Consider the following 57,671-nt stretch of genomic DNA (forward strand, 5'->3'; position numbering starts at 1 on the left):
CAATATTTTGATAGGTTTTTTTCTCAAGACCACGAACAATTAGATAACTTAGAAATCGACTCAGACCAAGAGTAAGAGAACTATTCAGGACGTACAAAGCCTCATGCATTAAAGACCATTTGCTACAAAATTAAAAAGCCAGCTTTAATTGCTCCCAATAACGATTATAAAGCATCAATGTATCTTCCCCAACATCGCGCTGGAATTGACCTTTTTTCATGATTTCTTCCGGGGGATAAATCATGGGATTATTTCTAATAGATAAAGGCAATAAAACGCGACCTTTTGCATTAGTAATAGCATGCCCTTCTTTTAAGGCCATTTGTGCACTTGCTTCAGCTTTAAGCATAAAATTAATAAACTGCAGCGCCTCTTTGAGATGCGGGGGATTTTTAGGAATTGCGAAACAATCCACCCAAATCACAAAACCATCTTCAGGATAAATAAACTCAATCGCTTTGTTTTCAGCCTTAGCTTTAAACGCATCACCATTCCATGCAGATCCAATGAGAGCATCCTCATCAATAATAATTGCCTGAATGCTGTCACTTGCAAACAATTTAATATTAGGCACAAGTTGCAACAAATGCTCATAAGCTTTTTTAATATGCTCTGGATTATTATCATTTGGATCAAATCCCAAACTCATTAAGGCAATTGCAAATATCTCCCGCGAATCATCTAAGAGCATAAGCTGATTGCGCCATTTTTTATCCCACAATTCATTCCAAGCCCTCGGTGGACGATGTACAACATTGCTGTTATAAAAAATGCCCGTTGCCCCCCATATGATAGGCACACTATAATGATTATTCTTATCATAATCATTATTAACAAAACGTTTATCCAAGTTATCAAGATTTGGCAGTTGATGATAATCCAGAGGTTCCAGCATATCCTGTCTTTTCATCCGTTCTACGAAATAGGCAGAGGGAAGAATAACATCATAAATTGTTTGTTGGCTTGCTTTTAACTTAGCATACATTGTTTCATTACTGTCATACGTTGAAAAATTAACCTTGACTCCAAACTCTTGTTCAAATTGTTGAATTAAACTCTTAGGAATTTCCCCACCCCAAACATATACATTAACGACTGGATTGGAAAAAATTTTAGAAGTAAAAAAAAAGAACAATACGAGTAAAAGGTAATTCATATCAGTTTCCCTGATAATCGATGGGAAATAATGACTAAAATCATGGATAGAACAAAAATGATCGAACACAAAGCATTCAGCTCAGGGGTTATTCCCATACGTACTAATGAATAAATGGTTAAAGGCAAAATCGTAAAATCAGGGCCTGCCACGAAATAACTGATAATGACATCATCAAATGATAAAGTAAAACTTAAAAGAAATACACTTAAAATGGCAGGCCAAAGTAAAGGCAATAAAACTCTGGTAAGTGCAACATAACGGCTAGCACCTAAGTCTAAAGCACCAAAATAAATATTGGGATTTAACGTATGGATCCGAGCATTAATAGTTAATATTACAAAGGGGATGGAAAATGTAACATGAGCAATTAATAAACTTAAAAAACCTATAGGAACCTTAGTCAGATTAAAGAAAATTAATAAGGCAACACCAAGAACCAAATCAGGAATAATAATGAGTAACAATAATAAAGTATATAAAATTTGGCGACGTTTTGAACGAAATAAAAATAAATAGATGGATGCCAAAAGACCCATGGTGGTTGCGATTAATGCCGAGCTCAAACCAAGGATGGCTGAATTTAAAAAAGCCGACCATAAATCTCGATCATGAAATAATTCGTAATACCATCTTAAAGAAAAACCATGCCACTGTAACGAAAACTTAGCATCATTAATGGAATATAAAACTAATATTACAATTGGAATATAAAGTGACGCATACACAAAAAAAAGAAAAAAGCGCTGCATGAATGTTTTCATCGAATCACCTCATTTTTCTGGCGTCGGAAAAAAAACAGCAATACAAGCAATAAAAATGTCAATACCACACTAGTAGCAGAACCTTGAGGCCAATTACCTAAAACAAGAAACTGATTTTGAATTAAATTACCTAATAAAATAGATCGGGCACCTCCCAATACGTTAGGAATATAAAACAAAGTCATAGCAGGTAATAGAACGAATAAACACCCCGATAAAATCCCAGGTGCCGTATTAGGCAAAAATACTCGCGAAAAAATAAACCATTTGTTTGCTCCCAAATCTCGAGCCGCTTCAAATAATCTGAAATCAAAGCGTTCCATGTTGGTAAAAATAGGAAGCACCATAAAAGGAAACAAATTGTAGACCAAACCAATAATTACAGAAAAATTCGTATAGAGTAAGGACAAAGGTTCATGAATTAAATGTAATTTCAATAAGATCGCATTTAAAACACCTTTATATTTAAGGATAGCGATTAATGAATAGGTTCTGATTAAAGAGCTTGTCCAAAAAGGGATAAAAATTAACAATAGCAAAATGGATTGGTGTTTTGATTTAATCATTAAATAACTAAAAGGATAAGCAATGAGCAGGCATAATAAGGTGGTAATACAGGCAATAATCAAAGAACGAAAAAAAATTTTTGCAAAAATTGGGGTAAATAAATCCGTATAATGTTCCAATGTCAAAGGAAAAGCAACTAGATGGAGACTGTCCTTTGAGAGAAAGCTTGAAACAAGCATCATCAATAGCGGAATAACACCAAAAAGAATTAACCAAAAATACAAAATGTAAAGAGCAATCGATCTAGTCTTCATAAGGTAATAAAACCTCCCAGCCCGATAACCATTGCACCCAAACATTTTCATTGAGTGTGTATTCTAATTTATCATCATCCTCATCAAAAAATTCTGAAGCATAAATCATTTTTCCCGATGAAAGTATGACCTGCAAATCTACGGTTGAACCTTTATAAATAATATCTGCGATACGTCCGGGTAACATACCCTCTGTCTTATCGACTTCAGATAAACTCCAAACGCGGATGTCTTCTGGACGTACAATTAAATGAATTCGATCACCAATCTTATAATTCCCACTATTTTTACAAAGTAATGATACTTCTTCGACGAAGGTAATAAGATTCGAATTTTCTAGTGAATGAACTTGAACATCAAATATGTTCGCTTCACCAATAAATTTGGCTACATAGAGATTTGCAGGCGTTTCATAGACACATTTAGGGGTTCCTACTTGTTCTATATAACCATGATTAAAAACAACAATCCGATCCGACATGGATAAAGCTTCTTCTTGATCATGAGTCACAAAAATAAATGTCATATTCAACGTTTTCTGTAACTGCTTCAGTTCCGATTGCATCGCTTTTCTAAGTCTATAATCAAGAGAGCTTAATGGTTCATCTAATAAAAGTACTTGTGGTCTATTAATAATTGCTCGTGCAATAGCAACACGCTGCTGCTGACCGCCACTTAATTGTTTAATATTACGTTCTGAAAAATCCTGAAGCTGGACTAACCTTAAAGCATCAAAAACGCGTTCTTCAATTTCTTGATGAGGAACTTTCTTACATCGCAAAGCAAAAGCAACATTTTCAAAGACTGACAAGTGTGGAAACAGCGCGTAACTTTGAAAAACGGTATGTACATCTCGTTTTTGCGGAAGCAGTCGGTTAACACATTGGCCATTAATATAAATGTCGCCCTGGGTAGGACTTTCAAATCCAGAAATAAGACGTAGTAGAGTCGTTTTTCCACAACCTGAAGGACCAAGCAAAGTCAAAAACTCACCGTGATTCACACTTAAAGAAATATCATTCAAGATTGAAGTATTGCCATATGATTTACAAACATGTCGGATTTCAATGAGGGGTGTTGTCATGTGCTCGGTTAAATACAAAAAAACGCTAATTATCACTGCTGACTCATTTCTTGTCTAGTAAACCATCCTCTTAAAGTTCCCATTTTGCTTTACAAACATCACTAAACTCTCTACCATCTGTCCCCAATGGACAGTCCAACTTAGAAATAAAATGGAAATTTTTTGCTTTTTTATAGGCATACTTTATCGGTATACCTCACATATATTCTTACCTCTAATTATTTTCTTTATTTTTTTCATTATTCCAAAATATTCGAATATTCTGTTTTTTATTTTAGGCATCATTATCGCATCGCTGCATCAATTGCAAAACGTACCTAAAGGAATACCTGATGTGGATGTGATACCTCAAGTCAGTATACAAGGAACCATCGTATCAATACCTGATCAGAGTCCATTTAAAACACTTTTTTTATTTGCATTAGAACAATATGATCATCATCCAGCACAAGGAATGGTGCAATTAGCATGGTATAACAAAGCACCAAGAGTCCATGCAGGGCAAAGATGGAAATTTAATGTGAAATTAAAAAAACCTAGAAATTACCTTAATCCAGGAAGTATGGATTACGTGCGTTCCCTTACAACACGCCACATCATATGGACTGGTTATATTCATTCTAAAAACAATAAAATGCTCCCAAAATCATCTTCGTCTTTCAGTTGGCTGGAACTTAGGGAGCAATTAGGTAATCAACTTAGCCTGTTAGCACCTGATCAAAAAACAGCAGGGATTGTAGAGGCTTTAACGTTAAACCTAACTACCCATATCGACCAAGAAAGTTGGGATTTATTTAGGCGTACTGGTACAACTCATTTATTTGGCATTTCAGGGGAGCACATTGCCTTAATCTCAGGTATCGTTTATTGGCTACTCCGCCGGTTATGGACTCAAAGCTCTCGACTTTGTTTACACATTCCGGCTCCTTATATTGCCAGTATCGGTGGTCTTCTAGCTGCTTTATTATACGCTTTCCTAGCGGGCTTTGCGCCTCCTGTTCAAAGAGCACTTATTGGCTGTTTTTTTTATACGCTTTATAGTATGGGCCAACATCGTTTTACTGCTTGGCAAGTATGGCGATATGCTTTATTTGGTGTTTTATTGATTGAACCACATGCAGTCTTTATGCAAGGATTCTATTTTTCTTTTCTTGCGGTAGCATGCTTACTTTTAACGCAACAGCGTTGGCGATTAAAAGGATATAAAGGTTCTTTAGCATTACAATTAAGCTGTTTAATTGGGTTAATGCCCTTAACCTTATATTGGTATGCTTATGGTTCCATTAATGGATTTATTGCGAACTTATTCGCAATACCACTCGTTGGATTGCTCATCGTTCCTTTGGCGTTAATAACCATGACATTCAGTTCCTTAAGTATTGCAAAGATACTGATGAAGCCCCTTTCTTTACTCATTACCCTATTGTTTCAAGGATTGTCTTTGACAGAACGGTTGGCTGGTATGAATATCAATTGCTCTATTCACTCGATTGAACTTGCTTTTATCCTAATAGGCGCTTTATTGATGTGGGTTTTATTTCCCATGAAACATTTTCAATGGATAGCCATGCTTTGGTTATTGCTCCCTTTTTTTCCACCACGAACGATGATTCAATCAGGAGAGGCAAAAATTGATGTTTTAGATGTAGGACAAGGCTTGGCTGTTGCTATTCGAACACAACACCATGTTTTACTTTATGATACAGGGGATCGTTTCTTTCAAGGAAATGATTTAGGAAAAATGGTTATTTTACCTTATCTGAAAACATTGGGCATCAAAAAAATTGATATTATTGTTGTGAGTCATCCTGATAAAGATCATCTTGGAGGACTTAATTCCCTGGAGAAAGAAATAAAAGTAGAATATCTCTTAGTCAATTCGACTCGTTTTTATCATCGTGGTTTAAAATGTCATGATTATCCTCCATGGCAATGGGATGGTATCTCTTTCCGCTTCTTCCCAATTAAAATTCCTTTTAGAGGAAAGAACAACAGCTCTTGTATTCTACAAATAGATACACATGCAGGACGTATGCTATTAACTGGTGATATTGAAAAAATAGCTGAAGATTATCTAGTGCAAACTTATGGTGCGAAGCTAAAATCAGATGTTTTACTTGTGCCTCATCATGGCAGCAAAACATCATCATCCTATCGGTTCTTATTAGAGGTTGCCCCGATCTATGCCATAGCCTCTCTGGGGTTTGATAATCGCTTTCACTTCCCCCATGCTAAAACTTTAGCAAACATGAAAAAATTGAGTATTCCTTTTTACAGAACAGATACTTGTGGCATGGTACAAATTACTTTGCCTATTCAAGGAAAAATCAATAATCCTATTTGCTTTAGTGGGGAGAAGTTATAGCCCGTATAACTAAATCAAGATTCAACCCAATCTAAATTCAATGCCTAAATTTCGGTCGCACTTTTTTTAAAAAAAGCTATAGTAATTAATGTGAGTTCAAGAGATGCGAGTAAATGAGGATTTAGAGGCATTTACATCGTCTTCAAGCGCTGCCTTGAGATCCTGGATAGAGTTCTGTTTCCGACTCACATTGATTATTGAATGAATGAGTATTTTATGTTAACTGAAACAGTAAAAAATGAATATTACCAAGCATTACTTACTAAAGACTCCAGATACGAAGGTGTTTTTTATGTAGGAGTGAAGTCAACTGGAATATTTTGTCGGCCAACCTGTCCTGCAAAAAAACCAAAGCTTCAAAATTGCGAATTCTTTCAAACTGCCCAGGAAGCGCTCTTAGCATCCTATAGACCTTGTTTGCGCTGTCAACCATTATCGCATCCCAATCAAGTTTCTCATTTGATTCAAACTTTGGTTGCTGCTGTAGAAGAAAATCCTGAAAAAAGATGGAAAAATAGTGATTTCGCAGCTTTAGGAGTGGATTCATCAACTGCACGCAGACAATTCAAAAAACGATTTGGAATGACCTTTGTTGCCTATGCACGAGCACGCAGAATGGGTATTGCTATGAAACAAATTCGGGAGGGTAAAATAGTGATTGAGACACAACTTAATGTCGGATACGAATCAAGCAGTGGTTTTCGTGATGCTTTTTCTAAAATTATGGGAGCAGCCCCCTCTCACTTAGCAAAGCATCCTGTTGTGTTGAAAGCCTCTTGGTTTGATTCTCCATTAGGCCCCATTCTTGCGGTCGCTAATGAAGAAGCTTTGTATCTTTTAGAGTTTGTAGATAGGCGTGGGTTAGAACGTGAAATTGAGCGGTTGAGACACAAAATGAACGCCGCAATTATCCCCGGTAACACGCCCCCTATAAACTCCATTGAAAAGGAACTTCAAGAGTATTTTTCAGGGCATTTGAAAAAATTTAATACACCAATCAATATGATAGGAAGTCCTTTTCAAAAAATGGCCTGGTATGCTTTAACATTGATTCCTTATGGAGAAACAAGAAGTTATGCAGAACAAGCTCAGGTCATAGAGAAACCCACTGCATACAGAGCTGTTGCCAATGCAAATGGGGCAAACCAGCTTGCGATTATAGTTCCTTGTCATCGAATTATTAACTCTAGTGGCAATTTGGGGGGATATGGGGGAGGTATTGCGCGTAAACAATGGTTACTTGAACATGAGAAGAAATATAAATAAACATGCGTAGCGAATGGTGGGATATAAATTGATAGATACGTAGCCTAAATGTAACGAAGAAAAAACAGAATTTAAATTATCGCAAAATCCTGTACTTTACTTCGCAGCATCTATGCTACGAACTAACAATCGCGAGCGCCCTCTCCCCCAAAAAAATTTTTATGGTGTCTATAATCTAGAAAATAAGTTTCTTCACAAAAAGTATTTAGCCAACTCAAATGCTTTTGTCTTTCATATTCTTAGCACCAGCTGTTCTAAAACAAACTTACTATTCGATTAATTTCCAAACATGTTGTACATAATAACAAGATAAAAGCTGGCTTAAGATGCAAGTTGTTATTATTTACATTTTTTTAACTATTTAGTTCAAGCCATTAGTGACAAGCTCAGAAAACAACTAAGTACGAACGCTACTCCTTCTGATTTCAAAAATCCGATATAAATTTAATGGTAATAAAAATGAATGTAGAATAAAAATCGGATAAAGTGTGCTTCCAATCGCATACAGAATAAACGCTACATTGGAACAGATTGCTATTAAACGTAATGTCAAAATTCTTTTGACATAAAAAGTTGCAAAAACCAAACAACAAGCCAAATAACCAATAACTTCGATCGTTGCTTCCATTTCAACTCCTACTTCCAATCCCTTCATTATTCAACATACACCTAGTATGCTTAAGCCGCAAGTGGCTTTACTTTTTTGTTATCTTTATGAAGTAAAGCAGAAAAGAAATATATTTGCATAAGATTTTCCTAAAAAATTTATTAATAGAGTCCTCTCAAAAAAACCGCAAGTTGTCTTCTTTATCATCCCTACTTTTATTATTGAAAAAATTAAACCACTGTGTAAAATTTTAAGTTTTGAGGATTCCTAATGGCTTGTGAAAAATATATAAAAGAACATCAGACCAATTTTGATTTAATGGTAGAGGCAGCTGAATCAATGGCTCAAGATTGGATTGCCCAAGACTTTGATCCTTGGCGTACTAGCTCGCTATATGATGTCCGAATGGCGAAGGAATGGGATTCCTTTCTGAATTCTAAATTTTACGACTTGTACAACAAAATAATTCTTCCAATTAAAATTTCATCGCTTAAAGAGCCTGGTAGAGCATTTAAACTATTTACTGCAGCAATTGAAGATGACTTAAAAACTGATGTGATATCCTTTAACCGTGATTTGTTTATTTTATTTTTTAATGACCATTTAAAAAGAACCAGCGTTATTAAAGAGCTGGCCTTTGAATACAAGCCAACGCGCATACACAGCGAAAGTGCCAGTGTTAGCAACAATCAGCCTAAACTGAATCAAGAGTCCAAACTTTATAAAGCACTTGTGGCCCCCTTCACTTTTTGGAGTCGATGGGGTTTTAACAATGCCAAATCACTTCTGGCAGTTGAAGAGCAGGAACCTTCAAATACTAACTCAAAGTTATCAAACTAATTAATCATATTATTTTTGTAACAATTCTCTAAGCCAGTGCCATTGGGCTAAGACCCAATGACACTAAGAATAATTTTCCTACTGATAAGCAAATACAACTACAAAGATAATGGAGTTACAGAAGAGGACAGCGGAGAAATAAAGCCTCGTTCGGGAATAAACGTAATTGCCTCCTGTTCAAATGTAGTTTTAATGGCTGTAAGGACTTCGTCTCTTACTGTTGCTAAATCAACATTTGACCAGTATAACACTTTAAGCTCGATCCCTCCCCTATCGATCATTTGCGAGAATAAAATTTTAGGGCTTGGCATTGGTAAAATATGGCTGCATTCGTCACAAATTTTTTGGAGTAAGAATTTAATATTAGAGACATCATGCACGGCATCGATTTTTAGTACTATTTCATCACGTTTTTGCGGATAAGTGCTTAAATTAGTAATTTCTGACTTGATTAAACCCTCATTAGGTATGCGAATCAAACGATTATCATTTGTTTTAATTTTTGTAGATAACCAGTCAATAGTCTCTACAGTTCCTTTAATATCTTTAATTGAAATAACATCCCCTACTTTAAAAGGTCGTTCAAAAAGCAAAAATACGCCGCTAATCAAATTGGATGCTGCCGTTTGCGAAGCAAAACTTAGTGCTACGGTAAACAAACCTGCGGTCCCTAACAATATAGTTAATTTGAAACCCATTTCATGTAATGCTGAAACTAAAAATAACAGAAATAAGCCATAAAAAACCACTCGACTTGATAACATGGCCTGATGCTTTGAAAATCGATGCTCAATGAATTTTTCAACCCAATGACTGATTTTATTGGCAATAAAATAGCCGAAAAAGAGCAACAACACGGCAAATACAATACGCTCCCAGTCAACATGCTTCAAATATTCTAATGTGCTGTCCATATAAGACCATTTAATGAAAAACAAACAAAATTGTATCAATTTTCACCAAAAGATACCATAAGCTTTTCACTCAAGTGGCTTACTTGGGGAGAGATTGACTTACAACACCTAAACTATTATTTAGTTATATTGTATTGTTTAAAAACAACAACCCACAATAAGCTCTTGTAGGTTGTTAAGACAACTGTATTATTGATTAATAACAGGAATCTTGGTACCAACAGTGTCCATAAGCATTGCAGACGCGGATAGTTTGGCAAGCAGGGGGAGCATAATAATAACCGGGAACCCCAACGACTACACCTGTACCACCCCAGCCCCAGCCACCACCATGATAGTAACCACCATGCCAACCATTATAATAACCGCCATGATAATAACCACCATGCCAGCCACCACCATGATAATAGCCGCCATGATAGCCGCCACCATACCAAGCAAGACATGTGCCAGCAGAAAATAAACCGAGAGCAAAAACTGCAGCACACACGCTCCTTTTCACAATATTTCTGCTCATAATTATATTCCTTTCTAAATATCGATACACAAATTATAGCTTAAACGAGCCTTAAAAATAGATTGTATGTCAATTTTTTATTACTTATTGTTCCTATTCAGAAATAACTAAAAAATGGACATAATGTTGCATGTTTCTGGTTTTTATAGAAATTTAAACCTTAAAACTTGCATAACTTATAAAAAACTCCCTATATTTTAAATTACATTACCTACGGAGCAATGTTTTATGCACGCAATCAAAATGAAACGAGTCTATGAAAAACCTGAGCCTTCGGATGGATACAGAATTTTAGTTGATAGGTTATGGCCGCGAGGTATGAAAAAGGAAAACGCCTCTATTGATTTATGGTTAAAAGAAATTGCTCCAAGTGACTCATTACGTAAATGGTTTCATCATGATTTAGAAAAATGGCAAGAATTTGAGGAGCGTTATACTCAAGAATTAGCTCATGAAAAAGAACTGATCACCACAATTACTGAGAAAGCAAAACATCACACAGTCACTTTACTTTATGCTGCTAAAGACGAAACACATAACAATGCAGCAGTCTTACTCAATATTATCAAAACATCAGAAAAATAGAGTACATTTTAAAGTTGTATTTGAAATGAAACTTAAGTATCATCTACTGATTTATTTACGTCAGTAACCCATTATGACTGAGCTAAATAAAACACACATCGAAAACTTAGTGACTCATTTTTACCAAAAAGTGCGCAAAGATGAAGTCCTTGGACCTATTTTCGATAAAGCTCAAGTCGACTGGAATGAGCATATTCCCCTGTTTTGCCAGTTCTGGAATAGTGTGATGTTGAAAACCAATGAATATCATGGTAATGCTTATCAAAAACATCTCTTACTCAAACAATTTACCCCCATTACAGAACAACACTTTATACGTTGGCTTAGTTTATTTCGAGACGAAGCCTTATATCATTTACCTACTGAAGCTGCTCAAAAAATTATACACCGAGCCTCATTAATTGCCGAATCATTAAAATTGGGGATACTGAGTCAAAAAAAAGGGGTAGAAACATGCTAAAACCACTGGCTCGTGATATTATAGTTACCTTAGTTATTAAACTTATCTTATTGATTTCCCTATGGATCATATGCTTCAAGAATGTGGAAAAATCACATTTAAGCAATGAACAATGGTTGCTGGGAGTAGCGCAAGAAAAAGAATATCTTCATTCTAATAAAAAGTGAATTAGGGAAGTCCATCCTCTAAATAGGGGATTATAGTAAGGACTTTATCAACAAAGTACATGACATACGAGGTGCTCAATGATTCCTGGTAGTGAACTAGTCGATCTTTCGCGTTTACAATTTGCCCTTACAGCGCTTTATCATTTTCTTTTTGTCCCACTCACTTTAGGTCTATCGTTGCTTTTAGCAATTATGGAAACCATTTATGTCATGACTGGCCGCGATATCTGGCGACAGATGGTCAAATACTGGGGGATTCTTTTTGGCATTAATTTTGTTTTAGGTGTCGCAACCGGCCTGACCATGGAGTTTCAATTTGGTACCAACTGGGCTTATTACTCACATTACGTAGGTGATGTATTTGGAGCGCCCCTAGCTATTGAAGGGCTTATGGCCTTTTTTTTAGAAGCTACTTTTGTTGGTCTTTTTTTCTTCGGCTGGGATAAATTAAGTCGCTTGAAACATATGTTTTGTACGTGGCTCTTGGCTTTAGGTACTAATCTTTCAGCATTATGGATTTTAATTGCCAATGGATGGATGCAAAATCCTGTTGGTGCTGAGTTTAATTTCCACACCATGCGTATGGAGGTAACTGATTTTGTGGCCGTTATGTTTAATCCAGTAGCCCAAGCAAAATTTGTCCATACCATTAGCGCAGGCTATGTTACCGGATCTATTTTTGTCTTATCTGTAAGTGCATATTTTTTATTACGTGGCAGAAACATTAATTTTGCGAAACGATCAATGACTGTAGCTGTAAGCTTCGGACTCGCTTCTGCTTTGGCTGTAGTAGTTCTTGGCGATGAAAGTGGTCACCTCGATAATGAAAACCAAAAAATGAAATTCGCGGCTATAGAAGCGATGTGGCATACGGAAAAAGCTCCTGCAGGACTTACTGTTTTTGGTATCCCCAATGAAAAAACAATGCAAACTGATTATGCCATTGAAATCCCTTATGTATTAGGCTTAATTGCAACACGCACATTCACCCAACCGCTACAAGGTATTTCAGAATTAATTGAGCAAGGAAAAGAACGAATCAAAGAGGGAATGCAGGCCTATGAAGCATTAACAAGATTACAAAAAAATCCAAACGATGAACAAGCAAAAGCCGATTTTACGGCACATAATAAATATTTAGGCTATGGTTTGTTATTAAAGAAATACACAGAAAAAGTAGTTGATGCAACTGAAGAACAAATCAATCAAGCGGCACATGATTTAAAACCGCGTATTACTCCTTTATTTTTCTCATTCCGTATTATGGTCGCCTGTGGGTTTTTCTTCATTTTATTATTTGCAACTGGCTTTTACTTATCAATGAAACGCAAACTACATACCTCTCGTTGGTATTTGCGTGCTGCATTCTTCGCATTACCCCTACCTTGGGTAGCAGCAGAGCTCGGTTGGGTCGTTGCAGAATATGGACGCCAACCTTGGGTAGTACAAGATATTTTACCCACTGCAATGGGTACTTCTAGTCTAAGCTCTGCGCAAGTACTCACTTCAATCACTGGATTTATCCTCTTTTATACAATACTTGCCATAGTTGAAATTTACTTAATGGTTAAGTACATCCGTCTTGGCCCTGATAATATGGCTCACTAGGAGAACTCATGATGCCTTTGGATTATGAAACATTACGAATTATATGGTGGGTATTACTTGGTGTATTATTGATTGGTTTTGCAATAATGGATGGTTTCGATCTAGGTGTAGCCATGTGGCTGCCTTGGCTTGCAAAAACTGACATGGAAAGACGAGTATTGATTAATAGTATTGCACCCACCTGGGAAGGAAACCAAGTTTGGTTTATTCTGGGCGGAGGAGCAATTTTTGCGGCATGGCCAGCTTTATACGCATTATCCTTCTCAGGCTTTTATTTCGCTATGCTTCTTGTGTTACTTGCCTTAATCTTGCGTCCAGTTGGATTTAAATACCGTTCAAAATTAACCAATCCCCAATGGCGTTTGTTCTGGGATTATTCATTGTTTGTTGGAGGAATTGTACCTGCTCTTATCTTTGGTGTGGCAATAGGAAATGTCCTACAAGGTGTCCCATTTTATTTTGATGAGTATTTACGACCATTTTATACGGGTAGTTTTTTGAGTTTGCTTAACCCTTTTGCCTTATTATGCGGCCTATTGTCTGTGACGATGTTAGCCATGCACGGTGCTTTTTTTCTAAATTTAAAAACAGAAGGACACTTACAACAACGCGCCATTAATGCAGGAAAAATAAGTGCTTTATTTACTTTTTTGCTCTTTATTGGTGGTGGCTTTTGGCTTCACTATGGCATTGACGGCTATAGCTTAAGTGGCGTATTAGCTCATGACGGCCCCTCAAATCCCCATTATAAAGCAGTAATTCAACAAGCAGATGCTTGGTTTTCTAACTACCGTACTTTTCCTATTACTTTATTGGCTCCTGGGATAGGAATTATTGCAACATTGTTAGCGCTCATTACGTCACCATATACTAAAACGGCTTTTCTTTGCAGCAGCCTTTCTGTAGCTAGCATCATTACTACTGTAGGCATAAGTATGTTTCCTTTCATACTTCCTTCTTCGACCCACCCAGAACAAAGTTTGCTGGTATGGGATAGCTCATCAAGCCAATTAACCTTATTTATTATGTTAGTTGCTACTGTTATTTTCTTACCTGTGATATTGCTTTATACCGCATGGGTTTATCGAGTATTACGTGGAAAAATAACAGAAAAAACCATTATTAAAAACAAGGATACTGCTTATTAGGAGGCTTATTATGTGGTATTTTTCCTGGATTTTAGGCACAGGCTTAGCATGCTGCTTCGCCATCTTGAATGCAATGTGGCTTGAATTAGAAGACTCTCATAACGAATCTTCTAATAAGGAATCAATGTAGAATGAATTAAAGTCTAAGACATGCTCTATTTTCGGATACACGCACAATATAGTTTTAATGCGTCTTTTCGATCCAGACTTGTTAGACTGGTCTCTTCTTTAAAATCTTAATGAAAAATTGGATCCTGAGTCCAAGCCAGGGTAGGCATGTTGCTTCATCAGTTGTGTTAATGATGGATGTTGTTTATCCATGTATCGTTGCACTATCTGCATCGCAGAATCAAGCGCTCGAAGAAACGACGATTCTCCTGATCGATATCTTTTCTGCAAATCATTTCTTTCTTCCCCTGCCTGCTGATACAAATAATCTTTTAACTGCTGTAAACTCAATGAAGTATCAGTATTAAGCATGGGATGGAACAAGTTTTTTCTAATCTCGTTTAAACGTTCCATTTTTTTTGCATAGGGAGATTGATCACTAAAATAAGAGAGCGGTGAAGGTCTTTCAAGCTCATAAAAATTTGCCTGCAACTCTTCCAGTAGTTTTTTTTCAGGTGTTAATTGAGCAAGGACCGTAAATCTAATCCATTTAGATAAGGTTACTGAATTATCTACAAAAGTTTGCTTTTCAAAAAAATCAATAACCTCTTCTTTAGACAAAGTTTGATCTTTAAGCCATGTTTCAATTTGGGATAAGATTGGTTTAATATTAACTTTAGAAATAGAAGGCAAAAAACGAACATTATTACCAAAAAGTCCCAAAGGGGGTAATCCTCTAACCTCCATACTTCTTTCTTCTCGCTCCCTATGCCACTGGTAGAGCTCCATACGCCAATCCCGAAGAAGCATATGAAGAGAGGGAACGTCAGTTGTTAATTGTTTAATAATCAGATCTACATCATCCGGAAACTTCTGCCTTATTAGCTGTAAATAAGTCGTTAATACTTCTGGACAGCTTTTCAGGATAGAATAATAAGTTGGGATATCAGTACTCAGTAACGTTCTCGCCGCTGCGTCCTTTGTAACTGTCAGTATATATTGTTCTCGAGCTGGAGATTTAAAGCTTTCATTGATTTTTTTTAACTTCGGCGAATTTTCATGAGCAACACTCAGCCAATAGTCAGGCATCAGCTCAATCAATACCATTTGATTTTCCGGCGATAATTGTGCAATGACTTTTTCTACTGTTTGATATTTGATTACCGTCAATTTGGGAGCCAGTGCATATAATACTTTTTTTACCAGCTCTTCATAATCTATAATCTGGGGTAATTTTTGCTGTTTTTTGTCATTGACACTTAACAAAAAATGCCAGAGATCATTTTCGTTGTTTATTAATTGACTGATAAAGTGAATTCGCTCTGCAAATGATAATTCTTCCGTATCCAGTATAAAACGAAAAAAATCGGAAGAAGTAGGTGTAGTAGTTGCGAGCTGCCCCCGGTAATTTAATGCCTCTAATGCTTTTACTTTCAGCTCAGATAATTCTTGATAATTAGAAATACGATTAGGATCAATAACATTACTAGAAATTCTATATAATTGAGGATAACGACGTAAAAACTCATTGAGTGCATTGGATAATTGATAAGCACAAGGAAATATTGAGATATCGGTGAATCGTTGACGCTCCTCATCACTTAATAAATCTGCATCAAGGTAGCGAACAAAAAGGGCCAACAAGTAATCGTTTAGGGTTACATTTTTTCGCCCCCATTCCGGAATAGTGAATTGATAGATTTCTTCATTACTCGGTAATCGCCGCCAAAACTCATAAAATACCTGCACTGCTTTTGCAATATCCTCGTGAGCATCCTCTTCTGTTCCCTTTGCTTCAACAGAGGCATCATATAAAGCATCAGCCAGAATTTGTAAGTGATGTCCCAGATTGTTTTGCTGACGTAATACGTGTTCTTCATGCAACGCAAGCAAATAATCATGACTCATTTCACCTGCAATTAATTTCAAGTTTTTTCGATCATGATCATTCAAATGATAGGAAAAGGAATCATCGAACAAATAAGAAGGATTGAGCAGAGCTTGCTCATAAATTTCAGCAACAGGGATGAGATTTTTATCTCTCACAAGATAATGTTCGGGATAAAATAAACCATTATCTTCTTCGGTTTCTGCTTTGAGTGAATAGCTTTCACGACAAAGCGATTCTATGTAGGGCATCAATACGGTACAAACAGCCTCTTCAGGTTTAGCAAGTGCTTGAGCAATCTGAAGATAGAGACGATTAACTGGATGATGAGGATGATGGGTATAATCGTTGCTGTGCATTTGAAGAATTAAAGCCCGTTGTCGTAATAAAGTACGCAATCGTAATTCAGAGATTTCTTTTTCGGGTGTTTTCAGATCTTGAGCAACAATATTTTTTAAACACGTCAAAAAAATATCGGATTCAATTTGCAAAATTGTCTTTTGCTCCTTTGAAAGTGCCTGAGAATAAACAATGGGTTGTTTTTCACAAATATCGAGCCATTCATTAAACTGGGAAACCGTAAGCATCATTTCCTTAGATTAAAAAAAGTCGATATTATCAGGTTACTTTATAAACACAATTTATTTTTTATTGTCATATAAATTTAATAGCGTGTTTGCCTGAAAAGTAAAAAAATCGTAGAGTGGAACCTAAGGAACCAACCTACGATCCTATCTTTAGCTGCACTACGTCCTCGCAAAAAATAGCGTAGAGCTATAAACCCACCCAGCGGATAAACTCATTACTTGCATTTAAACTAACAGCAGGTTTTCCTTCAAAATAAACGGTATAACTAGTAGCAGGAGCATTTTCGCGAGCAGAATCACCATTGACTTTAACTTCTTTTATTTTACCTAAATTGACAATTTGCATTTGCGTTTCGTAATATCCGCCACGAACCACTTTAAGAACAGGGATAACAAAATAAATATGACTGAGTTCATTATCTTGTCCTGGAACTTGCACACTGTTTTTCGCTAAATAACTTAGCTCGTCCGTACTCAATGCAATGTATTCCTGATGATCGATTTGACGACGTAACATTCGTGTTAGCGGTGCTGTTATATGAAATATTTGTGCATAATCATCCGCTGAAATAACCGCCACTGGCTTGCTTTCCGCATGCTTGCTTCCTTTATAACCGCTACCTACAAATAAAATAGCACCTCGATGATCATCAGGAGCAACAGTTGGTATCTGCACCGTTTGATTATTTGCATATTGAGGTATAGAGGCTTTATCACAATTTAAAAACTTTGATTGGGCAAACCATCTATCACTAGGATAATAAATAACCAATAAAGACTTATCTTTTATAGTATTGATAATTGCTTGGGAATTTTCCAAAGGAAGTGCTGGGCACCCCCAACTACGCCCAGGTCTTCCATATTTTTTAATAAAGCTTTCCTCAACATACCATCCGGAATGCATCACTACAGCACGATTAGAGGCATTATCATTAAAGCTCCTATCCAAACCATCTAAGCGTAAGGAAAGCCCATCTCGGCCATAATAAGCCTGCTGTGTTTGATAAACGCCTATACTACTTGCTTTACTATTATATTTATTGGAAAAATAATTGGTCATTAAAGCACCAGACTTAATACCATGGGATACATAAGTATAAAACAGCAATCTTTTTGCTTTTAAATCAAACACCCATAAACGTTTTTCATTTGAAGGAAGGGAATAATCAATAATCGTTAAAATATTATTATGATCTACATTATATTGATCCACGCACCTTAAAGTTGTAAGCACTTTATTAATCACTAAAGGATTTAAATTAGGCGCTTCATGATTCAACATGAGCTTGATCTCATTTAAGGACTGTTCATTGATTTGTATTGGACCAGGAAAAGGAGTTGACTCATTAATAAATAGATCATCGATAATCGACTGTGTTTGAGAAAGCCTCAAAGGCAGCTGCGGCAAATAATTTGTTGTTACTGCTAAAACGAATAGCAGAATAGAGCCCATGATTTGTCCTTCTTATAGTTATTCAAATCCCATACGTTTAATATAGCTCAAAAATATAATTACGACTGATTGATGAATACCTTAAAATACTGAAAAGAATAATTGATCCAAGTTTAATATCCATTCGGCTAAGCGAGAGCACTTTGCGCTTCATCAGGCCGAACGATCCGAGTGTAGAATAGATCAAGGGGGTAGCTCAGTTCGAGACGGGACATTTTGCCCCTCCTCAGACCGAGCGGGAACAGGGAAACACCCTTATATTCCATTTTTTACATAGAAGGAGCTTGAGTTGTATTTTCGTGCTTAACCATATTGTCAGTTCTATAACAAACACTGGTTACAGCATTGGTTACATGTAAAAGCGTCTCTCCCGCATTAACCATCACTGACCGTGAAGAGCTACCCGAAGCAACCCATCCATAAATTGCACCTAGACTTGAAAAATTAAGTGCTGCATTTCCAATACTTGTCAAAGCATTATCATTACCTTGAAACGTAATGACATTCAATGCAAGCATTGCTATTTCAAAACCATTTTCCCAGATTGTTTCTGGATTGTTAATCATCTCATAAGCGGCTAGTGCAAGAGCAAAACCATTAACAACTTGCATCGTGGCGCGCCATCTATTCTCTTGATTAAAAAAACCTAACATTTAAATCCTCCTTAATGACGTTAAGTTGATCGAACTTTAAACATATCGATCATAAAAATCAAGTGATTTTATATTTAAAGAGAATTACTTTTTTTATTCAGGAGATTGGCTTTTTTTCTCAGCTCAAATAAAAAGAACCGTATTAATTTTCTGGGTTAAAAAGAGTATATACTCAACATCCCATCCCAAAACAAAAATATAAGATGAGCAATTGGTCTGAATACAGCGATATCAACACATTCTTGATGATAAGATGCATGCATTGCCATAAAACGTCAAAAACAAGAAGCTATGACTGGTTGTGGTGATCAAAATGCCTCTTTAGAGGTACCTGCAAGCTATAGAGCTTCCTAAATTTTCATAAACTCCATAGTATAAACTTGGAAACAATGTCCTAAATATTATTACTACGGGAGTATCTACTACCAATATATGCGACAGCAGCTATCGTCGCTCCTAAAGTTAATGCCGCAGCTCCCGTTTTCAACATAGGCCACCATGAACTGTTATTAGCTGGCCTCGCAGGAGGATCTTGTCTGGGCTCTGGTTCCGGAGCCACTACTCGCAATGGTTCCAGAGCCGATAATTGCTCTGGTTGCGAAACAGCTACTTGCTCGGGTTGCGGAACAACTACTTGCTCGGGTTGCGAAACAGCTACTTGCTCGGATTGCGAAACAGCTACTTGCTCGGGTTGCGAAACAGCTACTTGCTCGGGTTGCGAAATAGCTACTTGCTCGGGTTGCGAAATAGCTACTTGCTCGGGTTGCGAAATAGCTACTTGCTCGGGTTTCGGGACAGCTACTTGCTCGGCTTCAGATTCAGGAATAACAATATTAAAATCGGTGATAGGTATAGTTTCAGATTGATTGGTTGATGTTTTATACAGTGTCAACTCTTCACTATAAGTGTGACTCAGTCTTTCAAGATTATTTTTAATTTTGGTTATCATTTGTTCAGCATCAGCATCCGCCAATAATGTTATGATATTTCCACGCACATCCTTCTGTGAATTAAAAGCCCCTTCTCTTTTCACTATGAATTCAATTAAAGTATCCAAATTGTCACAATTAATAAATTTATATAAGGTACCAATAAAACTATTTTTTTGGCTTTCTGTTAAATGATCGAAATGGATATAGAACGGTTGATTACCACCTATCTGAATATTTTTCGATTCGGAACCTTGGCGAATAGGAAAGTCTGGAAGTCCCATTCCTGCATCAACAATTACCGCTTTTGCTCTTGCATGGCCATCTTGTTCAGTTTTAATGATAAATCCTGTATTTCCCCCCGAACCACCCAACCAATCCGGATCCCCCAATATTTTTGCTATAGCAGCAATTTCCATAAGTCCATCCAGAGGATATTCCTTTCCATCTTTGATAACAAACTCTCGGGGTCTATGATGTGTTTCAATATAGTTGACAAAATCTGAACCCAAATCGGAATAATTGCTCAGCATTTTACTCATAAAGGTAATATGATATTGATCATCCTCGAAAGTTCCATACTTTGGCAATGCTTGAGAGTACATTTCCATTATGTCAAGAACGTTATTCTCATCATTCCCTGCATGAGTAAAATGCATTTTAATAAGATTGTTGCAATGATCTTCTTTTTGTAAAGCAATTCTGCTCGGTGGAGTAGGAGTCAGTGTTGAATAAAAATCCAGTAGAATCTTTTCCTTCACAGCTTCTCCTGGCGACGACTCGATTTTTTCGATAAAAGACATTCTTTCATCTCTTAACCGTCTTTCCTCCCTAGTACGATGCACTTCACTCCTGAATTTTGGGACAGTTCCCCCGCTTTGGCCATAAAAATTTGTTTGCTGATATGCGCCATGCTTACCATGAAAAACCTTTGCTTTATTCGTCATTTTTATAGAGAAACATAAATCACCATATGTACTATATAGTAAAAAAAAAGCACTTGTTCAAATTTAGTACATATTATTTTGCTTGTACTTACTTAGTACTATCCAGTCTTTTTTATTGTCGTATAGCCTGGTCAGATAACAGGGTTTATTAGGCCTCAATTTAATGCTTAAGCTCATTAGCTTTTCTTGCACCTTAACAGCAACAAACTCTCAGCCGTGATCTGTTTGAATACGTTGAATGGCAAAAGAAAATTGTTCTAAACTAAATCAAGAAACGCAAGGTATTAGCAGCGGTACGCCTTTTGTAAATCTCTAATACATACCAGCGTGAGCAATCATCAATCGCCGTATATTGATAGATACCATGAGCAAACAAGTATCCATTTGGATGCGGTCACCAGAAATAGGCCTCTATAGTACTTAAATTTCTTCTTTTTTTTAACTTTTAACTTTTAACTTTTAACTTTTAACTTTTAAGGAGTTTAGCGTGATGGATTATAAGAATTTTATGAATCGTGGCTAAAGAAAAAACATCGCGCAACCTCATCAACTCAGTTTGAATACTTCTGGCACCCATATTACGCTGAATATGCAGATCCATTACCAATTAATATGTTTTGATTTGGAGAGCTTAAAGGTCGTTTGCTTTTATCATTTAACCCTTTTTCACCTTCCTCTAAATACCTGAGATACCACTTTCTAAGCGTTGGCCGAGATATGCCCCATCTACGGCAAACATAGCCTGCATCTTGAGTTTCAATGTATAAATTAACCCATTCTCTTTCTTGAATAACTTGTTTATTCATAGAACATGAGATTATGCTTTAATTGAAACGATGTCTATGAATCAAACATGCCATGCTATGAGATGATTAAAATGAATCTTTAGAGATACCTGCAAGCTATAGAGCTTCCTAAATTTTGAATAAACTCTAGTATAAGCTTGGAAACAAAGCCCTAAATATTATTACTACGGGAGTATCTACTACCAATATATGCGACAGCAGCTATCGTTGCTCCTAAAGTTAATGCCGCAGCTCCCGTTTTCAACATAGGCCACCATGAGCTGTTATTAGCCGGTCTAGCAGGGGGATTTTGTCTGGGCTCTGGTTCCGGAGCCGCTACTCGCAATGGTTCCAGGGCAGCTACTTGCTCGGGTTTCGGAACGGCTACTTGCTCTGGTTTCGAAACGGCTACTTGCTCTGGTTTCGAAACGGCTACTTGCTCTGGTTTCGAAACGGCTACTTGCTCTGGTTTCGAAACGGCTACTTGCTCAGCTTCTGATTCAGGAATAACAATATTAAAATCGGTGATAAGTATAGTTTCAGATTGATTAGTTGATGCTTTATAAAGTGCCAACTCTTCACTATAAGTCTGACTCAGTCTTTCAAGGTTATTTTTAATTTTGGTTATCATTTGTTCAGCATCAGCATCCGCCAATAATGTTATGATATTTCCACGCACATCCTTCTGTGAATTAAAAGCCTCTTCTCTTTTCACTATGAATTCAATTAAAGTATCCAAATTGTCACAATTAATAAATTTATATAAGGTACCAATAAAACTGTTTTTTTGGCTTCCTGTTAAATGATCGAAATGGATGTCGAACTGTGCTGGGGCTGCATTACCTATCTGAATATTTTTCGATTCGGGACCTTGACGAATAGGATGGTCTGGAAGCCCCATTCCTGCATCAACAATTACCGCTTTTGCTCTTGCATGGCCATCTTGTTCAGTTTTAATGACAAATCCTGTATTTCCCCCCGAACCACCCAACCAATCAGGATCCCCCAATATTTTTGCTATGGCAGCAATTTCCATAAGCCCATCGAGAGGATATTCCTTTCCATCTTTGATAACAAACTCTCGGGGTCTATGATGTGTTTCAATATAGTTGACAAAATCTGAACCCAAATCGGAATAATTGTTCAGCATTTTACTCATAAAGGTAATATGATATTTATCATCATCGAAAGTTCCATACTTTGGCAATGCTTGAGAGTAAACATCCGTTAGTTCAACAACGACATTCTCGTCATTCCCTGCATGAGTAAAATGCATTTTAATAAGATTGTTGCAATGATCTTCTTTTTGTAAAGCAATTCTGCTCGGTGGAGTATTAGCCAGTGTTGAATAAAAATCCAGTAGAATCTTTTCCTTCACAGCTTCTCCTGTCCACGTCTCGATCTTTTCGATAAAAGACATTTTTTCATCTCTTAACCGTCTTTCTTCCCTAGTACGATGCACTTCACTCCTGAATTTTGGGACAGACCCCCCACTTTGGCCATAAAAATTTGTTTGCTGATATACCCCATGCTTACCATGAAAAACCTTTGCTTTATTCGTCATTTTTATAGAGAAAATAAATCATCCTATATAGGATATAGTAAAAAAAAACAATTTGGTCAAATTTATTGCTATGCATTTTATTTGAGCTTACTTTATTGGCATAATAAAGGATACTCTTTAAAGAATCACTTGATTTGGCCCCATTAACTTAATGAGTCAGGATGACAAAAGCCGCTATGGTCGATAATAATCTAACTCCATACTTTCAATAGGCTATGTTATTTAGATACGTCGAATATCTTTGCCTTTCTAGATTTAACATTGTCTTAATTTTAATCAGATACAATGCCATTATTTGAAAATTGAGTGCATTATATGACTAAAGAAAAGAGTAGTATGATTAATTTGGGGCTTCCAGAAAATATGGCTATCCAATTAGAAAACTTAAATTCTGACTTTTTAAACCACCATTTCAAAGCAAAATCAGGACTTGAATCAGTCGATTGGGTGATTATTTTTAAAGAAGGTATTCTTTCTTTACATAAAGCAGATAGCAGTCATACAGAATATACAAAAGTAGCAGAAGAACTAGTCGAGTCACGCTTTAGTGCTTATAATCAAATAAAACAAATTAGTCATATCCCACTTCTGCTCTTAGAATTACTGCATGATAACTCTCAGATAGCAGAACAAAAATTTGAAAAATTGACCTTCATTCACGACAAATTAATAGAAATCCATCATCAATTCCCTGCCCATGATAAAACAAGCAATCATCAACTTTCAATTCTGAAACAATCTATTGATTTTATTTCACAGATCATGAGCAAAAAACCGCAATGGAATATCGAAGGGATTATACAGTTATATTCTAGTTATTTAAGCAACATAAGCAACTCACTAGAGTACAACAAAGAGTTCGTTACAAAAATTCAATTGTCTCGATTCAATGATATTACGCAAGAATGGATAGATGAACAAGGATTAGACTTGCACGCCACCCGGGCTATCCTTGTTGCAGCTCATGGACCGCGCCCTGGTCTTATTGAATTTCAATATTATATAGATCTTTTCGCTAAAATTGGAATCGTGGATGCAGAAAATGAGAGGGTTTATAATTTAGAGCAATTGCCTCAACATTTTTCCTTGCTCACGGATAAGGATTTAATTCAAGATTTTTTAGCTGTTTCTGAAAAAAATAAAGTAATAGGCACTGTTTTTGCTGATGATCCTAAGATGATGTTTTCTGATGTTTTAGCGCAAAAAGCACCTGGGGTATTGCATGCTTTACCAAAGCCAGAAACCAATCCTCTCAGTTTATTAGGACATTCCAAATCAGAAAAAGGTATTTGTCCCATGAGAACTCAAAACTCAGAAATGAACCGATTTTTCTCACACCCTTCATCCACGGTTCTGTCGAAAATAGAAAACCAGGATTGTTCAAGTCCAGTGAACACTTTCACAAGTTATTTTTGAGAGCAGCTATCGATACATTTTTTCCATGCTGGTTATATACAACAAATAGCAAATACAAGAGCTGGCAACGGCTCTCGCACAATAGCTACCCACCGATTCTGCAATAGAAACGTATCGGGCTTGCATCCGCCCATAATTTTTACACCTTACAATGCAACCTAATGAATCATAGAAAACCGAAATTATCAGCTTAGAGCGTTTTTGAAATAGAATTTAAAAATTCAGACAAATCATCACGAATAGCACAGGATAATTGTTTTTGAGAATAATGAGGCCCTGAGGCATGGCATTTATTAAAAAATGAAGATTTTTCTTTAGGTCTGTTTTTATCTTTCAAAACATTTTCCAATACAGTTGGCAAAGATTTAAAAGAACATTCGCATTGAGCACTTTCCTGAAAAGCTTGAAGAATGGGATCTAATTCTTCTCGTAAAGTAAACACTAAATTTTTTGGGAAAAAAATATGGCTGCTAATCAACTTGTCCAAAATTTCAATTAAATAATCAATTTTAGCATTCAAATCTTCGATACTATCAAATTTATTTTTATAAAGTTCTTTTTTATTGGTTAAAACCATATAATCGTATTGGCCAGTTAATTCTCTATCGGGAGCAGAATAGGAAAAAGAAGATGTAATTGAGGGCGAGTTATCTTCGTTTAAATAGATTGATACACTATCTTTTATCCTACCCTGTAATCCTAGATCATAAAGCTTATTTTTTGAGTTCAAGGACACAATATGAGCACCTCCTCCTATAAAGATAGGCAGAGTATCTTTACTGCAAAAACTATTGATTAGTTTAGAAAACTCACTGTTAGTAACAATAATACGTTCGGGGCTTTTTTGATACGCCTCCATTTTTCGTATAATTTTTTGCGTTATCTCTTTGCTTTTATAAGAACTAAAAGGGTTTGATTTTTTATTTTCTGCACCTAATACGGTTACTCCCACAGAGAAAGAAGCATAAATCAACTCATAGGTATCTATTGACTTTTCCTTTAAAAAGGATGCTTTTTTCAGTGGATTAACATTCCCTTTAATCGCACTTTTTAATGCGCTTTTTAAGGCAGCATTTTCTGCTTGATTTAAACTCTCACTAATGATTATGATACGGCGTGGTGAGTTAGCGAGAAGATCCAAATTGGATAAAATAGCGTCCACAGTAGGACTAATATTATGAGTTTCCCCAATTAAAATACTTGACACCGAGTCATCATTTATCAACGAACTTAATAACGCCCGAAATGATGAATTGGTATCTTTTATATGAGCCCTAGCGTCTGAAGAGGATAACATTTTGTGTTAAAAATTTATTCATAATACTTAAATATACATCATTCACTCTTCCAGGTCGAATAATTTTTGCACATATTTGTTGAAAAGTCTTATAGGATGCAGGCTTAGATCTTCGGCCTGCCTCTTAGTCACAAGTTAGAAATTCATGAGAAAAAGTCAGATTTGGATAGGGAATACTTTGGCCTCTTAAAATACCAAAACCACATCTTTTGTGTTTTGCGCTTCTTCTAAATGCTCCTTAACAGGATAGGTTTTTTTAGCAAATAAATCTGACAAACTATCCATCAGCAAACGCACATTTTGTTTATCAGGCACAATACAATTTTTCTTTTCCAGGTTCATGTCTCGATCTTCAGCTTTAATACGTCTCCTTATATGATTTTTAATCTTTTCATCAAAAAAAGGATTTTGCTCCATTTGGAATATTTCCTGATCGATTGAGTTTTGATACTCCGCCGCAAGTTTATTGACTTGCTTTTTCAAAGTAGATGCCTCATCAATCATTTTTACCTTTTCTGTTTTAAAAAAAGAAAAAAATTGCGATAGAAAATTATAAATTTTGACCAAAATAGTATCATGTAAATGAATAAACTCCTTTAATGTCTCTCTCTTGCTCTTAAGATCACTAAGAAAATGTAAATTCTCTTTTATATGAACCACTAATTTACTACTTGCCTGTACAGCTTCTTTTAGCGCGTCATTTGCTTTTTGTAAAACAACGAGTTGTTCCGAACTTTCATGAGTAAGGAGCTGCTTAATCTTTTCATCTTGATTAAAAAACCGATTATTTATCGCAATAATTTGATTTTCTTTTTTCTCTAATTGCTTTTGCAAATCAGACATACACATTTGTGCCAGTTCTTTTAATTTGGTTTTACAATCGCTATCTAAAGTAGCGGGTAACGTAGATGAAAATACATCTTGAATCATTTGCGGTGTAGCTGTTCGATAAGCAATAGTAAGCGGCGAAACTACCCAAGAAAGCCCATTAACGACTCCAGAAGACAAATCAGGGGACGCAATCGCTATCTCTAATTGCTCTTTCTTTTCAAGTAATTGTAATTTTGCGACTCCTTCAGTATTCTCTAAAAGAGTTTCATATAATTGCGGATAACTCGATATAAAATCGAGAAAATATTTTCTTCCAGTAATTTTTCGATCATTATCTTGTGCTGCTGAAATTAACTTGTTGATATTTTCTATCTTTGCTTCAATTTCAGCCTTTTTATTTCTCAGTTCAATTAAATTTTCAATACCTGAAGAAACCCTATCTATATCCTCTTCAAATGCAACAAGACTTGTCAAAATATCCTTTTTTTTCGGCTTTGTTTCTATGGGATAAAGAATAGCTGATTGTGGACGTTCACGAAGTAAAGGCGTTTGGCTCAATACTTTAAAATAACGCTTATTTAAAAGTAATTTAATCGATTTTAATGGATCATCTTCAGCTTTATCTGATCCTATTTCTATTTGCTCTATTTGTTTTAATTGATGCTCCTTTTCTTCGACTTTTTCTAAAAAATAGGCAATCTTGAGCTTCATTTGTTCAATGTTAATAATAAGAGACGCCACCATTTGCATCGACCAATCAAGTTCATTCAGTGACAGTCTTATAATATGAAACAACATATAAGAAGAAAAAATAAAAGCCTTATACTGTTTTTTATCCGTAAAAGGTACGTTTTCTATGGTGATTAATTTTTCAATTGTTTCAATTAATATGGTAATATTTTGCGCAGTATCTTTTTTCCAATTATCATACAATTGAGTCAATGTAGTACTTAAGCGAATAAGTAATTCTTTTTCTTGAGCAGCGGTCTCTGGTAATTGTGCGATTGCTTCATCTATAAATAATTTGGTAAAGACCGCCGTGGCCCAAGAACGAGAATTATCCTGATCAAAATCTTTAAATTTAGATTCAGCTTCAGTTTTGATTACTTCTAGCTTATCTACAGAATTCACATACTCACTGATAAGTAGCGCTATCTCCAGAATCTGGAGCTCATCATCCGATTTAATACCGCGCCATTGCTGAAAACGTTCCCTTTTACTTAGCATATTAACTCAACTCAGTTGATTGGATATATCCCTTACAGAGAAAAATTATGTCATTAAGATGAATTTTATACAATATCAATGAATCAATTATCAATATCACTTGCTTTACGGTTCACACTTTCAACGCGAGTATTTTCTTCAATAAGTTGATTTATTAATACATTTCCATATCCTATCCAGGAATTTTTTTTGATGGTTGTTCCAGGTCCAACGACAGTAGACACACCAATAAAAGCATTATCCTCAATGACTACAGGAGATAAAAGAAGTAAACCACCAATATCAGAATGACAACTGATTGACACCTGACTTGCCAAAGTGACATTTTTCCCAATACTAATCAATGGACAATCGACAAAATCGATATCAAACGAATTCATAATTTGAAAAGAAACTTTTGCCCCCAGGGCTCGCCAATAAAAAAACTTAATGCAATGAAATGACTGGAATAAAGGATTGAGACCCCAAATTTTAGCAGAGCGAGACAGGGCAAAATGGCAAAACCAGGCAAGCATCATTTTACTAAGCTCACGCTTATATCGTCCTGGTTTTAGAGTAGGTAAACATAACCTAATCGCTGTGATAATAATAATAAATGAAGCAAAAAAAACAAATGGCGCGAAAGGTAATACCAACCATGTATGTGCGTAACCGTGATAAATAAATAACCCAGTTAAACTAAATGCAGCAACACCAGGCATCAAACTCAATAAAATAGAGATTACATCGCTCACTATTAAAAGAGATAGCGTTAATTCTGTTTTGCGAGGAGCTTTTTTAGTTTTTTTCTCAACCATAAATATCTACCTTTAAATAGGATTGGTGAAACTTCTTTTTATCTCATATTAAATCGATTACTTCTCAAATCATACCTCTCGGATAACTTGTTGCGAAATTAATCTAGGTTTTGTTTGTGCATGGTTATCTGCTAATAATTGCTTGAGTGGCAACTTCAACCAAACCATAGGAACAACTTCTTTTACAACAACACTATGTGCATAAGGCTCATTAACCTGCATTAGTCCTTCATGCAATTTAATTAATAGGGAATCGGGTATTTCAACCGTATCATCAGTTACTAAAACGATCCTATTTCCTAAAAGATTACGCGCAAAATACCAATGAGGAGCCATTTCAAAAGAGACATCGTCGAGTACTTTCAGTAATTCCTGTCCTGTAATGGAACAACTTTCCAATTTAAGCATCTGCGTTTTATAGCAAAATTCAAGTCTAGGCGCTCTATTTAAGAAACCTGTGCATTTCAATACATCCTTTAATTGATAACGAACAAATCCCATCGCCGTGGTTAAAAAAACCTCGTAACTCTTTCCTTGTTCTAACTCCCAAGATTGCAAGAGATTGTTCTGATTTATCTCTTTACCTTCCTCAATGAACTCAGCAATATGTGCACCAGGATGTAAGATTCCGCCAAGTTGATTATCTATAGGAACAGTAAGCCATCCTTCAGTAGCTGAAAAAGTTCCATCAACCAAGCAGACCCCAGCTCCTAAGCGTTGTTGTAATTGCTGTGCAGGATACTCACAAAGTCCAGAAGCCCAACATCCCGCAAAATTCATTGCAGGCCAAAATTCTTTAAAAGTACTTGGAGAACCTTGTGCGAGCTGACGCAAATACTGCCTTCGCTTATTATTAATACGAATAGGTGACAAAAAATCAGGAACTGCTTTTTCACCCAATAAATAAGGTAAAAATTGCTGAAAATTATTAACACAACGCTCAAAAAGAGCATCGATCACCATAGGTGTAACCGCAAAAAATGCACTAAGATCATAGGCTAATGCATACAGCGCCGACCATTGCTCATAAACCCCAGCATTATCAAATACTTCATCAGGCATTGCATAAAAACGTTTAATAAAGGAAGGTAAATGGCGATAATTAAAATTACTAATCCAACCTGAAGGAATACCCGCTGCAGAGTTCTTATGAGCATCTACAGCAACAAGATAGAGAATTTTTTCTTTAAAAAAACCAGGAAATCGTTGCGTTAATGAATAAATATAAGGGGCCATTGTGCGCTGAAATTGTTTCTGAAAAGAAGCCGTGATTGGAAAAAACTTTCTTACTCCAGAAGTACCTGAAGTTTCTGACCAAAATATTAATCTTTCCCCATTAAAAGGCTGAATAAGGCTTTGTTGTGCTGCTAACAGCTCTTTTTGATAATCTTCATAAACCGTAATCGGAAAATCATCTAAATGAACATTCTGCTTGTGATGTAATAAAGGTTGCCAATAGGCTGATTGTTGCAATAAAGGCACCGTTTCTTGAGTCCATAATCGTTTCCGAGCATGTTCAGGCTGCATGGTATCCTCAATAAAAGCTTGATACTTTTTTTGGGTCATTGCCGCAATTAACATTCTTTTCCAGTTCATACTCAAGACTCCACCAATTTATCTATTTAATCGGGTATTTGTGCAGGAAGCACTGAGAATAATTTATTCTGTTGATAAAAAACACATAATTTTTTTGCCATAGATTCTTGCAATCTCGGGTCTATTTTTGAATTTGCATGGAGTTTATTAAGAATTAACTGAATAGCCAATTGAATCCAATCAAAATCGAGGGATTCTTTACAAAGTAATTCCTGATTAAAATACCAAAAGTGCAAACAACAGCTGGCAGCAAAAACCCAACAATATTGTTCTGCCAAACGAAAAGCAGTCAAACTACGTGGCTCTAATTCTTTTTGTTCTTGCAAATGCATTATCTGTTGATCAAGTCTATCAATTTCATGACGAATAGCAATGATAAGCGGGGTAAGTTGTTCTGATTTCAAGATACTTAACCCAGCAAAAATATTATCTTCCTCATGCATAAAAAGACCCAAATCAATGATGTTAAATGCAGGACATCCTTTTTTAAGATCAAAAATTTGCTCCAGTAGCATGAGTTGATTTTCTAGACAATTTCCTCTCATTCGTGCCTGGGGTAATAAACTGGATGCAATTAAAGATAAATTAACTTGACTACTCCCATCAAATAATCCAACTACTTTAATATCACGCCTTATTTTCTGAAACATAGCCCATTCAGTGGTGCGTAAATAGGCACGAGCACCCAAAACTAATCCACATTCTTCAACAATGTCTTCGGTCATTTTAGGAATGAGGAACTTTATAATTGCAGACCAGAAAGATAATTTTTGAGGCGCTACTGAGCCTGCGCGTGCAATGACTAGCCCCATACAATCAGCAATAAGTAATTGAGTAAATTGCTCCCCTAATCGTTGTTTCACTACAGGAATTTCATAAGCAATTTTACTGTATAAAGATCTTTGCAAACTAAAAGAAAGAGCGAGGCGTAACGCTGTGTCTGCAGTCCCCACAGAAAAAGAAGCACATAATGCCCTTGAAACTTGTAATATTTTATAGGCGATTTCTAAACCCTGTTTTTCTTTGCCTACCAGCGCATCTTGGGGTAAAAACACTTTATCCAAAGAAAAACCACTAATGTCTAACCCTCTGACTCCCAAAGTAGTTAACTTGGGTGTGGGAGTAAATCCAGACCCCACAACAGATTTATCTAAAAGAAATACTGAAAAACCTAATGGGCCACCTTTATCATGAGTACGGCAAAGAATACTGACAGCATGGCCTAATGTGGCAAAATTAACACACCATTTTTTTCCAGATAATTGCCAACCATCATGAGAAGCTTTAGCCGCTACCTCATTAGCCATAACATCTGAACCATGCTCCTCCTCAGTCAAAGCAAAGGCCACAATGTCACCACGTCGAAAAAGCGCAACTATTTTTTGCTGTTGTTTTATAGTTCCAGCCAACCAAAGAGGCAAAGCGCCTAAAAAAGGCAAACCTACTGCAATTGCGGTAGTTAAATCCCGCCTACTAATTGACTTAATCAAAACATAAATAGAATCAAGCGAATCCAGCTTTCCTCCCAGTTCAGCAGGAATTAAATACTCCATAAAATTCCATTGCTGAATGAATCTGATTTGCGGCCAAGCAAGTAGCTCTTGCTCATCATAAGCTAAGCTTTGTTTAAAATTAACGGGGGTATTTTGAGTTTCAGGATCACCTAAATAAGCTTCAAAAGAGTGAATTAATTGCATCAGCTTAGTATATGAAGGCATTATACTCCTTAAATAACAAGGTAAGTCGACAAATTGTCAGCACAAGAGTGTTCCAAACAACGCCCTAAACTACACAATAGAATGTCTTGCGTCGTTCAAATTATCCATCTTAAGGTATAAGTATTCTAAATGTTGTGCCAAACGTCCACGCACTTGATTGGGAGTAATAATTTCATCGATTAAACCGGAAGCAAAAGCATCTATTAAGGAGGGATTAAGAGCTAAAGTTTCTGACGTGTGCTCCTCAGTCGCTACTTGACCATCTACATGCTGAACTTTTTTAGTCGTTTCTTTACCCATAACTCCCAAGTTTGCAGTTTCCAGAGCTAAAACTAAATCTCCATTTTGGGAAACGGTTTGCATCATTAAAAATGCGGCGGCTCCATAACACTTACGCACAACAACACTCATCCTTGGTACTCGAGTTTGCATTGCAGTACATAAGCGAGCCCCATGCTGCAGTAACCCTTTTTGTTCCTCACGTTTTCCAGGCATAAATCCTGGAACATCAATTAACGTGAGAATCGGTATACGATAAGCATCACAGATACGAATGAATTTAGAGGCTTTTTGTGCCGCCTCAGAATCAATTGCACCACTAAAACGAATACTTTGATTCGCAACAATACCCACTGCATATCCGTGAATATGGACAAAAGCACAAATCATTGCTTGACCATAGGCACTTTTATATTGCCAAACATCAGAGTTATCGACAATGGCTTGGATTAATTCAAGCATATTAAAGGGAACTCTAGGATCGGCAGGAATAGTAGGCATCGAATGCAATGGTTCAAGAACAGCATGTATGGGTGGATGCATACAATTATGTGAAGGAAAAAAATGAAGCATCGTTTTCACATGATTTATTTGTGCTACTAAGCTGTCATCCACAAAATCAGCCAAACCAGTTGTACTCGCATGCATGGCCGTACCACCTAGATCACCCATACTTACTTTTTCCCCAATTGCTTGCTGTACGACCATAGGGCTAGTTACCATTAAATAACTGCGATGTTTGTTAAAAAAAAGCAAATCCATTAATACTGCAGAATAAGCAGGTGCACCAAGTGTTGGCGCAACAAGAATAGCAAATTGCGGAATAAGTCCTGATAAATTGATATTACGTGCAATAACTTGGGTATAACCATCACCACTTAATAAATTTTCTTCTAAAGAAATACCTGGAGAAGCAAGAAATGCAATAATAGGGATACGTAAATCTTTAGCTCTATCCATTAATCGGATAATTTTTCGAGCACCTTGACTGGTAATATAACCGCGATTCACTGAATTATTATGAGCGTATACGGCGACAGGCCTTTGATTTACTTTAGCTAAACCTGTAATTACTTCAGCACCATATCGTACATGAAATTGATTATCGGGCGCATATTCCGCAATCAATGGAATAAAACTATGCTCGTCAATTAGACTTTCTATCCATTTCATCGCAGTTCTATCTGCGGACAATGAAGACATATTTATTCATTTTCAAATAAAATTATATAAAATATACACCTCGTAATTATCTAGGTCAATTTTAAAAAAAAAGGCTATAATGGAACACACATGAGTCAGTCGTTTTAAAAAAGATATAATAAGGGTAAATTATGGTTATTTTGCGACCAAATATTCGTTTTGATGTTAGCGCCACATCTCGAGTTCTACCTAATTCTCCACCGATTTCTAATCTAGAAATTTTACAAAACTTTCCAAGAACATCAGATAAGTCTTTATCTTTTTTAGAAAAGTTTGCCGAAAAAATTGGCGAGGAATTCGGTTTTTATTCTCGCTATTGGTGCCATAAACCATGGGAAGCTATGGATAAGTCAAGGGAGTTAACTGCTGAGTCCCTAGCCACTTCAGCCGTACAAAAGCTAATTACAGATAATAATACTTCTAAAATTCATGCTTTTTTATTGGGCTCTACAACAAATAAACGTTTCACAGGCTCACAAGCGGCTGCGGTTTTGGGACATCTAGGAATTGATGCTCCAGCTTACGATTTAAAAACGGGATGCTCCACTTCATTATCTACTTTGCATCTTGCTTATGCTTTAATGACTCTTGGCTATGAAAATGTGCTGGTTAGCTGTGCTGAAACACTATCCAAAGTTATCGACCCTGAAAATGAAAAAACATGGATTGGATTGGCTGATGGTGCTGCAGCTCTACTTCTGGAAAAAAGTGAAATGGGTGCATTTTCCGTTGAAAAAACCTTTTTTTCTACTGATGGAAAATATGTTGAAGCGTTTACGACCCAAGGTGTTTTTCCACCCACAACAGAACAGTTAGATACGATAGGTTACCATCTAGTCGGTGATGAAACACTCATGAAAGAACTCGCCTATAGTAAATACAAGCAAATGTTAGCTCATTTATTGCCCACAGAGGAAGATAGAAAATCCATCACCTGGATTATTCCTCATCAAGTAAATCGCAAATTAATTACTCAAGTTCTTCAAGAACACCATATGATGAACAAAACAATTATATGGGACGCAGACTCCATTGGTAATATCGGTGGCGCATCTATTCTCTATTCTTTAGCAAGAGCAGTAGAAGAAAAAATTTTTGACAGACCTGGAAAGATACTCCTGATGAGTGTGGGTGGAGGACTCTCTTATGCGGGACAAGTTTTGCAATATCATACGAATTAAGGATAGAGATGAATAAAGAAATAATCCACTGTCCATCTCTAGTCGATGTTGTCCGACTTAGAGCTCAAAATACTCCAAACCAAGTAAGTTGTACTTTTATTAATAAAGATTTAGAAGAGAAAATGACTTATTCTGATTTGGATCAGCAGGCTCGAGCGATTGCTGCTGTATTACAAACTCGCGGTGCTCAACCTGGAGATAGAATTTTATTGTTATTTTCTCCTGGACTTCCATTCATTCAGGCTTTTTTTGGTTGTCTTTACGCAGGATGCATTGCTGTCCCCATTCATCCCCCTGCTCAAAAAAAACTACTTGAAAAAGCACACCGAATTATTAGTAATGCAAAACCAACATTTGCAATTATGACCTCAGATCATGTGAATAAATTTAGTGATTCAGGCCCAGAAGAAGTACCTCATATTGATAACATACCATGCATCACCATCGATGAAATAAAATTAACACAAAGTACTGAGTGGCGCCCCCCTAAGATTAACAAAGATACCATCGCCTTCTTGCAATATACTTCAGGCTCTACCATGCATCCAAAAGGAGTGATAGTAAGCCATAATAATTTACTCGATAATTCACATAAGATATACCGCGCTTATGCTATGAGTGATGAAACAATATTTTTTAGTTGGCTTCCTCCTCATCATGATATGGGATTAATTGGCTGTATTCTGACGCCTATTTATGGAGGATTTCCTGTTTTTATGATGTCTCCATTCTCTTTTTTACAAAATCCTCTGTCATGGTTGCAAAATATCAGCAAATACAAGGCAACAATTAGTGGTAGTCCTAATTTTGCTTATGATTATTGTGTCAAACGGATTAAAGAAGAAAAAAAACAAGGATTAGACCTAAGCTCATGGGGGATTGCATTTAACGGCGCAGAACCCATTCGCAAAGAAACTCTGGAACATTTTTACCACGCATTTAAAGATTATGGATTTAATAAAAATGCTTTTTATCCCTGCTACGGTCTAGCAGAAGCCACTTTATTTGTAACGGGTCACTCTCCTTTTACTCCTTACAACACGCTAAATTTAGCCAAAGAGCACTATCAAGATCATCGCGTACATTTTGCTGAAGAAGGAAGTCCTCAGAGCCATAGCTTAGTCGGTTGTGGGAAGTTGATTCAAACAGTAAAAATTGTTGATCCTGACACCTTGACTCTTTGCACTCATGATCAAGTAGGTGAAATTTGGGTACAAAGTGTTAGTGTAGCGCATGGTTACTGGGAGCAAGAACAAGAAACAAAGCATGCGTTTCATGGAAAAATCAAAAATGATGCGACACATCAAGAATACTTAAGGACAGGCGATCTAGGCTTCATTCATGCAGAGGAACTCTATGTCACGGGTCGTATTAAAGATTTAATTATTCTCTATGGCAAAAACCATTATCCGCAAGATATTGAATACTCTATTTTGCATCATCCGGTACATAAACTTCTTGGTAAGTGTGCTGCTTTTGTAACACAAACCGAGCATGAATATGAACTTACTGTGATGTGTGAAGTAAAAAATCGTTTTATGGAACCTAACGAACAGGAAGGGTTATTCAATACTGTTTTTGAGCTTGTTTATCAAACACATCAACTTGAAATTCATCACATAGTTCTGATTCCACTCAAATCCATGCCTCATACAACAAGTGGTAAAATTCGACGTAATTTTTGCCGTCAACACTTATTGGATAATACACTTCCTGTCGTAGCTACTTGGAAATTAAATAAGGCTGAGGAATAAAGCATGCAATTTCTGGCTCAAGGCTCCCCCCATAAAATAGCATTAGTCTGTGAAAATCTAAATTTAAATTTTGGTGAATTAGCCGCAGAAATACAAAAAATGTCTTTGCAATTGAAAAAACTTCCTCCAGGAATGCTGGTTTTGCAAGCAAAAACTCATCCTCTATTTGTCATTCAATTATTAGCTGCTTTAAATATTGGCAAACCCGTCGCGCTCATTTCTCATCAAGAATACGATCAGCAAAAAAGGACTATTTTAAGCACCAACATGACCATTAATGATGATGGTGGGCTTCTAGATTTGCAAGAAAATAGTCATAATCAGCACCATCCAGAATTAGCTCTGGTGCTCTTTACTTCAGGTAGTACTGGACAAATGAAAGCAGTTCAACTTTCTTTAAGCAATATTGTTGCTAATTGTCATGCAGTGATCAAAGCATTAGAGTTTGACAGGATAAACAATCAACTATTGTTTTTACCTTTATCATACTCCTTTGGCTTACTTGGTCAACTACTCCCTGGATTAATCGCTGGAATAAAAACACAATTAATAACCCAATTTACGGACATTAAAAGCCTTCTAGAAACTGGGGTAGTTCCTCAAATGTGGAGTGGCGTACCCTCTCATTGGGTCGCTATGACTAAAATGGCAGCCCTCTATCCCGACAGTGCAGCAAAAATAAAGGCTATAGTTTCTGCCGGAGCTCCTTTGACCATACATTTACGTGAACATCTTATCCGAACATTTCCTAATGCTCTAATTTATAATAATTACGGTTTAACCGAAGCATCTCCACGCGTTTTAACTTATTCCAGTAACGACCCGTTATTTCTCAAAAATTACGCAGGATATCCAGTAGGTGATTGGCGAGTACGCTTATCAGAAGAACAGGAATTGCTCATTCAAGGAAGCCAGCTTATGCTCGGTTATCTTGGGGAAGAAAAGACACCAAAAATCAAAAATGGTTGGTTTTACACAGGAGATTTAGCAGAGATACTTCCTTCAGGCTTGGTAAACATTAAAGGTCGTCTGGATTATATAGTCAATATAGGTGGCGAAAAAGTAAATTTAATTGATATAGAGCACAAAATTTGTCAATTTGAAGAAATTAAAGAAACCATTGTACTCCCCATAGCTGATGAACTTTATGGTATTCGTTTACTTATCTACTTGGAACGAGGGACGTTCAGCACAAATAAGACCGAGCATATGCTTACTGAACAATTAAGACAACATTTTTTACCCCAAAAACTTCCTATTAGTGTGCAATTATTAGAAAAGCTACCCCGTAATCAACATGGAAAGCTTGATAGAAAAGCACTACTCTTAAGCACTCACAAGGAATAAATACATGCATACTCAACGAATTCGCAACGCATTAGAACGAATTGGTTTAACCAATCTTCCAGAAGACACACACGCTAAATTAGAACATGGCCGGCTCGATAGTTTGATGTTAGCCTTATTAATTATTGAGTTGGAGCGTGAATTCAAGATTAAAATTCCGGTAATGCCTTTAGTTAAAGAACATTACGAATCCATAGATAGCATTGCCAAACATTTAATCGATTTGGGGGCCCAATGAATATTTTAATCACGGGAGGATCTTCAGATATCGCCCAAGCTATCACCAAACGACGTCTACAATTTGGGGATAAAATCATTATAACCAGCTCTAATCAAGAAAGCTTAAATAAAACATTGGCCCACTATACGCAACAAGGTATGGATATCCAGGGTTTTGTGTATCATTTTTCCAACCCAGAAGCCAGTCAAGAAGCGCTGCAAAATCTACTCCAGGAACCATTAGATGGCATCATCTTCAATGCGTTTACGCGTGTAAGTCAACTGCGCAAATTACACGCTTTATCTTATCCTTCATTGCGTACCTATATTGATGACAATTTGCACGGAAATATTTGGTTGATTCATCAGTTATTACCTTCTTTATTAGCGAATAAATTTGGTAGGCTCATTTTGATTTCCAGTCTTTCTGCCGTCACAGGAACTAGCCGTTATGGTGCATACTGCACAGTTAAAGCTGCTTTAGAAGGCTTATTTTTAAATTTAGCAGTAGACTATAGCGCACAAAATATTTTATCCAATATCGTGCGTGTTGGATTGATTAAAACATCAAGAACAGAACAATTCTGGAAAAGAGAAGCTTACCAAGAAAAAATGGCGCAAATTATTCCTCAAGGCAGGATGGGAGAAACAGATCAAGTCGCAGAAGCCCTGGATCCTTTATTGTCCAAAACTTCATTTATGACAGGCTCAGTGCTCACCGTAAGTGGTGGTTTACCACTCATGCGCTCAGAAGGAATATTATCATCATGAATTTGTTATGTGCAGAAAAAAACATTTATCTTAAAGGCCCATTTACTGCATTGCCAGAAAAGATAATGAGTAACCAAGATGTACTTAATTGGATGAATAGCACTCAAAGTCCCACTCTGATCAGTTTCTCAACCGGAATTAGAAATAGACGCTGGGTCAATGAGGATCAAGCATGTAGTGATTTGGCCGTACTTGCAGCAGAAAAACTTTTTGCGACAAAACCTTCCGAAAAAAACAAAGTCAACCAACTGATACTGGCTACAATTTCAGGAGATTACCTTGCTCCCCCCACTAGCCCTCTAGTGCAGCATCGCCTTGGACTACAAAATATTGGCGCTTTTGATATAGGGGCTGCTTGCGCAGGTTTTGTCGTGGGTTTACATACAGCTGTGGCTATTACTCAGGCAAGCCTGGGAAGTGTTTTATTAATCGCTAGTGAAATTCGCTCCAAATTTTTAAATAAAAATAATTTTGCGACCAGTGTTCTTTTTGGTGATGGGGCCGCTGCTTGCATTATTTCTACCGATAAGGAAAATGCAGATTTTCGTTTTATTGCCTCTTCTTTATTTGCTGATGGGGAAGTCGGAGATACGGTATCTACTCCAGCAGGAGGATCACGGTTGCCTGCAGCAAATTGCACCAATTCAGAGCAGTTTTACATAACCATCAAGGAAAATACGGCCTTATTTGTTAAAGCAGTGCATGGTATGGTAGATGGAGCTCAAGAATTTCTCAAGGCATTAAATCTTTCAACTACAGACATTCAATGGTTGGTACCTCATCAAGGAAATAAGAACTTAGTTTTGTCTGTAGCCAAACAATTAGGTTTTCCTGAAGAGCGTATTATCAAAACGGTTGAAGAAACGGGTAATACATCAGGTTCCAGCGTAGGCATTGCTCTTGACTATTTACGTGAGCACGCAGATATTAAGAAAAAAGATAAAGTGCTCTTGGTTGCCGCAGGTGGGGGTGGAATTGCTGCCAGCGCTCTTTTAGAGGTCATTTAAAGAGTTCAATTAAACCAGAATTGAGCTAAGGGCGTTCCTTTGTAATGCCCTAAATGAACATTAAAATACTCCTTAGCCGCTTTTTTCTGATTTGTTTGCAATAAACAAAGCAAATAAATTTGCGCTAAAATTTCAGATTGCGCGTCACTGCCTCCAATTTCTGTACGCCTCGAAATACAAGGTGCCATAAAATCACGAGCAGTTTGAAAATCATTAGTAACAAAAGCATATATCCCTTTACTTAAAGGTAAAATTACCTCTTGCCAAAGTGTTCGACTATATCCTTTGGTCAGCGTTCTAACGTATTTTTCAACAGATAGAATAGCTTTTTGCACCTCATCTTCGCACCCTAAACGTGCAAGACAATATACATAATGAACTGTATTAAAACCCGTATAATGAGTATAAGGATTCTCACCCAGATAACCGGCAATAAGTTTAAGCTGATTTAATTGAGGAAATCCAGCCATGTCCAATCGCCATAATAACGATAGAGCATCTATTTGCTCAGTAATCACCTCTGGAGAACAACCAAAAATAGTAGGATATAAGGCCATTACCTTTTCTTCTTGCCGTAATGCAAGATAAAACAAAGCTAAATGCCAACTATTATGACCTCGTAAAAGTGGCGAAATTTCCTCCCAACTTACTCGAAACGTCTCTAAAACAACAATTCCTTTTGCCAAATTATTGGTATTAAGATAAATGTGAGCTAGGGTATGATGCGCCCATGGCGTGAGTGTTTCGAGTAAAAGAGCTTTTTCAGCCAAACATTGTGCTTCTGATAAATGCCCCGATAACTCAGCTGCAAAAGAATGCATTGCTATAAAATGAGATTCATCTTGATTATAAGGAGCAATACGCTCACAAAGTGCTAAATAATGATGACTATTGTATGCTTGCCCAGTACAGTAATATAACCATTCAGCAAATTTTGCGGCTAAAGTATCGCGTGGATAAATCGTAGTGAGACCCGATAATAAAGTTAAAGCACTTTCATAATCCAAATTCATCCAGGCTTTAGCTACTTGATAAATTAATTTTTCTCTTAAATTTGCTGAATACAACAATTTTTCAGCGTGAAATAAATGTTCCTTTGCCATTTCTGTAGTAGGATTAGTTTGACCATAAAGATAAAATGTCGCGGCATACACTTGAAGAAGCAAATTATCAGGATATTTTTTAACTGCCTCTAAAATTAAATGAGGTTCTTTGCCTGCGCCTAAGATTTGGTGATGGAAATGATTAATGCTCTCTATGACTTGGAATAACTGTGTACTTACCAATAACCCGCGCTCGGTTTCCATATTGTTTCCTAACAAAAAACTCTCCTCCCTTATTTAGTATATAAGCCTTTTGCGATAAATGGAGAATTATAAATAAATATAGAAAAATAAGATTAAAGAAACTGATTTAATTGCATCAATTAAAGTCATAAGATAATCTACTTGCTCAAAATAAGAAGGGAAACACTATGAAAAATAAAATAGAATTATTCGAGTTTTTAGGTCAATTAATTGATATTCAAATTAAAAAGTATGTTGCATTAACTACTGAAAAAGTGATTCACGATGCGCGCTATAATGCAAAACTCGTCTTCGCTGAAATCAATGAATTATTTGGATTTGCAGAACAACTGGTTGCTGATATGGAAAATCCTGCAGCAAGTAAATTAAATAACCCCAAACATTTTGATGCTCTTTTTAACCAAGTAAAATTTTACTTAGAGCAAGAGCATACAAGGATTTATGCCGGATGGATACTTGATGAAAAAAATTCAACAACAGAAGTTGAAAAACAATTAGCTCAACTCCAAAAAATAGGAGAATCTGCTGGAATTGATTGTTCATCTGCCTCTATAGCAGTGACTCAAACACAAAAATTATGCGAATATGATAGTGCTCAGATTGCTTTTCAAGTTTTTGATCTTGTTAAAAGAATTAAAGAAAATCCAGAGATGGATCTAGATAGTACAATACCAAGACAAGCACAAATACGATTAAGACATAATGCCAAAACACGTTATAGTGAAAAAGAGTTTGCAGAGTCTATTAATGGGATACATACAAGATACCTAGAGTTTTTTGAACAGTCCGATCTCGAAAACAATCACAGTACCTTATCTAAAGAAGAAACTGGGATTTATGAAGAAAAACATAGGAATCGATGGGGAAGGTTACTAGAACGTTATCAAACTATTATCCACTCCGCAACCCTTGATGAATCAGATAAACTTTCTCCGGAAGCTCCATCTCAAATCAGTACTAATGAAGAGCATCAAATCACTATTCCTCCTACAGAGAAAAAAGCAATAATCCCTGACTCTTCAAATGGAAAAAAACCTGAGTCGAATGGTTTTTTCAGAAACTCCATATTCTATAGCGGATTAGCTATTGCAGGGGCGGTAGCTGTTTGCATGTTGATGGCATATTTTACTAAGGGTAATAAAAGCGACTTAGGTACCCTTTTAAAACCCTCATAAAAAATCAGAAGTAAGGAAGTTTAAAACTAAGTTTATAGTGTTAATTGAACTCCTGAGTTATGCTTTGCTACACTCAGGTTAAATTTATAGACAGAACTTGCCTTGATGCGAAATGATTCTATTTGGCACATCTTATAAATTAATAAAAGTTGGGCCATTAGACATTTTATGCTTGAGTAAAATCAAATATATCCTTATAAGTATGAAAATTCATCGCATCATCTTCAGTTACTGTTAAATTATATTCTTCACTGAGAATGGCGAGTAGTTCTACAATTTTTAAAGAATCTAAATGCAAGTCCTCTATTAAAGCAGTTTCATCATGAATTTCATCTGCATTAGAGCCAGATAACTTGGCAATAATATTCTTTAATTCACCCTCAGTAATTTTCATAAATACCCCTTAATGTTCTTGAGAGGCTAGATAATACCATGAAACTAAAGAGCTTACCCCCAAAACGAGAAATATTGTCGCTAATGAATATTGTCCATACCATTTACCAAGCGCAACGATACCCGTAGATAATGCTGCGCTTAAATCCTGCATACAAGCATATAAAGCACCTACCGTGCCTGCCATATGCGGAAAAGGGTGGAAAGCGCCTGCAAAGGCATTAATAAAAGTAAAACCAACTCCCATACTAAAAAAAGAAACGGGAATCATGATGGATAAAACATCTTTCATCCCTAAAAAAGCCAGGCAAAGCATGGTGAGACCACCAATAATCATGAAAATTATTCCAATAAACACCATATGAGATACTCCTTTACCCATCACCATTTGGCTATTAATTATCCCACTTACACAAATTGCTCCTGCAATAAAAATAGTTAATTGGCCAAACTCTATGGGACTTAATCCTAAGACATCTTGAAAAAGAAATGGCGCAATTGCGAGATAAGCAAGTAAACCTGCGCAAGCAAAGCACGCGCATAATGCATAACCTAAAAAAACTTTCGAGCGCAATAACGTGAAGTAATTATCCCGCATCACTTTTATTTTAGTTGCTTCTGGATTAAGATTTTTATTAGTTTCTGGAAGACTAAATAATGCAAAAAGCCATATGACGATACCAAACACAAATAAACACAAAAAATTAGTGCGCCACCCAAAATGTTCTTGAATATATCCACCTAAGACAGGAGAGGCAACCATAATAAAAACACTTACGATGCCTACATATGAACCAATTTTTGATAAAACTCTATCTGTAAAAAGATCACGAACTAAAGAGCGCCCTACTGAACCACAACAACCAATACCAAAACCTTGAATAAAACGACCAATGATTAAAACAAAAACTGTAGGTGCTAAAAAACAACATAAGCTTCCCAAAATACTTAAACCAACACCAAACATTAATGGGGGTTTGCGGCCAATTTTATCGGACAAAGGACCATAAAATACATGTGAAATACTTAATCCAAGCATAAAAAGAGAAAGCGTTAATTGAATTGATGCTTCATTCGTATTAAAAACTTTAGTAATAGCCGGCAATGAAGGAACATACTGATCTGTAGTCATTTGCATCAATACCATAAGCATTAAAACTACAGAAACCAACACAGGCTGTAATGAGACTTGTTGCATATTATTTTTTTCGTGCATTAAAAACCCTTTCCAACATAGTTATGCGTTAATTCTTATTTCACAAAAATTAGATCATACATAACACTAAAACAGTCAAGCAACAAAAAAAACCGGCAAACCAAATTGCTGATCTTAGCGAAGCCATATCCATTATATAAAAAAAGCTATAAATGATTCGTGAAACAATATAAATAATCGCCAAGACTTGAACTGCTGTGCTCACATGATTTGTAGCAATTGCAGCCAATGCAGCAATTGCAAATACAAGCAATGACTCAAAACTATTTTGATGTGCAGCTACAGCTCTTGCACCCATTCCTTGTAATCTAGCCTGTTGCAACCTTGGATAATGATTGTCGTATCTCCCCTCTTTTTGCATAAAGCGAGCAACAACGAGCTTTATAAGATAAGGCAACAGCGTTGCAATAAACAAACACACAATTAAAGTTGTCATTATCCAATCTTCCTGAAAAATTGAACCATCATAACGGTAATGTCACCCCAGTACAATGATCTCTCGTTTATAAATGCCTAGCTCAACCGCCTTAATTCTCTAAAGAACATCAGTTTACTTGACATAGAACACTTCCTACCATTGAATCTCTTCTGTTATGATAAGTTTATCAAGCAGTTATCATTTAAAGGATTAATACTATGGTGCAAGAGGAATCAAAAAAAAAATCCAAAGGTCATATCGTTTTATCATCACATCCCGCTGGACATACAGCCGTGCCTTTAAAAATAAAATGGGGCGCCCAAGATCCTAAAGAGCGCGGTCCAGTTATTGCGTCGCTCACTAATATAAAAAATCGCAATGCTGTGGGTACTCATTCTGGATCATATTCTGTTTACCGAGCACTTGCTGTTGCCGCAGGAGTTTTGGATCCTGAACATGTTCCTGATCTGACCGATACCACCCCGCCAGTTGCTATAGGGCCACACCCTCAATGGAGCGGCACTCAGAAAATTATTTCTCTTGATCCATGGGGGCATCTCGTAGCCAGCGTATTCGCCGAAGAGATTAAATCAGGATATGATATTCGACCAACAATCGCTGTGACAAAAGCACATATTAATATTCCTGAACTACATACAGCGATACAAAAAGGCCGATTAAAACCAGATGGAAAAATATTAAAAGAATCAGGTGATGTCGCCGTTACTAAAGCAGCAATAGAACCTGTCTGGTATCTACCAGGAATTGCTGAGCGCTTTGGAGTTTCAGAGTCGCGTTTACGTCGCACTTTATTTGAACAAACAGCAGGAATGTTTCCTGAACTGGTTACACGTACCGATTTGGATGTTTTTTTACCCCCTATAGGCGGGTTAACTGCCTATTTCTTTGGTGACGTTACCACCATACATGACCCTAAAATTGAACTTACTTGCCGTATTCATGATGAGTGTAATGGCTCTGATGTTTTTGGTTCTGATATTTGCACGTGTCGACCTTATTTAGTTCATGGCATTGAGTTATCTATTGAATCCGCACAAAAAGGTGGGGCTGGGTTGATTGTTTATAACCGTAAAGAGGGTCGGGCTTTAGGAGAGGTCACTAAATTTTTGGTCTATAACGCCCGCAAAAGGCAAAAAGGGGGTGACACAGCAGCCAAGTACTTTGAACGAACAGAATGCGTCGCTGGGGTTCAAGATATGCGTTTTCAAGAATTAATGTCCGATGTCCTACACTGGCTTGGCATCACTAAAATTCATCGTTTTGTTTCCATGTCCAATATGAAATATGACGCCTTACTCAAATCAGGCATTAATATCGCAGAACGTGTCACCATTCCCGACGAACTCGTTCCACCAGACGCACAGGTAGAAATGAATGCCAAACGAGCAGCAGGTTATTACTCCCCTGAGCGTATCGTAGATATCAATGAATTAGCAAAAACCAAAGGACGTGATCTCCATGAGTAATGAGCAACAAGAAATTGACCAAGTTATTGCGACACTTATGGATCCTCGAACGATCCGAATAAGGTCACAAGCAATTCTCGATTTAATAAAACACGATAAATCAGCATACTTCGTCTTAGAACCTGAAAAAATGACCAGCACTGCATCCTTTATTATTGATGTGATTCAGGATAACTATCCCACTTTAGATATTCCTTATCATAGTCGGTGGCGACATTTTGAGGCCGGAGGTATCGATCGCATAAAAAAAATGCAAGAACAATTAAGTTCCTTATCCATTGAGGAGCGTGGAAAAATTCTTTATGAACTCGTTATTATCAGCGTATTTTTAGATGCGGGTGCGGGCCAATATTGGAGCTACCAAGAACCAGAAACAGGAGTTACTTATTCACGTTCAGAAGGCTTAGCATTAGCTAGTTTATCACTTTATCAAAAGGGTGTTTTTAGTTCCTATTCATGTGAACCCTTTAGAGTAGATGCAGCACGCTTATTGACCCTTAGTGAACACGAGCTTCAACAAGGTTTTCAAGTCACCCAAAGCAATCCTTTGGAAGGTATTTCCGGACGGCTCGCCTTATTAAATCGATTAGGATCACTCATACAGCATGATGAGCAACATTTTGGCAAAGACCACCGATTAGGTAATTTTTTTACTTACATCAGCTCATTAGCAAGCCATAAGCAGCTTACAGCAACACAAATTTTTCAAACAGTACTGAATACATTTAATGCAGTCTGGCCAGCGAGGCTTTTATTTCATGGTGTTTCCCTCGGAGACGTTTGGCAACATAAGGCATTAAAAACCAATGAACTGGGTTCTGAATATATTCCATTTCATAAATTATCCCAATGGTTAACCTATTCATTGATCGAACCTTTAGAACAGGCTGGAATTTCAGTGACGCATCTTGATGAACTCACTGGATTACCTGAATACCGAAATGGTGGATTACTTATTGATAGTGAGTTACTCCGTATAAAAGATAAAAAAGATCTGGAAAAAGCACACTTACCTGATGCAGAAATTATCGTAGAATGGCGTGCCCTCACTGTAGTTTTATTAGATGAGTTAGCTGATTTAATCAGAAAAAAATTACGAAAAAATCAGACTGAATTACCCTTAGCTAAGATTTTGCAAGGTGGCACGTGGGAAGCAGGACGGCGAATTGCCAGACAAAAACGCTCTCTAGGCACTCCTCCTCTCCAAATTATTAGTGATGGAACCGTTTTTTAATCAAGAAAAAAGTAGGGTCTGTTTCCAATTCGCTTGCTTGAGTCAAAATGCTTTGATTTTCGAGCAACGACGCGCAGCATACACGAGTATGTGAGCATCGTAGCATTTTGGCCAAGAAAGTAGAATTGGAAACAGACCCTAGCTGGATGAACACGTTTTATGGAGTAACCAATGAATAATCAACATGTTGTTGTCGTCAAACACCCATTAATTCAGCATAAATTAACAATTATGCGTCGAAAAGACACAAGCACAGTTAAGTTTCGCGCCCTAATGCACGAAATTAGCATGCTTTTGGCTTATGAAATAACCCGTGATTTGGAAATAGAATATGAAGTAATCGAAACTCCTTTAGCGTTAATGGAATCTCCTGTTTTAAAAGGAAAAAAAATGGTGTTTGTTTCCATTTTGCGCGCTGGAAATGGATTAGTCGATGGCATGTTACAACTTGTACCCACAGCAAGAATTGGGCATATTGGTTTATATCGTGATCCTATCACATTAGAGCCCATTGAATATTATTTCAAACTTCCAGAACACACTCAAGATCGCGATGTCATTGTCGTTGATCCTATGTTAGCCACTGGTAATTCTGCCATTGCAGCAGTCAACGAAATAAAAGCCTTAAGCCCTAAATCCATAAAATTTCTCTGCCTTCTTGCTTCCCCTGAAGGAATAACAGCATTCCATGAGGAGCATCCAGAGGTTCCAATTTTTACTGCAGCAATAGACCAAAAGCTCAATGAAAAAGGCTATATTATTCCTGGTTTAGGCGATGCAGGAGATAGACTTTATGGAACAAAACTGGAATGCTAGTTCCTGAAAATTAAATTTACTTTACAGATGAGTAAAAATTGCGGTACAAAGCAGGTTGAACTTTATATTTTTACTCAGATACATATAATATTGTTGAGACATTATCCCAATAGTGTTAAAATAGAACAGAATATGCTGGGTATACATCTAAGGGTTGTTTTAATGGCATCGAATGAATCTACAACGCTACTATCACCGCTAACCGTAAATAAAAAAAATTCATGGACAAAAAATAATACAACTTGGATGTTAAGCCTTTATGGAACCGCAGTCGGAGCAGGAACTCTTTTTCTGCCTATTGATGCTGGGCTCAATGGGATTTGGCCATTAATTATAATGACCTTACTCGCATTTCCAATGACCCACTATTCTCATCGCGCTTTATGCCGTTTTGTGTTATCAGGCTCTACGACAAAAAATGATATTACCAATGTAGTAGAAGAACATTTTGGTGTTTTTTCAGGACGAATCTTAACTGTCTTGTATTTTTTTGCAATCTACCCAATCCTACTGATGTATAGTGTAGCAATTACCAACACTACTGAAAGTTTTCTTGTGCATCAATTAGGTGTTTCAGCACCTCCCAGAGCCCTTTTAGCCATCATCCTTATTCTTGCCTTAATGGCCATAGTCCGGTTTGGACAAGAAATTATAGTCAAATCAATGTCCGTACTGGTTTATCCTTTTGCAACAATTCTTTTATTTTTATCCATTTATTTAATTCCCAATTGGAATGATGCCATTTTGCAACAAAATAACTCCTTACATGCTAATGGTGGACATGGATTGCTGATGACTTTATGGTTAGTTATCCCTGTGATGGTATTTTCGTTTAACCACTCTCCCATTATTTCCTCTTTTGCTGTAAATCAAAAAGAGCGCTATGGTCAGGATGCTGATCGTAACAGTACGTGGATTATGCAATACAGTCACTTATTGATGGTATTTTCAGTCATGTTTTTTGTATTTAGCTGTGTTTTTAGTCTCTCTCCTCAGGACTTATTACAGGCGAAACAACAAAACATCTCTATACTCTCCTATCTGGCAAATCACTTTAAAACGCCTTTGATTGCTACTGTTGCACCAATCATTGCTTTTATTGCAATTTCCAAATCGTTTTTAGGCCATTATCTGGGTGCGAAAGAAGGACTAAGCAGTATTATTATGAATCTGCTCAAACCCTCAAAAATAACCCTCAGTGACACTAAATTACAACGAATTGTGGAAATTTTCATGATATTGACCTGTTGGTTAGTCGCTACGATAAATCCCAATATCTTAAAAATGATAGAAACGCTTGGAGGCCCTGTCATCGCCATACTTCTGTTTATCATGCCCATGTATGCGATTGCTAAAATTCCAGCAATGAAAAAGTATCGCACAGCAGTGATCAGTAATGTATTTACTACCATTATGGGCATTATTGCGATTTCAGCGATAGTGTATGGTTTGCTTTGAGCTTACAATATTGTACTGATATTGCAATAAACTCTCCCAAGCCTATAGAGGTCTTTAGTTGTGTTGCTGAAGAGGAGACCGTGGAGAATTGGACTCCTGTAATTGCTCTCCTTCTCCACTCTTAGGTTTAATGTTGTTTAAAGCGTCTTTCATTGAGTTCACTTTCTGAATTGACGTTGTTGGTTTCGTATAGAACCCCGCCGTAAGTACGAAAGCTACTGCTTTTGCTATATTGAAAAATATGCTTTTCCACCCTCTGGCGTTTTTTAATTCGCTATTTTGGGCTTGTTCAATATGTTTACTGCAATTATCAACAAATGCTGTTTTATTTTTGGCATTAGGTTCTTGCTTAATAAATTTATTTCTTTCATCTACTAAATTATTGTAAAATTTTTCTGCTTCTTTAGCGGCAGTGGGATAGCCTCTACTCTCTAGACTCAAAGCCTGTTCTTTTACTTCCTTTAATTTTTCATCGAAACGTTTTAGTAATAGCGTAAAGTTTTCGGGTACAGGATCTAACTCTTTAAACTGAAGTTGTGAGAGTTGCCTTGAACTTCTTGGAGTAGTGGGTTGATGTTCAACTGAAGAAGGTACACGGCCTACCGTATGAGTTTTTATCCTCTTTAGAAAAAGTAAACCATGCCCACCAATTGAATACTGAATCAGCAAAATGGATAATGACTACTCGCTTAGGTTATCATGCTGAATCTGACCTTTTAGCTTTCATTGCGCTTAATAAAGCCAAAATTCAATTTGACGTAGAAGACTTATTGTCAAAAAGATTATCAGGAAAAATTTTAATGATTACCAGGTTAAACGGTCTTACTCAGGATGTGTATAATGCATTAAAAACCAATAGCTCCCAGCTACGATTACCATTTATACGGTGTTTGGATTACTTGGAAAAGAAGAATATAGGAACGCCAGAGCTTATTCTTCGTCTTTGTAATAATGAGCTCAAACTTAACCAATTATATGAGCTATTTGAGACAGTGAATATTGATACTGCGTCGCAAAAAGCAATGTTATCTCAAGGTCTTATTCATAATATGAATAATCAAAAACCCAATTCGGCAAGTCATGAAATAGCCCCATCATCCCCTAATCGATGCTATGAACCATGATTGATTTAAAACGAGCTCAATACAAAACACACAGATACAAGCTTATTTTGCAGCTATAGCACTATATTAAAAAATTAGTTTTTTTTATCATTATTTAATCATGTTTTTCAACAGGCAGGGCTATTTTAATTCTCACCAAAATGTGAAACAATTTCCCATTCTCCATTTGAGTGTTTTTCCATGCACGTTGAATTTCACCACTTACCCATTGAAAGCATTCAAGCTGGCCAATATCAAGCACGAGAAGATTTTAACACTACTGCTTTACAAGAACTCGCTCAATCCATTGCCTCACAAGGCTTAATAGAACCGCTCATTGTGCGTACCATTGCGAAACATCGCTATGAAATTATTGCTGGAGAAAGGCGCTGGAGAGCTGCAAAAATAGCAGGATTGCCAACCGTACCTTGCCTTATAGGAAATTACACGGACAAACAAGCTTGTGCCCTTACCTTGATCGAAAACATTCAACGCGAAAATTTAAATTTGATTGAAGAGGCAAGTGCCTATCGACGTTTAATTGATGAATTTAATTATCAGCAAGATGAAATAGCCACTCTGGTAGGAAAATCACGTAGCCATATTGCTAATATTTTACGCTTGTTAAGCCTAAGTGAACCAATAAAAAATTTAATTCGTGATAAAGCCTTATCACTAGGTCATGCCCGCATGCTCGTAGGGCTTGATGTTGCTCAACAAGAATATTTGGCTGTTCAAACTATAAACGAACAATGGTCAGTAAGACAACTTGAAAATGCAGTAAAAATACAAAAAAGTAATGAGCGCTCTTCGCCAAAAAATGCTAAAAAAGATCGTGATGTTGAACGCTTACAAAGCGTTTTAGCGGAACAAGTCGGTGCTCCCGTACAAATAACCAATGACAATGACAATGGCGGATGGTTAAAAGTAAAATTTTATGATAATGATACGCTTGCGGGACTTTTGGAGCGTTTGGGCTTACGATATGATTAAAGCATGCTTATATCTCCAAAAAAAAGAGGAACAACATTGATGAAAAAGACGTTAATTGGCGCATTTTTCGTGACATTATCCTCAGTATCACAAAGTGCTCGGATACAAAATGAAGTAGATAAATTAATTCACCAAATTAATCCGAATGTTAATCTCGGTGCTGTTGTTGTTGATCTTACTTCAGGAGAAACTTTATATCGACGTAATGCTGGACGATTATATATCCCTGCAAGCAACATGAAGCTTTTTTCTGAAGCCGCAGCCTTAATGGTTCTTGGGCCTGATTACCATTTTAAAAATCAACTCAGTATGGGTTCAAGCAAAATACAACAAGGTGTGTTGCAAGGAAATATTTACCTACAACTCAGTGGGGATCCTTCTTTCAGTAGAGAAGACCTAAAAAAACTTCTGTCTTCTTTAAAAGAATTAGAGATCAATACCATTCAAGGTAATGTATACATTGACAGCAGCGTAGCTGAAGTTAATCCCTATCCTCCAGGTTGGTTAACCTCTGACTTAGCATACAGTTATGGCGCACCTAACGCACCAGTGATGATCGATGCAAATCGTTTGACCGTTACTGTAAATCCAGGAACACACGCAGGAGATCCCGCGATAGTTGAAGTAGACGATGGTGGGGGAAACATCATACTAAAGAATCAGGCAACTACTAAAGCCAAAACTCAAGGTTGTGGTGTAGGTTTTAGTTTAGATAAAGAAAATCATTTAACGGTACGCGGTTGTGTGGGGGCTGGGCAATGGGCAGTACAACAACGAATGGCAATCAAAAATCCTTTAATGTATGCCCAGGCCATGATCCAAAATCAGTTAGCCAAAGAACATATTCAACTCAATGGTCAAGTTCAATTAGGTAAAACTCCGAGTAGTTCATTATTAATTGCAACACAATATTCAAAGCCCCTATCACAATTAATGGCTGATACGTTGAAACCTTCTGATAATTTATATGCAGATAGTTTGTATTTGCATGCTGCAGCAAAACTTAATGGTTCCGCAGTTAACTGGCAATCAGCACAACCTATAGTTAAGAATTTTTTACAATCTCAAACAGGTATTGATTTTACGAATGCAATCTTTACTGATGGTTCGGGTTTATCTCGCTATAGCTTAGTCACCCCTGAGCAAACCATATCCTTATTAAAGTTTTTATATCAACGATTTCCTTTATCCTACGAATATATAGCTGCTTTACCTATATCTGGACGTGATGGAACCTTACAAAAGAGGTTTCGCATCCCAAGCCAACAAGGCTTTGTTCGTGCTAAAACAGGTACTATGGTTGGGATAAACAGTCTTTCTGGATATCTTTATACAGCGAATGGCCATACATTAGCCTTTGCTTTGTATGTCAACCGACAACCAGGAAAATCATCAGGTCCTGGACGACCCGTTTTAGACGCGTTATGTACTTATTTCTTAAAAAATAGCCCGAGTAGTAGTCGATTAAGTCGCGTTTTTTCACCACATCAACGCATCAGTTTTCAATCAAATCCTACTCAAGCTGAGAAACAAAAAACGCATCAAGCTAAATGGAGACGTTTGGAGTCTGCGATACGCATGTCTTTAAAAGACCAACTTGTCAATGTTGTGTATCGTAACAATGAACTCATCGTAAACGATAACCAAGCAGATCCTGACAAAGTATGGTCCGCATTACAATCTGTTGTTAAAAAATATCCTTTTGCAGTGATGTTATCCTCCAAAACTTTAGCCATAAATCCTGCTGGCGGCCCAACATTATTGTGGGTACAAACATTAAAAAATCCAAATCAAGTACAGAGAATTTGGAGCATTCACGAAGCAACTTAAAAATAGCAAAATTACCCGATATTTATCCTTAAAGGCCGGTAAAAAACTATGGAGAAATTGATTGAACTCACTCTTTAAGCTTATTTTTTTAATCAGTTGGTTTATTCATCCTGCATACGCAAATTTGAATTTTCTCACAATCAGCGACATTCATTATGGTGAAAATAACGTATCTCGTGATGGAGGAGATACCGGACCAGAGTTTCTCAACATTACTATGAAGAAATTCAAAAAATTAAGTAACCAGGTCAACTTTATTCTTTGCTTAGGCGATTTACCGACTCATTCATTATTTAATGCAGCTACAAAAGGAGTCTATGAAAAAAAGGTATTTGACGAATTGTATATAAACGACGTGAGCTTAAAACCCATTTTTTACATTACTGGCAATAATGATTCTATAGGTGGAAATTATCAACCATTTTCATCAAATGGAGCTTCTCCTTTAAATTTTGCTACGGATTGGCATGGAGCATGTGCTCACTGTAAGAAGTTAATTATTAACGATGATCACATGTATCGCGACGGCTATTACTCGAGTTATGTCATCCCCGGAAATAAAAAAATCATCTTAATTGCACTCAACGCCAATCAATGGGCAGAAACACCATTGCTCTCACCATATCCTCACCAAAAGAAAGATGCTTTAGAACAGCTATTTTGGTTGGAACAACAATTAAAAGAACACCATGCGGAACAGTTATTAATCGCGATGCATGAACCACCAGGCGACTCATATATTGGGAAACCAGTTTGGCACAAACAATATTTAAAAAAATTTATAAATATACTGAACAAAAACCAACAATCATATGGGGAAATCACACTATTAACTGCTCATTCCCATATGGATGAATTTAGAAAAATTCATTTAGATAATGGTAATAATATATATACCTTTTCTACTCCAGGCATCAGTCGTAACCATCATAATTATCCTGGAATGAAAATCTTCACGCTAAATAAGAAAATGAAGGTTGAAAATTTTACTACTTATTATACCAGTCACTTAGATAAGTGGGAAAACCAACAGTATCAGGCATTAAATAATTCCAATGCAATTTTTCCTCATTGTCGCAATAAAACATTATCTCAATGCCTAAATGAATTGAATACACAACAAATATGTGGTTATGTGGACCAGGGTTTATTTTATGGAGTAAAAAGCCCTATAGTTCCAAATGATTGTAATAAAGTATATAAGGTTAACTAACTCTATCTAATAGAGGCCTGTTGACAATTCTCCTATACTGGGCAAAATGGCTCTAATTTATCATTTTTTATCTTTAACTTAATTAAAGGACAAATATGAAAGCACTTTACACAGCCACAGCACGTACACACGGTGGAAGAAATGGACATATTGAAACATCAGATGGCTTATTAAAAATCGATCTGGCGATGCCCAAAGAGCTGGGTGGCCAAGGTGGAGGTACAAATCCTGAAGAATTATTTGCTGCTGGGTATTCTGCTTGCTTTGAAAGTGCCATTCGTCATGTAGCTCGATTAGAACACATACCTCTTAAAGAAGCATCTATTCTCTCTCAAGTCTCCTTATATCCAACACCTGAAAAAGGATTTAAGCTTGGCATTGAAATACATGCTTATATAGAAGGGTTAAATCAAAAAGATGCGGAAGAACTAGTAGCAAAGGCAGATAAAGTTTGTCCATACTCAAATGCAATTCGTAATAATATTGAAGTAGAATTTAAAATAATTACTGAGTAACCATAACTTAGTTTGTATACTGCTGCCCGAGAGTATCGCCCTCCGTGAAGACGGAGGGTCTAAAAACAACTTGCCAAACACTAAGAAGCCGTTTCTGAAATAAACAAAAACCACTTTACATAAATACGCTATTACGCGCATTTATCAATCCTTGGCTACATTTAAGAACTAACTCATGGTCATCTGTTTCGAATCATAAAGATGCGTATCAACTGCCGTTGCCAGTGCCTTAATAGTGTCTTCCAAATGCGTAGTTTTCTTACCTGCAAAAAAATCATAAATAGGATACTGATGCCTTTTTATCATTTTCATATTCTCTGTATCTTTGGTAAATTTTTTTATCAATGCATCTATTTCATGCAAATTACCACTTTGACATTTCAGTTCAAAAACAAACTGTTTTAACAAGTCACCTTCTTCACGACGTTGAGGACACCAGGATTGCCCTAAATTTTTTGCATCTGAATAAATAGTATTTATTATTTTTACGACATCATCAGGCAAATGAGTATATGAAGCTGAGATACAATGGCGAAACATATCTTCTGCTTCTTTACTGCATCTTCTTTTTACAGGTTCTGGCGGGATAAATTTAAAGACCTTATTATAATCTTCTTTAAACATTACAGCTAACCAACTGTGGGTATCCATACTGGGATGTATGTCATCCCAAAACATATAACCATCTGCAGGAGAGATATGCTGTTTTTGATATTCTGGATTTTTTTGATTTTGTTTAAACTCTGCGGAATTAATATAGGGCGATTTTAATTTATCTTTATCAAATCCATATTCTTCATAATGAGTATACATCTTTTTAAATGGAGAATTAGCATCAAATATTGAAAGATTCAACGGTATATTTAAATCTTTGTATTTTTCAATCAATTGGTTTACCCTAACCGCTAATTGATCATTAAAATGATCAGAACATTTCGCTGCATTCTCCTGTTCCTTTTTACCTTTTGCTTGGAATCTTGGAGTTAACGAAAGATCGGGTAAATTGACCAATACAAAATTTCTATAACCTTGCTGAATAAGCATTTCAAGATTTTCAATACGTGCATTCACTGCATTATCCGCTTCAATTAAAGTTGGCTCAGCATTGACCGTCAACAAATCATTGGCTCCAGACCATTCAATAATCAATGTTTCAGATTTTTCTTGTTCTGTAATTTTATATTTTTTATCCTCATCAGAAAGCTGTTTTCGCTTATCTTCCAATCTGGATAATATTAATCTTAGAAATTCATATTTAGGATGTATTGTAAATTGACTTGCATAATCATCAGAGGTTAATCCTGCTTCACAATAAAAACGCGCAAGACGTTCACCTCTAAATAAAATATGCTTATCATTATTTAAACTAAACGCTTTTTCATTTTTTTTTAGTATATTGAAATCATTAGCCAAAATTGCATCCGCAACATCAGCATTGCCTCGAGGATCATGGTTAATTTTTAATTTTTTTCTTACACAATCAATTTCAAAATCCTCAATAATCGCCGTCACGAAATAGTCACCCCAAACAAATCCATTAGTAAATCTACCTCTGGGGGAATCATACCCTACTTCATTAAAATCACTTAAAGGAATAAATCCAAATAATTTACGTTTATCAAAGGTTCCTCTATCAGACAAACTATCTCCAAGTACAACAATACGGCTAATCCTAATCATTGTCACATTAATCTCCTTATTAATGATTATTGATCCATGACTCTCACCTAAATTGCACAAAAAGAAAAAATACATAACCAAAATCCTCTAATCCTTGATTATGTCTAAGGGCGAAAGATCAAAAATAAAAGATTACAAATTTTATGTAAAAAGATAATCAGTATCGAATAAAACTACGGCTAGTAAAAAAAGAACATCATCCTGAGAAGCAACCTGAGGTGCTAAGAAAAACCTCGACTTTATTCATCAAATAATTATTCTGATGCATCACTCATGTTAAAATAATGAGTTGGTTACTTAGACAGTTCCTGATAATATAAACTTATTTTTCTAAAAAAGTCTATGAAAAACAAACATTTTGATCTTATTGTACTTGGTGGTGGAAGCGGCGGTATCGCTAGTGCTGTTCGCGCTGCAAAATACGGTTCCAAAGTAGCGGTGATTGAAGCAAGCCACTTAGGAGGGACTTGTGTCAATTTAGGGTGCGTACCTAAAAAGATCATGTTCAATGCGTCAATGATTGCTGACATGCTTCATCATGCACCTGATTATGGATTTAATGTGGTGACTGTACAACTGGATTGGAATACTCTTGTCAATCAGCGTAATGCATATATCGATAGGTTAAGAGAGAACTATGCAAAACGTCTTGCTCAGTACGACATCACTTTAATTCAAGGTAAAGGTGAGTTTCATGACGGACACACAATCAAAGTAAATGATGCGCTTTATCAAGCACCTCATATTATTATTGCAACTGGGGGCGAACCATCCCAACCACAAATTCATGGAATACAACATGCAATCGATTCAGATGGTTTTTTTTCCTTGACAAAGCAACCCCAAAAAGTAGCAGTAATTGGTAGTGGCTACATTGGTGTTGAATTAGCAGGGGTCTTACGTGCTCTGGGCAGTGAAACTCATCTTTTAATGAGGGGTACAAAACCTTTAAGTCGCTTCGATGCCATTTTAGG

Annotated in this window: 52 protein-coding genes (1 of these 52 running past the window's edge); 27 read left to right on the forward strand and 25 right to left on the reverse strand. The window is 36.5% G+C overall.

Annotated features, from left to right (window positions below):
- Positions 1 to 130: 130 nt before the first annotated feature.
- The 4 genes from Lsan_RS05185 to potA are packed head-to-tail and all read right to left on the reverse strand — an operon-like array spanning position 131 to position 3,825.
- Positions 131 to 1,156: an ABC transporter substrate-binding protein gene (locus Lsan_RS05185; protein WP_058513447.1), complete on the reverse strand. Its 1,026-nt coding sequence runs from the start codon at positions 1,154 to 1,156 to the stop codon at positions 131 to 133.
- Complete coding sequence (locus tag Lsan_RS05190; RefSeq protein ID WP_058513448.1) at positions 1,153 to 1,920, reverse strand: ABC transporter permease subunit; 768 nt, start codon at positions 1,918 to 1,920, stop codon at positions 1,153 to 1,155. The genes Lsan_RS05185 and Lsan_RS05190 overlap by 4 nt, the downstream gene beginning before the upstream one ends.
- A complete protein-coding gene (locus tag Lsan_RS05195; RefSeq protein ID WP_058513449.1) occupies positions 1,917 to 2,741 on the reverse strand; it encodes an ABC transporter permease in 825 nt (274 codons plus the stop codon). Before Lsan_RS05195 ends, Lsan_RS05190 begins: the two co-directional genes overlap by 4 nt.
- Complete coding sequence (potA, locus tag Lsan_RS05200) at positions 2,731 to 3,825, reverse strand: spermidine/putrescine ABC transporter ATP-binding protein PotA (RefSeq protein WP_058513688.1); 1,095 nt, start codon at positions 3,823 to 3,825, stop codon at positions 2,731 to 2,733. The genes Lsan_RS05195 and potA overlap by 11 nt, the downstream gene beginning before the upstream one ends.
- 151 nt (positions 3,826 to 3,976) lie before the next feature.
- Between potA and Lsan_RS05205 the strand changes: the two genes are divergently transcribed.
- The gene (locus tag Lsan_RS05205) at positions 3,977 to 6,190 is read left to right on the forward strand and encodes a DNA internalization-related competence protein ComEC/Rec2 (protein WP_058513450.1); all 2,214 of its coding nucleotides are present in this window, start codon (positions 3,977 to 3,979) and stop codon (positions 6,188 to 6,190) included.
- A gap of 216 nt (positions 6,191 to 6,406) precedes the next feature.
- Positions 6,407 to 7,456 (forward strand): bifunctional transcriptional activator/DNA repair enzyme AdaA, encoded by a 1,050-nt coding sequence (locus tag Lsan_RS05210; RefSeq protein WP_058513451.1) that lies wholly within the window; start codon positions 6,407 to 6,409, stop codon positions 7,454 to 7,456.
- Between the two features lie 397 nt (positions 7,457 to 7,853).
- Here Lsan_RS05210 and Lsan_RS05215 read toward each other — a convergent pair whose 3' ends face one another.
- Positions 7,854 to 8,084 (reverse strand): hypothetical protein, encoded by a 231-nt coding sequence (locus Lsan_RS05215; protein WP_193392682.1) that lies wholly within the window; start codon positions 8,082 to 8,084, stop codon positions 7,854 to 7,856.
- A gap of 249 nt (positions 8,085 to 8,333) precedes the next feature.
- Here Lsan_RS05215 and Lsan_RS05220 point away from each other — a divergent pair, with 249 nt between their 5' ends.
- On the forward strand, positions 8,334 to 8,903 hold the full coding sequence (locus Lsan_RS05220) for a hypothetical protein (RefSeq protein ID WP_058513453.1): 570 nt from the start codon (positions 8,334 to 8,336) through the stop codon (positions 8,901 to 8,903).
- A gap of 98 nt (positions 8,904 to 9,001) precedes the next feature.
- On the opposite strand, the gene Lsan_RS05225 is transcribed toward Lsan_RS05220, so the two are convergent.
- Both Lsan_RS05225 and Lsan_RS05230 read right to left on the reverse strand, forming a co-directional pair.
- Positions 9,002 to 9,817, reverse strand: a complete 816-nt coding sequence (locus tag Lsan_RS05225) for a mechanosensitive ion channel family protein (protein WP_058513454.1) — start codon at positions 9,815 to 9,817, stop codon at positions 9,002 to 9,004.
- A gap of 196 nt (positions 9,818 to 10,013) precedes the next feature.
- Positions 10,014 to 10,334, reverse strand: coding sequence for a hypothetical protein (locus Lsan_RS05230; RefSeq protein ID WP_058513455.1), 321 nt, complete (start codon positions 10,332 to 10,334; stop codon positions 10,014 to 10,016).
- Positions 10,335 to 10,562: 228 nt separating this feature from the next.
- On the opposite strand from Lsan_RS05230, the gene Lsan_RS05235 reads away from it, so the two are divergent.
- From Lsan_RS05235 to cydX, 6 genes are all read left to right on the forward strand, one after another.
- Positions 10,563 to 10,919: a DUF488 domain-containing protein gene (locus tag Lsan_RS05235; protein ID WP_058513456.1), complete on the forward strand. Its 357-nt coding sequence runs from the start codon at positions 10,563 to 10,565 to the stop codon at positions 10,917 to 10,919.
- 73 nt (positions 10,920 to 10,992) lie between these two features.
- On the forward strand, positions 10,993 to 11,379 hold the full coding sequence (locus tag Lsan_RS05240; RefSeq protein WP_058513457.1) for a group III truncated hemoglobin: 387 nt from the start codon (positions 10,993 to 10,995) through the stop codon (positions 11,377 to 11,379).
- Positions 11,373 to 11,546, forward strand: coding sequence for a cytochrome oxidase putative small subunit CydP (gene cydP / locus Lsan_RS22460; protein ID WP_165482588.1), 174 nt, complete (start codon positions 11,373 to 11,375; stop codon positions 11,544 to 11,546). The genes Lsan_RS05240 and cydP overlap by 7 nt, the downstream gene beginning before the upstream one ends.
- Positions 11,547 to 11,624: 78 nt before the next feature.
- Positions 11,625 to 13,154: a cytochrome ubiquinol oxidase subunit I gene (locus Lsan_RS05245; RefSeq protein ID WP_058513458.1), complete on the forward strand. Its 1,530-nt coding sequence runs from the start codon at positions 11,625 to 11,627 to the stop codon at positions 13,152 to 13,154.
- An 11-nt stretch (positions 13,155 to 13,165) separates the two neighbouring features.
- Positions 13,166 to 14,302 carry a cytochrome d ubiquinol oxidase subunit II gene (cydB, locus tag Lsan_RS05250; protein ID WP_058513459.1) on the forward strand — a complete coding sequence of 379 codons (1,137 nt, stop codon included), beginning with the start codon at positions 13,166 to 13,168 and terminating at the stop codon, positions 14,300 to 14,302.
- Positions 14,303 to 14,312: 10 nt separating this feature from the next.
- Positions 14,313 to 14,432: a cytochrome bd-I oxidase subunit CydX gene (gene cydX / locus Lsan_RS05255; protein ID WP_058513460.1), complete on the forward strand. Its 120-nt coding sequence runs from the start codon at positions 14,313 to 14,315 to the stop codon at positions 14,430 to 14,432.
- Positions 14,433 to 14,530: 98 nt separating this feature from the next.
- On the opposite strand, the gene Lsan_RS05260 is transcribed toward cydX, so the two are convergent.
- From Lsan_RS05260 to Lsan_RS05285, 6 genes are all read right to left on the reverse strand, one after another.
- Positions 14,531 to 16,888 carry a hypothetical protein gene (locus tag Lsan_RS05260; protein WP_133134306.1) on the reverse strand — a complete coding sequence of 786 codons (2,358 nt, stop codon included), beginning with the start codon at positions 16,886 to 16,888 and terminating at the stop codon, positions 14,531 to 14,533.
- 184 nt (positions 16,889 to 17,072) lie between these two features.
- Positions 17,073 to 18,338: a murein L,D-transpeptidase catalytic domain family protein gene (locus Lsan_RS05265; RefSeq protein ID WP_058513462.1), complete on the reverse strand. Its 1,266-nt coding sequence runs from the start codon at positions 18,336 to 18,338 to the stop codon at positions 17,073 to 17,075.
- Between the two features lie 269 nt (positions 18,339 to 18,607).
- Positions 18,608 to 18,991, reverse strand: a complete 384-nt coding sequence (locus Lsan_RS05270; protein WP_058513463.1) for a hypothetical protein — start codon at positions 18,989 to 18,991, stop codon at positions 18,608 to 18,610.
- Between the two features lie 394 nt (positions 18,992 to 19,385).
- On the reverse strand, positions 19,386 to 20,765 hold the full coding sequence (locus tag Lsan_RS05275; protein ID WP_133134305.1) for a hypothetical protein: 1,380 nt from the start codon (positions 20,763 to 20,765) through the stop codon (positions 19,386 to 19,388).
- 680 nt (positions 20,766 to 21,445) lie between these two features.
- Positions 21,446 to 21,673 carry a helix-turn-helix domain-containing protein gene (locus Lsan_RS05280; RefSeq protein WP_083505082.1) on the reverse strand — a complete coding sequence of 76 codons (228 nt, stop codon included), beginning with the start codon at positions 21,671 to 21,673 and terminating at the stop codon, positions 21,446 to 21,448.
- 151 nt (positions 21,674 to 21,824) lie between these two features.
- Complete coding sequence (locus Lsan_RS05285; protein WP_157068286.1) at positions 21,825 to 23,114, reverse strand: hypothetical protein; 1,290 nt, start codon at positions 23,112 to 23,114, stop codon at positions 21,825 to 21,827.
- A 417-nt stretch (positions 23,115 to 23,531) separates the two neighbouring features.
- On the opposite strand from Lsan_RS05285, the gene Lsan_RS05290 reads away from it, so the two are divergent.
- Entirely contained in the window at positions 23,532 to 24,632 is a 1,101-nt protein-coding gene (locus tag Lsan_RS05290) for a hypothetical protein (RefSeq protein ID WP_058513466.1), read from the forward strand.
- 190 nt (positions 24,633 to 24,822) lie between these two features.
- Here the strand turns inward: Lsan_RS05290 and Lsan_RS05295 are convergent, their stop codons facing one another.
- The 6 genes from Lsan_RS05295 to Lsan_RS05320 form a co-directional block, all read right to left on the reverse strand.
- On the reverse strand, positions 24,823 to 25,839 hold the full coding sequence (locus Lsan_RS05295; protein WP_237762044.1) for a hypothetical protein: 1,017 nt from the start codon (positions 25,837 to 25,839) through the stop codon (positions 24,823 to 24,825).
- A 276-nt stretch (positions 25,840 to 26,115) separates the two neighbouring features.
- Positions 26,116 to 27,987 carry a hypothetical protein gene (locus tag Lsan_RS05300; protein ID WP_058513467.1) on the reverse strand — a complete coding sequence of 624 codons (1,872 nt, stop codon included), beginning with the start codon at positions 27,985 to 27,987 and terminating at the stop codon, positions 26,116 to 26,118.
- An 83-nt stretch (positions 27,988 to 28,070) separates the two neighbouring features.
- Positions 28,071 to 28,784, reverse strand: coding sequence for a hypothetical protein (locus tag Lsan_RS05305; RefSeq protein ID WP_058513468.1), 714 nt, complete (start codon positions 28,782 to 28,784; stop codon positions 28,071 to 28,073).
- Positions 28,785 to 28,853: 69 nt separating this feature from the next.
- Positions 28,854 to 30,380 (reverse strand): GH3 family acyl-acid amido synthetase, encoded by a 1,527-nt coding sequence (locus tag Lsan_RS05310; RefSeq protein WP_058513469.1) that lies wholly within the window; start codon positions 30,378 to 30,380, stop codon positions 28,854 to 28,856.
- A gap of 26 nt (positions 30,381 to 30,406) precedes the next feature.
- The gene (locus tag Lsan_RS05315; protein ID WP_058513470.1) at positions 30,407 to 32,098 is read right to left on the reverse strand and encodes an acyl-CoA dehydrogenase family protein; all 1,692 of its coding nucleotides are present in this window, start codon (positions 32,096 to 32,098) and stop codon (positions 30,407 to 30,409) included.
- Between the two features lie 69 nt (positions 32,099 to 32,167).
- A complete protein-coding gene (locus tag Lsan_RS05320) occupies positions 32,168 to 33,580 on the reverse strand; it encodes an acyl-CoA carboxylase subunit beta (RefSeq protein WP_058513471.1) in 1,413 nt (470 codons plus the stop codon).
- Positions 33,581 to 33,711: 131 nt separating this feature from the next.
- Here Lsan_RS05320 and Lsan_RS05325 point away from each other — a divergent pair, with 131 nt between their 5' ends.
- From Lsan_RS05325 to Lsan_RS05350, 6 genes are read left to right on the forward strand one after another with little or no spacing between them, the layout of a single operon-like run.
- On the forward strand, positions 33,712 to 34,761 hold the full coding sequence (locus Lsan_RS05325; protein WP_058513472.1) for a 3-oxoacyl-[acyl-carrier-protein] synthase III C-terminal domain-containing protein: 1,050 nt from the start codon (positions 33,712 to 33,714) through the stop codon (positions 34,759 to 34,761).
- 8 nt (positions 34,762 to 34,769) lie between these two features.
- Positions 34,770 to 36,515, forward strand: a complete 1,746-nt coding sequence (locus Lsan_RS05330; RefSeq protein ID WP_058513473.1) for a fatty acyl-AMP ligase — start codon at positions 34,770 to 34,772, stop codon at positions 36,513 to 36,515.
- 3 nt (positions 36,516 to 36,518) lie between these two features.
- Entirely contained in the window at positions 36,519 to 37,862 is a 1,344-nt protein-coding gene (locus tag Lsan_RS05335) for a class I adenylate-forming enzyme family protein (protein ID WP_058513474.1), read from the forward strand.
- 4 nt (positions 37,863 to 37,866) lie between these two features.
- The gene (locus tag Lsan_RS05340) at positions 37,867 to 38,100 is read left to right on the forward strand and encodes an acyl carrier protein (RefSeq protein WP_058513475.1); all 234 of its coding nucleotides are present in this window, start codon (positions 37,867 to 37,869) and stop codon (positions 38,098 to 38,100) included.
- Positions 38,097 to 38,852: an SDR family NAD(P)-dependent oxidoreductase gene (locus Lsan_RS05345; protein WP_058513476.1), complete on the forward strand. Its 756-nt coding sequence runs from the start codon at positions 38,097 to 38,099 to the stop codon at positions 38,850 to 38,852. The genes Lsan_RS05340 and Lsan_RS05345 overlap by 4 nt, the downstream gene beginning before the upstream one ends.
- Positions 38,849 to 39,859 (forward strand): 3-oxoacyl-ACP synthase III family protein, encoded by a 1,011-nt coding sequence (locus Lsan_RS05350; protein WP_058513477.1) that lies wholly within the window; start codon positions 38,849 to 38,851, stop codon positions 39,857 to 39,859. Before Lsan_RS05345 ends, Lsan_RS05350 begins: the two co-directional genes overlap by 4 nt.
- Positions 39,860 to 39,864: 5 nt before the next feature.
- On the opposite strand, the gene Lsan_RS05355 is transcribed toward Lsan_RS05350, so the two are convergent.
- Positions 39,865 to 41,166, reverse strand: a complete 1,302-nt coding sequence (locus tag Lsan_RS05355; RefSeq protein ID WP_058513478.1) for a tetratricopeptide repeat protein — start codon at positions 41,164 to 41,166, stop codon at positions 39,865 to 39,867.
- A 167-nt stretch (positions 41,167 to 41,333) separates the two neighbouring features.
- Here Lsan_RS05355 and Lsan_RS05360 point away from each other — a divergent pair, with 167 nt between their 5' ends.
- Positions 41,334 to 42,341 (forward strand): hypothetical protein, encoded by a 1,008-nt coding sequence (locus Lsan_RS05360; protein ID WP_058513479.1) that lies wholly within the window; start codon positions 41,334 to 41,336, stop codon positions 42,339 to 42,341.
- Positions 42,342 to 42,507: 166 nt separating this feature from the next.
- Here the strand turns inward: Lsan_RS05360 and Lsan_RS05365 are convergent, their stop codons facing one another.
- From Lsan_RS05365 to Lsan_RS05375, 3 genes are read right to left on the reverse strand one after another with little or no spacing between them, the layout of a single operon-like run.
- Positions 42,508 to 42,735 (reverse strand): acyl carrier protein, encoded by a 228-nt coding sequence (locus Lsan_RS05365; protein WP_058513480.1) that lies wholly within the window; start codon positions 42,733 to 42,735, stop codon positions 42,508 to 42,510.
- A gap of 9 nt (positions 42,736 to 42,744) precedes the next feature.
- Positions 42,745 to 43,950: a multidrug effflux MFS transporter gene (locus Lsan_RS05370; RefSeq protein WP_058513481.1), complete on the reverse strand. Its 1,206-nt coding sequence runs from the start codon at positions 43,948 to 43,950 to the stop codon at positions 42,745 to 42,747.
- 49 nt (positions 43,951 to 43,999) lie between these two features.
- Entirely contained in the window at positions 44,000 to 44,386 is a 387-nt protein-coding gene (locus tag Lsan_RS05375; protein WP_058513482.1) for an MAPEG family protein, read from the reverse strand.
- A gap of 200 nt (positions 44,387 to 44,586) precedes the next feature.
- Here Lsan_RS05375 and Lsan_RS05380 point away from each other — a divergent pair, with 200 nt between their 5' ends.
- The 4 genes from Lsan_RS05380 to Lsan_RS05395 all read left to right on the forward strand — a co-directional run bounded on the left by Lsan_RS05380 (position 44,587) and on the right by Lsan_RS05395 (position 49,363).
- Entirely contained in the window at positions 44,587 to 45,855 is a 1,269-nt protein-coding gene (locus Lsan_RS05380) for a GTP cyclohydrolase II (protein WP_058513483.1), read from the forward strand.
- Positions 45,848 to 47,089, forward strand: a complete 1,242-nt coding sequence (locus Lsan_RS05385) for a URC4/urg3 family protein (RefSeq protein ID WP_058513484.1) — start codon at positions 45,848 to 45,850, stop codon at positions 47,087 to 47,089. The genes Lsan_RS05380 and Lsan_RS05385 overlap by 8 nt, the downstream gene beginning before the upstream one ends.
- A 171-nt stretch (positions 47,090 to 47,260) precedes the next feature.
- Positions 47,261 to 47,905 carry a uracil phosphoribosyltransferase gene (gene upp, locus Lsan_RS05390; protein ID WP_058513485.1) on the forward strand — a complete coding sequence of 215 codons (645 nt, stop codon included), beginning with the start codon at positions 47,261 to 47,263 and terminating at the stop codon, positions 47,903 to 47,905.
- Positions 47,906 to 48,067: 162 nt separating this feature from the next.
- The gene (locus Lsan_RS05395) at positions 48,068 to 49,363 is read left to right on the forward strand and encodes a serine/threonine transporter (protein WP_058513486.1); all 1,296 of its coding nucleotides are present in this window, start codon (positions 48,068 to 48,070) and stop codon (positions 49,361 to 49,363) included.
- Positions 49,364 to 49,417: 54 nt separating this feature from the next.
- Here Lsan_RS05395 and Lsan_RS05400 read toward each other — a convergent pair whose 3' ends face one another.
- Entirely contained in the window at positions 49,418 to 50,032 is a 615-nt protein-coding gene (locus Lsan_RS05400) for a hypothetical protein (RefSeq protein WP_237762045.1), read from the reverse strand.
- A gap of 8 nt (positions 50,033 to 50,040) precedes the next feature.
- Between Lsan_RS05400 and Lsan_RS22855 the strand changes: the two genes are divergently transcribed.
- The 5 genes from Lsan_RS22855 to Lsan_RS05425 all read left to right on the forward strand — a co-directional run bounded on the left by Lsan_RS22855 (position 50,041) and on the right by Lsan_RS05425 (position 55,017).
- Entirely contained in the window at positions 50,041 to 50,487 is a 447-nt protein-coding gene (locus tag Lsan_RS22855; protein ID WP_237762046.1) for a hypothetical protein, read from the forward strand.
- A 180-nt stretch (positions 50,488 to 50,667) separates the two neighbouring features.
- Positions 50,668 to 51,459 (forward strand): ParB/RepB/Spo0J family partition protein, encoded by a 792-nt coding sequence (locus tag Lsan_RS05410; RefSeq protein WP_058513487.1) that lies wholly within the window; start codon positions 50,668 to 50,670, stop codon positions 51,457 to 51,459.
- 39 nt (positions 51,460 to 51,498) lie between these two features.
- On the forward strand, positions 51,499 to 53,289 hold the full coding sequence (gene dacB, locus Lsan_RS05415) for a D-alanyl-D-alanine carboxypeptidase/D-alanyl-D-alanine endopeptidase (RefSeq protein ID WP_058513690.1): 1,791 nt from the start codon (positions 51,499 to 51,501) through the stop codon (positions 53,287 to 53,289).
- A gap of 61 nt (positions 53,290 to 53,350) precedes the next feature.
- The gene (locus tag Lsan_RS05420) at positions 53,351 to 54,502 is read left to right on the forward strand and encodes a metallophosphoesterase (protein WP_058513488.1); all 1,152 of its coding nucleotides are present in this window, start codon (positions 53,351 to 53,353) and stop codon (positions 54,500 to 54,502) included.
- 95 nt (positions 54,503 to 54,597) lie between these two features.
- Positions 54,598 to 55,017: an organic hydroperoxide resistance protein gene (locus Lsan_RS05425; protein ID WP_058513489.1), complete on the forward strand. Its 420-nt coding sequence runs from the start codon at positions 54,598 to 54,600 to the stop codon at positions 55,015 to 55,017.
- Between the two features lie 168 nt (positions 55,018 to 55,185).
- On the opposite strand, the gene Lsan_RS05430 is transcribed toward Lsan_RS05425, so the two are convergent.
- Positions 55,186 to 56,697, reverse strand: coding sequence for an SGNH/GDSL hydrolase family protein (locus tag Lsan_RS05430; protein ID WP_058513490.1), 1,512 nt, complete (start codon positions 56,695 to 56,697; stop codon positions 55,186 to 55,188).
- Positions 56,698 to 57,039: 342 nt separating this feature from the next.
- On the opposite strand from Lsan_RS05430, the gene gorA reads away from it, so the two are divergent.
- On the forward strand, positions 57,040 to 57,671 hold the 5' end (the start) of the coding sequence (gorA, locus tag Lsan_RS05435) for a glutathione-disulfide reductase (RefSeq protein WP_058513491.1). 724 nt of this gene lie beyond the right edge of the window; only the first 632 of its 1,356 coding nucleotides appear in the window; its start codon is at positions 57,040 to 57,042; the stop codon falls past the right edge of the window.

Source organism: Legionella santicrucis (genome assembly GCF_001468135.1).
Lineage (GTDB): Bacteria > Pseudomonadota > Gammaproteobacteria > Legionellales > Legionellaceae > Legionella > Legionella santicrucis.

Bases quoted from the DNA above. Each gene is read 5' to 3' on its own strand.
- Lsan_RS05185 (WP_058513447.1), bottom strand. From the start codon at position 1,156: ATGAATTACCTTTTACTCGTATTGTTCTTTTTTTTTACTTCTAAAATT.
- Lsan_RS05190 (WP_058513448.1), bottom strand. From the start codon at position 1,920: ATGAAAACATTCATGCAGCGCTTTTTTCTTTTTTTTGTGTATGCGTCA.
- Lsan_RS05195 (WP_058513449.1), bottom strand. From the start codon at position 2,741: ATGAAGACTAGATCGATTGCTCTTTACATTTTGTATTTTTGGTTAATT.
- potA (WP_058513688.1), bottom strand. From the start codon at position 3,825: ATGACAACACCCCTCATTGAAATCCGACATGTTTGTAAATCATATGGC.
- Lsan_RS05205 (WP_058513450.1), top strand. From the start codon at position 3,977: ATGGAAATTTTTTGCTTTTTTATAGGCATACTTTATCGGTATACCTCA.
- Lsan_RS05210 (WP_058513451.1), top strand. From the start codon at position 6,407: ATGTTAACTGAAACAGTAAAAAATGAATATTACCAAGCATTACTTACT.
- Lsan_RS05215 (WP_193392682.1), bottom strand. From the start codon at position 8,084: ATGGAAGCAACGATCGAAGTTATTGGTTATTTGGCTTGTTGTTTGGTT.
- Lsan_RS05220 (WP_058513453.1), top strand. From the start codon at position 8,334: ATGGCTTGTGAAAAATATATAAAAGAACATCAGACCAATTTTGATTTA.
- Lsan_RS05225 (WP_058513454.1), bottom strand. From the start codon at position 9,817: ATGGACAGCACATTAGAATATTTGAAGCATGTTGACTGGGAGCGTATT.
- Lsan_RS05230 (WP_058513455.1), bottom strand. From the start codon at position 10,334: ATGAGCAGAAATATTGTGAAAAGGAGCGTGTGTGCTGCAGTTTTTGCT.
- Lsan_RS05235 (WP_058513456.1), top strand. From the start codon at position 10,563: ATGCACGCAATCAAAATGAAACGAGTCTATGAAAAACCTGAGCCTTCG.
- Lsan_RS05240 (WP_058513457.1), top strand. From the start codon at position 10,993: ATGACTGAGCTAAATAAAACACACATCGAAAACTTAGTGACTCATTTT.
- cydP (WP_165482588.1), top strand. From the start codon at position 11,373: ATGCTAAAACCACTGGCTCGTGATATTATAGTTACCTTAGTTATTAAA.
- Lsan_RS05245 (WP_058513458.1), top strand. From the start codon at position 11,625: ATGATTCCTGGTAGTGAACTAGTCGATCTTTCGCGTTTACAATTTGCC.
- cydB (WP_058513459.1), top strand. From the start codon at position 13,166: ATGCCTTTGGATTATGAAACATTACGAATTATATGGTGGGTATTACTT.
- cydX (WP_058513460.1), top strand. From the start codon at position 14,313: ATGTGGTATTTTTCCTGGATTTTAGGCACAGGCTTAGCATGCTGCTTC.
- Lsan_RS05260 (WP_133134306.1), bottom strand. From the start codon at position 16,888: ATGATGCTTACGGTTTCCCAGTTTAATGAATGGCTCGATATTTGTGAA.
- Lsan_RS05265 (WP_058513462.1), bottom strand. From the start codon at position 18,338: ATGGGCTCTATTCTGCTATTCGTTTTAGCAGTAACAACAAATTATTTG.
- Lsan_RS05270 (WP_058513463.1), bottom strand. From the start codon at position 18,991: ATGTTAGGTTTTTTTAATCAAGAGAATAGATGGCGCGCCACGATGCAA.
- Lsan_RS05280 (WP_083505082.1), bottom strand. From the start codon at position 21,673: ATGAATAAACAAGTTATTCAAGAAAGAGAATGGGTTAATTTATACATT.
- Lsan_RS05290 (WP_058513466.1), top strand. From the start codon at position 23,532: ATGACTAAAGAAAAGAGTAGTATGATTAATTTGGGGCTTCCAGAAAAT.
- Lsan_RS05300 (WP_058513467.1), bottom strand. From the start codon at position 27,987: ATGCTAAGTAAAAGGGAACGTTTTCAGCAATGGCGCGGTATTAAATCG.
- Lsan_RS05305 (WP_058513468.1), bottom strand. From the start codon at position 28,784: ATGGTTGAGAAAAAAACTAAAAAAGCTCCTCGCAAAACAGAATTAACG.
- Lsan_RS05310 (WP_058513469.1), bottom strand. From the start codon at position 30,380: ATGAACTGGAAAAGAATGTTAATTGCGGCAATGACCCAAAAAAAGTAT.
- Lsan_RS05315 (WP_058513470.1), bottom strand. From the start codon at position 32,098: ATGCCTTCATATACTAAGCTGATGCAATTAATTCACTCTTTTGAAGCT.
- Lsan_RS05320 (WP_058513471.1), bottom strand. From the start codon at position 33,580: ATGTCTTCATTGTCCGCAGATAGAACTGCGATGAAATGGATAGAAAGT.
- Lsan_RS05325 (WP_058513472.1), top strand. From the start codon at position 33,712: ATGGTTATTTTGCGACCAAATATTCGTTTTGATGTTAGCGCCACATCT.
- Lsan_RS05330 (WP_058513473.1), top strand. From the start codon at position 34,770: ATGAATAAAGAAATAATCCACTGTCCATCTCTAGTCGATGTTGTCCGA.
- Lsan_RS05335 (WP_058513474.1), top strand. From the start codon at position 36,519: ATGCAATTTCTGGCTCAAGGCTCCCCCCATAAAATAGCATTAGTCTGT.
- Lsan_RS05340 (WP_058513475.1), top strand. From the start codon at position 37,867: ATGCATACTCAACGAATTCGCAACGCATTAGAACGAATTGGTTTAACC.
- Lsan_RS05345 (WP_058513476.1), top strand. From the start codon at position 38,097: ATGAATATTTTAATCACGGGAGGATCTTCAGATATCGCCCAAGCTATC.
- Lsan_RS05350 (WP_058513477.1), top strand. From the start codon at position 38,849: ATGAATTTGTTATGTGCAGAAAAAAACATTTATCTTAAAGGCCCATTT.
- Lsan_RS05355 (WP_058513478.1), bottom strand. From the start codon at position 41,166: ATGGAAACCGAGCGCGGGTTATTGGTAAGTACACAGTTATTCCAAGTC.
- Lsan_RS05360 (WP_058513479.1), top strand. From the start codon at position 41,334: ATGAAAAATAAAATAGAATTATTCGAGTTTTTAGGTCAATTAATTGAT.
- Lsan_RS05365 (WP_058513480.1), bottom strand. From the start codon at position 42,735: ATGAAAATTACTGAGGGTGAATTAAAGAATATTATTGCCAAGTTATCT.
- Lsan_RS05370 (WP_058513481.1), bottom strand. From the start codon at position 43,950: ATGCACGAAAAAAATAATATGCAACAAGTCTCATTACAGCCTGTGTTG.
- Lsan_RS05375 (WP_058513482.1), bottom strand. From the start codon at position 44,386: ATGACAACTTTAATTGTGTGTTTGTTTATTGCAACGCTGTTGCCTTAT.
- Lsan_RS05380 (WP_058513483.1), top strand. From the start codon at position 44,587: ATGGTGCAAGAGGAATCAAAAAAAAAATCCAAAGGTCATATCGTTTTA.
- Lsan_RS05385 (WP_058513484.1), top strand. From the start codon at position 45,848: ATGAGTAATGAGCAACAAGAAATTGACCAAGTTATTGCGACACTTATG.
- upp (WP_058513485.1), top strand. From the start codon at position 47,261: ATGAATAATCAACATGTTGTTGTCGTCAAACACCCATTAATTCAGCAT.
- Lsan_RS05395 (WP_058513486.1), top strand. From the start codon at position 48,068: ATGGCATCGAATGAATCTACAACGCTACTATCACCGCTAACCGTAAAT.
- Lsan_RS22855 (WP_237762046.1), top strand. From the start codon at position 50,041: ATGACTACTCGCTTAGGTTATCATGCTGAATCTGACCTTTTAGCTTTC.
- Lsan_RS05410 (WP_058513487.1), top strand. From the start codon at position 50,668: ATGCACGTTGAATTTCACCACTTACCCATTGAAAGCATTCAAGCTGGC.
- dacB (WP_058513690.1), top strand. From the start codon at position 51,499: ATGAAAAAGACGTTAATTGGCGCATTTTTCGTGACATTATCCTCAGTA.
- Lsan_RS05425 (WP_058513489.1), top strand. From the start codon at position 54,598: ATGAAAGCACTTTACACAGCCACAGCACGTACACACGGTGGAAGAAAT.
- Lsan_RS05430 (WP_058513490.1), bottom strand. From the start codon at position 56,697: ATGATTAGGATTAGCCGTATTGTTGTACTTGGAGATAGTTTGTCTGAT.